The 57,671-nt window shown below is 42.4% G+C and carries 44 protein-coding genes, 1 pseudogene and 1 riboswitch (2 of these 46 running past the window's edge); of the genes and pseudogenes, 8 read left to right on the top strand and 37 right to left on the bottom strand.

Annotated features, from left to right (window positions below):
- On the bottom strand, nt 1–5,331 hold the 5' portion of the coding sequence (locus tag HPS56_RS04735) for a DUF4465 domain-containing protein (protein WP_172274675.1). It extends 984 nt beyond the left edge of the window; the window shows 5,331 of its 6,315 coding nt (coding positions 1–5,331); its start codon is at nt 5,329–5,331; its stop codon lies off the left edge, out of view.
- 217 nt (nt 5,332–5,548) lie between these two features.
- A riboswitch (cobalamin riboswitch) is annotated at nt 5,549–5,737 on the bottom strand.
- A gap of 143 nt (nt 5,738–5,880) precedes the next feature.
- Between HPS56_RS04735 and HPS56_RS04730 the strand changes: the two genes are divergently transcribed.
- Nucleotides 5,881–6,348 (top strand): T9SS type A sorting domain-containing protein, encoded by a 468-nt coding sequence (locus HPS56_RS04730; protein WP_172274672.1) that lies wholly within the window; start codon nt 5,881–5,883, stop codon nt 6,346–6,348.
- A 15-nt stretch (nt 6,349–6,363) separates the two neighbouring features.
- Nucleotides 6,364–8,070: pseudogene (locus HPS56_RS04725) on the top strand (arabinan endo-1,5-alpha-L-arabinosidase); the annotation flags it as partial.
- Between the two features lie 638 nt (nt 8,071–8,708).
- Here the strand turns inward: HPS56_RS04725 and HPS56_RS04720 are convergent.
- From HPS56_RS04720 to rhaB, 4 genes are all read right to left on the bottom strand, one after another.
- Nucleotides 8,709–10,352, bottom strand: coding sequence for a S41 family peptidase (locus tag HPS56_RS04720; protein WP_172274666.1), 1,644 nt, complete (start codon nt 10,350–10,352; stop codon nt 8,709–8,711).
- A gap of 98 nt (nt 10,353–10,450) precedes the next feature.
- Nucleotides 10,451–11,485: an L-rhamnose/proton symporter RhaT gene (locus HPS56_RS04715; protein ID WP_172274663.1), complete on the bottom strand. Its 1,035-nt coding sequence runs from the start codon at nt 11,483–11,485 to the stop codon at nt 10,451–10,453.
- Between the two features lie 187 nt (nt 11,486–11,672).
- Nucleotides 11,673–12,932 carry an L-rhamnose isomerase gene (locus HPS56_RS04710; RefSeq protein WP_172275124.1) on the bottom strand — a complete coding sequence of 420 codons (1,260 nt, stop codon included), beginning with the start codon at nt 12,930–12,932 and terminating at the stop codon, nt 11,673–11,675.
- Nucleotides 12,933–12,995: 63 nt separating this feature from the next.
- A complete protein-coding gene (gene rhaB, locus HPS56_RS04705) occupies nt 12,996–14,477 on the bottom strand; it encodes a rhamnulokinase (protein ID WP_172274660.1) in 1,482 nt (493 codons plus the stop codon).
- A 234-nt stretch (nt 14,478–14,711) separates the two neighbouring features.
- On the opposite strand from rhaB, the gene nhaD reads away from it, so the two are divergent.
- Nucleotides 14,712–16,058, top strand: a complete 1,347-nt coding sequence (gene nhaD, locus HPS56_RS04700; RefSeq protein WP_172274657.1) for a sodium:proton antiporter NhaD — start codon at nt 14,712–14,714, stop codon at nt 16,056–16,058.
- 89 nt (nt 16,059–16,147) lie between these two features.
- On the opposite strand, the gene HPS56_RS04695 is transcribed toward nhaD, so the two are convergent.
- The 19 genes from HPS56_RS04695 to HPS56_RS04605 form a co-directional block, all read right to left on the bottom strand.
- Complete coding sequence (locus HPS56_RS04695) at nt 16,148–16,540, bottom strand: A1S_2505 family phage non-structural protein (protein WP_172274655.1); 393 nt, start codon at nt 16,538–16,540, stop codon at nt 16,148–16,150.
- A 114-nt stretch (nt 16,541–16,654) separates the two neighbouring features.
- On the bottom strand, nt 16,655–18,127 hold the full coding sequence (locus HPS56_RS04690; RefSeq protein ID WP_172274652.1) for a DUF1846 domain-containing protein: 1,473 nt from the start codon (nt 18,125–18,127) through the stop codon (nt 16,655–16,657).
- A 165-nt stretch (nt 18,128–18,292) separates the two neighbouring features.
- Nucleotides 18,293–20,149 (bottom strand): pectate lyase, encoded by a 1,857-nt coding sequence (gene pelA, locus HPS56_RS04685; protein WP_172274650.1) that lies wholly within the window; start codon nt 20,147–20,149, stop codon nt 18,293–18,295.
- Nucleotides 20,150–20,155: 6 nt separating this feature from the next.
- A complete protein-coding gene (locus tag HPS56_RS04680; protein ID WP_349665782.1) occupies nt 20,156–21,463 on the bottom strand; it encodes a nucleoside hydrolase-like domain-containing protein in 1,308 nt (435 codons plus the stop codon).
- 396 nt (nt 21,464–21,859) lie between these two features.
- On the bottom strand, nt 21,860–23,062 hold the full coding sequence (locus HPS56_RS04675) for an IS110 family RNA-guided transposase (protein ID WP_172274647.1): 1,203 nt from the start codon (nt 23,060–23,062) through the stop codon (nt 21,860–21,862).
- A 96-nt stretch (nt 23,063–23,158) separates the two neighbouring features.
- Nucleotides 23,159–23,824: a hypothetical protein gene (locus HPS56_RS04670; RefSeq protein WP_172274644.1), complete on the bottom strand. Its 666-nt coding sequence runs from the start codon at nt 23,822–23,824 to the stop codon at nt 23,159–23,161.
- Complete coding sequence (locus HPS56_RS04665) at nt 23,821–24,633, bottom strand: acyltransferase family protein (RefSeq protein ID WP_369800273.1); 813 nt, start codon at nt 24,631–24,633, stop codon at nt 23,821–23,823. The genes HPS56_RS04670 and HPS56_RS04665 overlap by 4 nt, the downstream gene beginning before the upstream one ends.
- A gap of 165 nt (nt 24,634–24,798) precedes the next feature.
- The gene (locus HPS56_RS04660; protein WP_172274638.1) at nt 24,799–25,857 is read right to left on the bottom strand and encodes a glycosyltransferase family protein; all 1,059 of its coding nucleotides are present in this window, start codon (nt 25,855–25,857) and stop codon (nt 24,799–24,801) included.
- 10 nt (nt 25,858–25,867) lie between these two features.
- Entirely contained in the window at nt 25,868–27,067 is a 1,200-nt protein-coding gene (locus HPS56_RS04655) for a hypothetical protein (RefSeq protein WP_172274635.1), read from the bottom strand.
- Nucleotides 27,055–28,302 (bottom strand): oligosaccharide flippase family protein, encoded by a 1,248-nt coding sequence (locus HPS56_RS04650; protein WP_172274632.1) that lies wholly within the window; start codon nt 28,300–28,302, stop codon nt 27,055–27,057. The genes HPS56_RS04655 and HPS56_RS04650 overlap by 13 nt, the downstream gene beginning before the upstream one ends.
- 14 nt (nt 28,303–28,316) lie before the next feature.
- Nucleotides 28,317–28,976, bottom strand: a complete 660-nt coding sequence (locus HPS56_RS04645; protein WP_172274629.1) for a LicD family protein — start codon at nt 28,974–28,976, stop codon at nt 28,317–28,319.
- Nucleotides 28,969–30,033, bottom strand: a complete 1,065-nt coding sequence (locus tag HPS56_RS04640; RefSeq protein ID WP_172274626.1) for a pyridoxal phosphate-dependent aminotransferase — start codon at nt 30,031–30,033, stop codon at nt 28,969–28,971. Before HPS56_RS04640 ends, HPS56_RS04645 begins: the two co-directional genes overlap by 8 nt.
- 11 nt (nt 30,034–30,044) lie before the next feature.
- On the bottom strand, nt 30,045–31,388 hold the full coding sequence (locus HPS56_RS04635; protein ID WP_172274623.1) for a Gfo/Idh/MocA family oxidoreductase: 1,344 nt from the start codon (nt 31,386–31,388) through the stop codon (nt 30,045–30,047).
- 604 nt (nt 31,389–31,992) lie between these two features.
- Nucleotides 31,993–32,871, bottom strand: a complete 879-nt coding sequence (locus HPS56_RS04630; RefSeq protein ID WP_172274620.1) for a DUF4145 domain-containing protein — start codon at nt 32,869–32,871, stop codon at nt 31,993–31,995.
- The gene (locus HPS56_RS04625) at nt 32,871–33,701 is read right to left on the bottom strand and encodes a hypothetical protein (protein WP_172274617.1); all 831 of its coding nucleotides are present in this window, start codon (nt 33,699–33,701) and stop codon (nt 32,871–32,873) included. Before HPS56_RS04625 ends, HPS56_RS04630 begins: the two co-directional genes overlap by 1 nt.
- Nucleotides 33,682–35,013, bottom strand: coding sequence for an AAA family ATPase (locus HPS56_RS04620; RefSeq protein ID WP_172274615.1), 1,332 nt, complete (start codon nt 35,011–35,013; stop codon nt 33,682–33,684). The genes HPS56_RS04625 and HPS56_RS04620 overlap by 20 nt, the downstream gene beginning before the upstream one ends.
- A 199-nt stretch (nt 35,014–35,212) precedes the next feature.
- Nucleotides 35,213–36,070, bottom strand: a complete 858-nt coding sequence (locus tag HPS56_RS04615; RefSeq protein WP_172274611.1) for a hypothetical protein — start codon at nt 36,068–36,070, stop codon at nt 35,213–35,215.
- Nucleotides 36,071–36,077: 7 nt separating this feature from the next.
- Entirely contained in the window at nt 36,078–37,064 is a 987-nt protein-coding gene (locus tag HPS56_RS04610) for a transcription termination/antitermination NusG family protein (protein ID WP_172274608.1), read from the bottom strand.
- Between the two features lie 499 nt (nt 37,065–37,563).
- Nucleotides 37,564–38,772: a tyrosine-type recombinase/integrase gene (locus HPS56_RS04605; protein WP_172274604.1), complete on the bottom strand. Its 1,209-nt coding sequence runs from the start codon at nt 38,770–38,772 to the stop codon at nt 37,564–37,566.
- Nucleotides 38,773–39,286: 514 nt separating this feature from the next.
- Here HPS56_RS04605 and HPS56_RS04600 point away from each other — a divergent pair.
- The gene (locus HPS56_RS04600; protein ID WP_172274601.1) at nt 39,287–40,654 is read left to right on the top strand and encodes an MATE family efflux transporter; all 1,368 of its coding nucleotides are present in this window, start codon (nt 39,287–39,289) and stop codon (nt 40,652–40,654) included.
- A gap of 1,278 nt (nt 40,655–41,932) precedes the next feature.
- Here the strand turns inward: HPS56_RS04600 and HPS56_RS04595 are convergent.
- The 7 genes from HPS56_RS04595 to HPS56_RS04565 all read right to left on the bottom strand — a co-directional run bounded on the left by HPS56_RS04595 (nt 41,933) and on the right by HPS56_RS04565 (nt 48,935).
- Complete coding sequence (locus tag HPS56_RS04595) at nt 41,933–43,723, bottom strand: O-antigen ligase family protein (RefSeq protein WP_172274596.1); 1,791 nt, start codon at nt 43,721–43,723, stop codon at nt 41,933–41,935.
- 13 nt (nt 43,724–43,736) lie between these two features.
- Nucleotides 43,737–44,606, bottom strand: a complete 870-nt coding sequence (gene lepB / locus HPS56_RS04590; protein ID WP_172274593.1) for a signal peptidase I — start codon at nt 44,604–44,606, stop codon at nt 43,737–43,739.
- A 24-nt stretch (nt 44,607–44,630) separates the two neighbouring features.
- Nucleotides 44,631–46,541 (bottom strand): transglutaminase-like domain-containing protein, encoded by a 1,911-nt coding sequence (locus HPS56_RS04585; protein ID WP_172274590.1) that lies wholly within the window; start codon nt 46,539–46,541, stop codon nt 44,631–44,633.
- A 128-nt stretch (nt 46,542–46,669) separates the two neighbouring features.
- Nucleotides 46,670–47,614 (bottom strand): TolB-like 6-bladed beta-propeller domain-containing protein, encoded by a 945-nt coding sequence (locus tag HPS56_RS04580; RefSeq protein ID WP_172274587.1) that lies wholly within the window; start codon nt 47,612–47,614, stop codon nt 46,670–46,672.
- 94 nt (nt 47,615–47,708) lie between these two features.
- Nucleotides 47,709–47,981 carry an NVEALA domain-containing protein gene (locus tag HPS56_RS04575; RefSeq protein ID WP_172274584.1) on the bottom strand — a complete coding sequence of 91 codons (273 nt, stop codon included), beginning with the start codon at nt 47,979–47,981 and terminating at the stop codon, nt 47,709–47,711.
- Nucleotides 47,978–48,556 (bottom strand): hypothetical protein, encoded by a 579-nt coding sequence (locus HPS56_RS04570; RefSeq protein ID WP_172274562.1) that lies wholly within the window; start codon nt 48,554–48,556, stop codon nt 47,978–47,980. Before HPS56_RS04570 ends, HPS56_RS04575 begins: the two co-directional genes overlap by 4 nt.
- 7 nt (nt 48,557–48,563) lie before the next feature.
- On the bottom strand, nt 48,564–48,935 hold the full coding sequence (locus HPS56_RS04565; protein ID WP_172274557.1) for a hypothetical protein: 372 nt from the start codon (nt 48,933–48,935) through the stop codon (nt 48,564–48,566).
- A 329-nt stretch (nt 48,936–49,264) separates the two neighbouring features.
- On the opposite strand from HPS56_RS04565, the gene HPS56_RS04560 reads away from it, so the two are divergent.
- A complete protein-coding gene (locus HPS56_RS04560) occupies nt 49,265–50,890 on the top strand; it encodes a tetratricopeptide repeat protein (RefSeq protein WP_172274581.1) in 1,626 nt (541 codons plus the stop codon).
- A 112-nt stretch (nt 50,891–51,002) separates the two neighbouring features.
- On the opposite strand, the gene HPS56_RS04555 is transcribed toward HPS56_RS04560, so the two are convergent.
- From HPS56_RS04555 to HPS56_RS04530, 6 genes are read right to left on the bottom strand one after another with little or no spacing between them, the layout of a single operon-like run.
- Nucleotides 51,003–52,223, bottom strand: a complete 1,221-nt coding sequence (locus HPS56_RS04555; RefSeq protein ID WP_172274578.1) for a DUF4934 domain-containing protein — start codon at nt 52,221–52,223, stop codon at nt 51,003–51,005.
- Nucleotides 52,223–53,359: a DUF4934 domain-containing protein gene (locus tag HPS56_RS04550; protein ID WP_172274574.1), complete on the bottom strand. Its 1,137-nt coding sequence runs from the start codon at nt 53,357–53,359 to the stop codon at nt 52,223–52,225. The genes HPS56_RS04555 and HPS56_RS04550 overlap by 1 nt, the downstream gene beginning before the upstream one ends.
- On the bottom strand, nt 53,356–53,685 hold the full coding sequence (locus HPS56_RS04545) for a hypothetical protein (RefSeq protein ID WP_172274571.1): 330 nt from the start codon (nt 53,683–53,685) through the stop codon (nt 53,356–53,358). Before HPS56_RS04545 ends, HPS56_RS04550 begins: the two co-directional genes overlap by 4 nt.
- Before the next feature lie 21 nt (nt 53,686–53,706).
- Nucleotides 53,707–54,018 (bottom strand): NVEALA domain-containing protein, encoded by a 312-nt coding sequence (locus tag HPS56_RS04540; RefSeq protein ID WP_172274567.1) that lies wholly within the window; start codon nt 54,016–54,018, stop codon nt 53,707–53,709.
- A complete protein-coding gene (locus HPS56_RS04535) occupies nt 54,015–54,593 on the bottom strand; it encodes a hypothetical protein (protein WP_172274562.1) in 579 nt (192 codons plus the stop codon). The genes HPS56_RS04540 and HPS56_RS04535 overlap by 4 nt, the downstream gene beginning before the upstream one ends.
- 7 nt (nt 54,594–54,600) lie before the next feature.
- A complete protein-coding gene (locus HPS56_RS04530) occupies nt 54,601–54,972 on the bottom strand; it encodes a hypothetical protein (protein ID WP_172274557.1) in 372 nt (123 codons plus the stop codon).
- A gap of 329 nt (nt 54,973–55,301) precedes the next feature.
- Here HPS56_RS04530 and HPS56_RS04525 point away from each other — a divergent pair, with 329 nt between their 5' ends.
- The 3 genes from HPS56_RS04525 to HPS56_RS04515 form a co-directional block, all read left to right on the top strand.
- Nucleotides 55,302–55,637: a hypothetical protein gene (locus HPS56_RS04525; RefSeq protein ID WP_172274553.1), complete on the top strand. Its 336-nt coding sequence runs from the start codon at nt 55,302–55,304 to the stop codon at nt 55,635–55,637.
- A gap of 41 nt (nt 55,638–55,678) precedes the next feature.
- Nucleotides 55,679–56,191, top strand: a complete 513-nt coding sequence (locus HPS56_RS04520; RefSeq protein ID WP_172274549.1) for a hypothetical protein — start codon at nt 55,679–55,681, stop codon at nt 56,189–56,191.
- Nucleotides 56,192–56,896: 705 nt separating this feature from the next.
- Nucleotides 56,897–57,671, top strand: the 5' portion of a protein-coding gene (locus HPS56_RS04515) for a TolC family protein (protein WP_172274544.1). Its footprint extends 719 nt past the window's final position; the window shows 775 of its 1,494 coding nt (coding positions 1–775); its start codon is at nt 56,897–56,899; the stop codon falls past the right edge of the window.

The following is a 57,671-nucleotide window of genomic DNA, read 5'->3' as shown; positions in this document are numbered from 1 at the left end:
CTTGCCGTCAATCCAACGGATGTCAAACGGAGCCGTGCCTCCAAGCACAGTAACCGTAAACACGGCTGCTTCGCCTTTAGCCACAGTACTTCCCTCAGCATCAACGATTACAGAAGGAATCTCTATCACAGGTTCTCCATTTGCCGTAAACCTGTCGGTTGCAATCACGTCTGAAGTGATACCGTAGAGACTTTCCAGCACCACGTATGCCACATATTCACGGTCTTTTGTCAATGTATCTGCAACTGCCGAAGCCACTTTGTTTTTACGGATGTTTAATGCTGCGGATGCATCCAGCACCTCATCCTTCGCAGGAACCGGTACATCAGCATCCCTGACTGTCACGTATGCCTTGCCATTGAGACAGGCCTTAACGTATACCACGGCCGTTGAGTCCGTAATATTACCAACAAACGGAAAACCGTCCTCCGGTACAGGAACAGCTGTAGCCGCATCCGGATTATACTCGTATGCTCCGATGGTCGGGGCTGTTGAGGAACGCCGCGTGCCGTCAATATCCTCTGCCACATAGGCCAATGGAATGGCATTGAGAAGATTTCCTTCTGCAGCCGGCTCGAGTATGACGTTGCTGAGGAATACCGTGCTGTCGTTGTAGCTTCCGGCATCTGAAGAAGACGTCTGTTTCCAGTCATCAAAGGTTGCAATGTCGTCCTGAGCATACGCAAACACAGTGCCGTTGGTGAAAAGCATGTTGTTTGAGAAGCTTACAGTCGGGATATTTGTTGCACGGTAGAATCTGTAGACCGGACTGTGCGACTCGTTCTGCAAAATGTTGTTAACCACACTGACGCCCTCACCCATGTCGTCGTTGAACCACAATACGGCGTTAGAAGACATGCCGCTGACACGGACGGTGTTATGTGCGATGTTCACATTGGATGACGGACCTGAGAACTCGATACCGGCACTTGATCTGGCAGTGCTGTTGAGCACAATCTCATTGTTTTTAATCAATCCGGGCACAGATGCCGATGCCTTGATACCGCGGATATAAACGGGAATGGCTGCCTTGGCGGCTGCAAAGTTGAAACGGTTGTTTTCTATAACAGTGCTTTCCCTGTATTCTTCACGCACATTCAAATCGATACCATAGCACGTTGACGCATCGGACGCATTGTTTTCGAAAATGTTGTCCGCTATGCGTATGCCAAGCTCGTCATAAGCATAGATACTTTTTGAACCTTGATTGCGGAAAACACAGTTCTCTACTATTCCGCCAACCTGCTTGGGCAGCGACAATGTGCTCGTGCCGGTGAAACGCACACCGACATACCCGCCCTCAAGCAGAGAGTTTCTTACAGTAAGATAGTCGTTGTTCGCATTAGGCTCACTCTTTGCGTAAGTATAAATAAGGTTTATGTCATCGGAGTAGCTTGTGGTCATCTCCGCGTGAACATAACAGCTGTCCACAGTGACATGACGGCTTACGTTCTTCACATGAACAACACTCGGATACTTAATATCTGCCGTAGTGAGCTCGATGCCGCGTAACGTCAGATAGTCGGCTCCGGAAATGGTAAACACTCCGTACTCGTGGAACATCTTGTCATCGGAATAGTCTGGCTCGTCATAACTGTTGTGATAAATCTTCACATCGCTATAGCCGCTCTCACTCTGTATGATGATGGTGTTGATTGCCGATGTTCCGGGAATATCAGGCACGTTCACACGCTCGTTGTATATACCGCGCATGATGTTTATAACCACCGGACCGTCGATACCTTCCGCGATATGGTCGACAGCCCCCTGCACCGTGCCGAAGTCAGCACCGGCTCCTACAGTGATTATGCCGTGGACACCTTCCCTCACCGTTGCCCCAGCATTTGCATTTTCAATAGTAACAGTATTGTCTCCGGCTGTGATCGAACCGAGAGAAACAGCCGGTCTGCTTCCAATCTCCGCTGAGGCATCAACATCATAAGCGAGCCAGAAATAGTGTATGCCGTTCTCGGTAATGAATGTCTTGCCGGCAATATCCACCTGTCCTTCAGAAGGAGAATCGCAAACACCATAGAGACATGTCGGTGCAAAAACATCTGCTGTTCCTGTATAGAAGACTTTCACGGCCTTCACATCTTTACTACAAGCAGTAAACCTTACGACAGACACAGTGTCATAGTCGCCTTCAACAGTCATCGCCACACGCAACATTGGAACATCCTGCTGTCCGCGAAGCACTCCTGCGGGGGCAACGGTGTCCACTTTCACCGCCGCTATTTCCTTGGCTTTCCTGCGGTATGACGAAACTTCCATCTCGAAGTCAGGCAGGCTATAGCTGCTCTTCACCACAAACCTTACAGTCACCTTTCCATCGGCCGCACCCGAAACATACTCCCTATCCTGTATGTTTGAACCGGAATAATCCTTTACCGGCCCGACACCTTCAGCCACAGTGCCGTCATATATATAAAGATGATCGCTGTAGCCGAGCTTTATATTGTTATAAACGAGTTTTATCACATCACCTTCGGCACCGGGAGCAAACGTCACCTTTCCCTCAAAACCCTTGGATGCACTTCCAGACGCGCCTCCATTGTCATAGAAAAGAATCTTACGCCCTGGTTTCACGACAATCTCCCCATTGTCACCGGCATGCATCACATACACATCCTTCACCGTGCGCGTTCCATCCGGATCGCCTCCGGCAATATCATTTTCATTACCGCTGAGACATAAGGAAATTACAGACGCATCGACAAGTCCCTCGCTTTCCGCACCGTCACTGACATCGGCAGTGATACGGAAATAGTTGCTTCCTTCCCTAAGTTTACATTGCTCCGGAACAAGCACTGCCTCTGCCGTTTCTTCCGTAACAGCAACAGTGGCCACAGGCGTTGCACCGACAACAGGCTCCATATCTTTTGCCCCCACCGCATACAGGCTGAGCCGTGAAATGTTTCCTTGCAACCCTTTAAGACCGAGTTTCATTCTGTCGAGCGCGAGAGGATCTATGTCGCCCGCGGTAACAACATTCACTGTAAGCAAGGCCTGGTCTTTCATTCCAGGAGAGACTATATCCGTGGATGTCTGAGCCACAATAACAGTATCCAATGCCATAGGCTGCGACTTATACTCGCTCACAACCGCCTCGAAACCTTTCGCTGTATAGTACGTTGCACTCTCATTGGGATTGAACACTACGGTAATCGCCCCATCTGATGATGTGGAGCGGAGAATCCGTTCCGGTCCCGTTGTCTTATGGTCTGCAGATGACAGTTCCCAAAGAAGCTCACCGTCAGTACCCTGTCCGCTGTATACACGGAACTTTGCTTTCGGCTGGTATGACGACGAGCCATAGTATAGGTCGAACTTTGTGATGTCCATCTGGCACATCATTCCATCGTGCATCGGTACGAATGTGTTGATGCGGTCATCGGTACCGGCCTCATAGTCGGATGAATATTCGCCCTTAGGCTGTGTCCTGAACGCAAGACTTCCATTCACCGATTTTGTCACCGTGCCTTGTCCGGCATGTGAATATACGGTGTTCTCCACGGTGCGGTCACCGTCAGGATTTCCCAAAGCAGGTGTAAAGGTCTCACCGCCTGCAACAACGGAAACAAGTGCGGCATCTATCTTCTTACCGTTCACGGCCATATTATCAATATCGTATACGAGCATGAAATGATTCTCACCCTCGACAAGCGCCACTGGCTCCGATACGGTTATCTCGAAGACATCTCCATTCACCTCAGCCTCGCCAACTCTTATCATTGCAGAGAATCTGTCATCGGCACGGCCATAGTAAAGAGCGGCTCCGGTTATCACATCGAAAGTATTGTTGGTCGTGAAGCGGAACTTCGTGGCAGTAAGCACAGGCTCAGTATCATACGTACGTAAATTAAGCCTGAGTATCGGCTGACCGGTGTCTCCTGCGCAGACAGTACCTTCCGTAACCTGTGAAACGAAGATTGAGTCAAGCGTCATCGGCTGTGGCTCGAACAGGCTTACCGTGGCCTCAAAACCGTCGGCCGTGAACCCTGTCAGTCCGTTGTGGCTGAGCTCCACAGTCAATGCCCCGTCTTCAGAAGAAGAGTGAACAATAGCCGTACTGCCGTTCTTCATCCGTTTCACAAGGTTTTCAGGCACAGCCTCCTTACCATTATATATATTGAGATACTGGTAATAAACGGAACCTTCATAAAGTTTCAGGCTCTTAATGTCTATCATCACTTTCTTTCCCGGTTTCTCAGGTACAAAAGTGATAATTCCCTTGAAGCCTTTCGTTATCTGTCCGTCAACCCCTCCGTCATCATAGAATGCCAAAGGAGTATCGCCTACGGTAGCCGTTGTCTCGCCTTCAGCAATCATCACAATGGCAGGATTAAGTACTGCAACAGGATCGGTACCGCTAAACGGTGTCACTCCATCAGGCATGGCCGACGTTGTCAATCCTGTCACCTCTATCTCTACTGAAGCCGACACTGGGGCGTCTAACGGGAAATCACCGGCAATGACAAACATGTTCTTACCTTGGGATAAGATGTGATCGAGAGTGATGTGCCAACCATCACCATCAGCTGCCACTACGGCATCCAAAGGTTGCGAATCTTTTGTTATGACATTACCGGAATAAAGTCTGAGTGACAGCGGATCTATCCCCGCAGCATTCTTGGTCATCTTGAATCTGACGGAAGTAAGACGGTCGGGAGACGTTATTCCGGCAGCATCGAGGTAAAATGCGGCAAATGGAACATTTGTCTTTGCCGACGGTGAAGCCGAAACAACGGAATAATCAGTACCGCCACCTGTAACCTCCATCTCCGTAAGCTTAATGGCCTTAACCTTTGCCACCCATCCTTCACAACGCTTGGCATAACGCCACAGCATACCAACAGACAATATACCGTCCGGTGATGTAGAGTAAATAGAGTCATGTGAATACTCACCGTCGTATGTCTTAATGACATTGCCTTCAGGAAGAGTATTGAATGCTCCGTATACGCCTGTCGCCCACTCAAAGGAATCATCGGCATCGGGATTACCGCTGTAGGCTCTGACTTCTCCCGGATACGATGCTCCGTCATTCCTTACGTCAATCTGCTCAAAGCATACTTGAACGGCCATTCCCTCCTCTTCCGGCTTGAACACCGTGAGCGAATGGGTGTTGTTTGACGAGCTGCTTGAAATCGGCCCCGTACCTTTAGGGTCGTAGAATGTCAGCTCTTGTCCGGTGGGCACGGTTATCACCTGCTTGCCGAACTGAAGCTGTGTGACCACGTTGCCTTCCTGCTGCGCACGCGCTGATGGCGACACGCAAAGCAGCATGACAATAATGGCAGACAGCTGATAAATGAACTTTTGTACCATAAAAATTGAATTAATATAATGTTTATCTGTCTTGCAGCTGAACTAAATGGTATAAAAGCAGAGATGCCGTGGAATACGGACACAGGTATGTATAATACTATTATTTAAAGGAAATATGTCAATGAACCAACTTATCGACGTCCGCTCACGACAATCTCCGCCTTATACCAAACACATCATATATTTATTTTAAACCTCTTCGTCTTTCCTCGAGACGGAAAAGTCTGAAAGCAAGGCAGGTCTTCTGGCTTACCGTCCGGATACGAACGCCTTCCCGAAAAAATGTCAGTGGCTTTTTGTTCGCTCCCGATAAGGACGGAATACAGCAGCGGGACTGCACGGGATTCACACCCGTTTCCCTTTTAATCATCTTTAAACAGATGAACCGTTGCGGTTGCAAAGGTAATATTTTTTTATATAAAACAAAAATAAAATATCTTTTTTTTCCAAGGAAACACTTTCCTGTCATCTTATTTGCCAGTTACATTAATTTTAAGTAACTTCGCGGCATTGGAAAATAATCACTTATCTGCAATAACACAACCGATTATGAAAAAACTTCTACTTTCATTCCTAACATTATGTGTCTCGGTGACAAACGCCCAGAACACACTCGAATGGGCCTTGGTGGAACCGCAGAGCGGAACTACCGTACTAATGAAAAATGTCGGCTTTATGCTGGCATCCGACAATGAAGAGACATTCTCCGTGATATGTAACGACGGAAATATCATCCGCAACACAAACGGGGTGACATTCAAACAGGTGGACCCGACAAGTATCGGCAGTATTAAGGAAAACAACAGTGGTCCCATGCTGCACGGATATGCAGATGGACGCCTCACGCTCACCGGATGTGCAGACGGTACAAAAGCCGCAATATTCGATGCCGCCGGACACAAGGTTGCAGAGAAAACAATAACCGGAAACGACTGCACAATAGACATAACACGGCTGTCCGACGGGATATACATCCTGCGTGCAGGAAAGGCTGCCGTAAAATTTATAAAGAAATAAGGAGGAGACACGACTATGAAAATGAAATATAAGGCAATGGCAGCGATGCTTGCGGCAAGCCTGACAGTAAATGCACAGTTTATTGTGGAAAGCCAAGACGGCACCAAGACAAAAATGAAGAACACCGCCATATCATTCAACCAAAGAATAAACACCTGGACACTTGGAGGAATCGACATCAGCAACATCAAATCCATAAAAGCCGAACCGCTAAAAGACAGGCTCGACGACTATGTCGCACCTCAATATGGCGACTATTACCGCGACATAAGCGGATGGAGCCAACGTAGCAAATGGAATCTGGCAAACGTACACGATCCTTCTGTCATGCGTGCCGACGACGGTTATTATTACATGTATACCACCGATGCGAGTTTCGGAAATGCCCACAACGGACACGGACACTTTATGTGCCGGCGCTCGAGAAACCTTGTAGATTGGGAATTTCTCGGAACAACAATGCCGAGACTTCCAAAATGGGTCAAGCAGAAACTTAATGAGATACGTGCGGCAATGGGACTGCCCGACAGTCCGGCCAACTTCAATGACGACACCCAATTCGGTTTTTGGGCACCATGCGTCAGACGCGTAAAAAGCGGCCTTTACCGCATGTATTACGCCATAACATGCCCCGGAACAATAAACGGTGACGGCACATGGGGAGAAAGAGCCTTCATAGGAATGATGGAAACATCGACACCGGATGACGTATCGAGCTGGAAGGATAAGGGATATGTGATAACAAACGCATCAGACAAACAGCTGAACTTCAACGTAAAGGCTGACGACTGGGCCAACTGCTACTTCAAATGGAATGCCATAGACCCGTCATACATCATAACACCTGAAGGGGAACACTGGCTCGTCTACGGTTCGTGGCACTCAGGTTTTCCTGCCGTAAAACTAAATCCTGAAACAGGAATGCCTGAGAAAGAACCCGGAATGCCATGGGGCGACATATCGGCATACGGCAAACGTATCTACACCAGGCAGATGAACAACCGCTGGCAGGCAGCCGAGGCACCGGAAGTAATTTACCGCAACGGATACTACTACCTATTCATGGCCTGCGACGAACTGGCCGTGGCATACAACACACGCGTAGTGCGCTCTCGCAACATTGACGGGCCATACTATGGCATCGACGGAACAGACGTGACCAACCGCGGTGGAGACGCTTATCCGCTACTCACACATCCCTACCGTTTCTCACAGGGATACGGATGGGTCGGAATAAGCCACTGCGCAGTGTTCAACGACGGAAACGACAACTGGTTCTACTCTTCTCAGGGACGCCTGCCAAGCAATGCCTACGGTGACGAATACAGCAATGCCATCATGATGGGACAGGTCAGAAAGATTATGTGGACTGCCGACGGATGGCCTCTCGTGATGCCTGAATGCTATGGAGCCGTGCCACAAACGGAAATAACCGATGAAGATATAGCCGGAACATGGGAAAACATCATTCTTGAATACACGTACCAGAAACAAAACGAATCAACACTGATAACCCTCACTAAAGACCACAAAGTGCTCGGGGCACCGTTCAGCGGACAGAAATGGAGTTTCGACAAGCAAACAAACGTTCTCACCATAGGCAACCAGAAACTTAACCTGTGCCGCGAGGCTGACTGGGAGGCTACACCAAGAGCCGCCACCATAATATACGCAGGATATGCGGCAGGAGGAAAGAAAACATACTGGGGAAAGAATACACAGCCCCACTCCACTTACGGCAGCGAGGACAACAAGACCGCATTCTGGACCGCATTCACTCCCTACATCACATCGACAAAGTCTGTATGCGAATTCAACTTCTCTTTCAAGAACTACACAGACAAGGCCGAGAACTGGAACAACTGGCTGCTCGTACTGACAAACGGAAAGCAAAGAGGTGCGGGCGGATACAAGGAATACATGGTGCTGCGCGCCGACAGCTACGGATGGGGCGATTTTGCCACAGATGCCATGCGTACGGCAGGAATGAAAAACGACTACGATTGGGATACATTCCGCGAAGACATGGACGGTGCGCAAGTTGACATGACCGTGAAAGTAAACGGAGGAAGCGTTGCTATGAACGCCACAGTAACCACAAAAGACGGAAAGTCATACAACTACTCCTACAATGTGTCCGGACTGCCGGTTGGCGTGAAAGGAGCTTTCCTCACAATGGAAAAGGCACATATCGTGACAGACAACAGCAAAACGGGAATAACTGAATAGAACCGGCTCCAAAACGTCTGTATATGACAAAAACAGCCTGCTCCCATGAACGTTGAGAGCAGGCTGTCTTTTTAATTTTTACATAAAGCAAAAAACATAACCATTGCTGCGAAAAACGGATAACAATGCGCTTATTTGCGCTTTCTGTTACTCTTCCTCACAAGCTTCATGACCGCATTCATGGCTTCGGATGACGGAACTGCAATATCCGGAATAGTGCCGTGGATGTCTTTCTCATCGGCATGTAATCCCCAAAAACGCTTATAAGAAATAGAGCAAGAAAGTTTCGAAACAGGAAGCCGATAACTTAATATATCGCCATAGCATACATTCATTCCTCCCGTTTCCTCACCAATAACCTTGCCTATTCCGCATTCCTTGAATGTCCAGGAAAAGGCTGCCGCCGAAGAGAATGTATGATTCGATGTAAGAAGATATACCTTTCCATTATAATGTCCTTCTTTGTCCGTCAGAGGGTTTTCATATCCATTTTCTTTTATATCAACAAACTTAAATGGTTTCATGACAACACCATCCCTCTGCAGCTTCATGGTGAGAGGTGTAATTTTCACCATTACCTTATCCATCTGCACAAACGGCTTTGGGGAGATATATCGCAAAAGTATATCACCGACAATGCTGTTTCCTCCTCCGTTATTTCTAAGGTCTATTATAAGATTGCCAATCCCTTTGTTCCTAAGTGTCGTAAACATCGAATCCGCAAAATGTTTCATCATGGAAGGGTTGCTGAACGACCGGAAATCCATCACCGCCACATTATTTATACTGTCGACAGTAAAAGAATAGGCGGAACTTCTCTTTTGAGAGTCTTTTAAAGGAATACGGCTCATTATCTCATCATACGTTGCTGCAGGGAAAGTGTGAACAAGAGGCTTCTTCATGCCCTGCGGCAAATACTCTACCGTATAGCTGTCCGCCGGATAAAGAATCTGTAATAAGGCAGAAAAAACACCGTCAACTCTCGACAGTTTGAAATGAGGCCTCTCCCCACTTACAAACAACAGCATCGTATCCAAAAGCGCATCTGTCTTTATTCCGTTTACGCCCAGAATCTTCGCACCCGACGGTATTAAAGAATCAATACATGCAGTGCATACTACAGAACGGTCGGTAAGCACTTCAAAAAACACCGGAAGCCTTTTCAAATCTTTTGTGAAAACGCTTTTGAAAGGGAATCCAAGATTCGTGTGACCGTCTCCTATCATTGCCACTACGGGTGCAAGACACCGATACAGATCTACAGAAGAAACAGAGTCGGGCAAACTCTCCACAGCCTTATTCACCGCCCTGAAAAAATCTTCCTGCCTGCATTCCGAGAATATGTCTATATGAATCTGGGTAAGGGCATAAACAAGGGCATCAATATCAAATTTGGCCTGTTCACGCGTCATCATTCCCGACTGCGGTCTCTTTATAAATTCAGGATCGGGATTCTCAAACGGATTCAAGGCACTTCTTTTCACCAACACATGAGATGTGTCTCCCTGAAGAGTGAGAATATCGAATTCTTCCGACTTCCATTCGTCAAGGGTAATGGAAAAAGTATCCACATCTGAAATAAAAACTATTTTCTCGGATGTCGTTTCAAGAATATCGGGATTTATTTCCGGAGCAACCCTCCAGTCACCGTGCATTCTCTTTCCGTCAAGCATAACCTTAACAATCTCTTTACCTGTTTTAAATACCGGCCTTTGTGCAACGGTTATTCCTGAAAATGCAAAAATAAACGATAAGCCAATGACAAATTTCTTCATTTTATCAATACTAATGTCCTAAACTTATATTAATGCAAAAAGAAATTCCGCTTTCTCCATCCGAAAGCGGAACTTCATCAATTCATGCTTAATGAAAATTATATGAGCTGCGGCAGGAATGACGATATTATCAATACCACAATACCTGTTATAAGCACCATAATTGTTTTCTGAGAGCATCCTTTCCATTCCTTAAGGATGATGCCCCATACGTTCGAGAACACCACATTAAGCGCCATAAGTATACAGAAAGACAAAGTGAGGAGCGTCGGAGACTCTGTAAGGAATCCCTTGCCAAGAGACAGGCCAAAGAACTGGCTGTACCACAAGGCACCGGCCAATGCACAGAACAAAAGATTATTGCCCCATACCCTTCCATTCCTATAATCACCCCACGTGCCGTTCTTGCCGTTCTGATAGAAACAGTAAATGGCATTGGTGACAAAACCGCCAAGGGTAACAAGCAGAGTAGCGGGCAGTGTCTTATACATATCGGGAGTGAGATCACCGAAATTTATTCCCTTTCCGAATTCAAGACCTACGTTAAAGCATCCGCTCATAAAGCCTGCGAGAAGCGCGATGGCAAGACCTTTAGGGAAATTGAAGTCTTTCACAGCAGCCTTCTTCTCCTCCTCGGAAAGCGAGGCTGCCTTCATTGAGCCGGCAACACCAATGATGGCAATACCGATAAGAGTAACCACAACGCCAAGAATAACGGCAAACGTCAATGACTCAAGGGCATTAAGCTCCGGAAAGAAGATATTGAGAAGAACCGGTCCCATTATCGTGCCAAGACCGGCACACGTTCCGAGAGCAATAGACTGGCCTAATGCCACACCGAGATAACGCATTGACAGTCCGAATGTAAGACCTCCTATACCCCACAGGACTCCAAACAACACTGTCATCCAAATATTAAACGTACTGCAAGATGTGAACAACTCGCAAAGGCTGTGGCCTTCCGGCACAGCAAGCATCGCACCCAACAACGGACAAAGCACCCAGGCAAACACTCCCTGAACAATCCAATAGCTTTCCCAGCTCCAGTCTTTTATCTTATTGATAGGAACATAGCAACTCGACTGGCAAAACGCACCTATTGCTATAATAAAAAGTCCTATTATAATATCCATAACTTTTCAATTCAATTTAGATTATATGTACAAAACAAGTCCTATCATCGGCTACCGTCACGACCGTGAACACAAAAAAGCACCACTTTCATGCAACATGCAAGGACCCATATATTAAAAAAAAGAAGTTAAGAAACCCGCATCGCTACGGATTTCCTGACTTCTTCATTTATAGAACATTCTGTTTTCAGTTTCTTTTTGACAATACATCAGCCTCGTACTTCTCAACAGCAGCAAGATACTCCTCGCCAACCGGAACATTGTTACGCAGACAGAACTCATCATATACAGCGTTCCAAGGCATATTCTTGCATTCCTCGAGCAATGCGAGACGCTGGAACTTCTTGTCTTCAAGCTCATACTTGCGCAGTGTGGCGATAGGCTCGAGAAGAGCGCGGAGCATGCACTTCTGTGCTGCACGGCTACCGATAACGTATGCACCAATACGGTTGAGAGTACCGTCGAAGTAGTCAAGACCATAGTGGACGCGGTCGAGTGCACCGGCACGTACAATCTCGCTAAAAAGATCCATTGTCGGATCGTCCATAATAGTAACGTGGTCTGAATCCCAACGTACCGGACGGGAAACGTGAAGCATCAGTTCCGGAACGAACAACAGCATTGCAGAAACCTTGTCGGCAACACTTTCTGTCGGATGGAAATGACCGGTGTCGAGAGTAATCATCATATTGTTCTTTGCCGCGTATGATGTATAGAAGTCGTTAGAACCAACGGTATAGCTCTCAAGACCGATACCGAACACCTTAGACTCTACACAGTCCTTCATGTTGTCATACTTCTGGGCGAAAATCTGATCAAGAGAATCTTTCAGCAACTCACGGTACATAAGGCGGTTTACGGTAAGATCCTTGCTTCCGTCGTGTACCCATGTGTTCATGATACAGGGGTCTCCCTGAGCCTTGCCTATTGCCTCGGAAATGGCACGGCAACGCTTTGAGTGCTCAATCCAAAAGTCACGGATACCCTTGTCAGGATTGGAAAGGCTCAGATCACCGCTCTTCGCATGTGAGAAAGACGTCGAGTTGAAGTCAAGAAGAGTATTATTCTCCTTACCCCATTCGATCCAGCTCTGGAAGTGCTCCACACCGCACTGGTCGCGGTCTACATATTTACCGCCGAAGTCACCGTAAATCTCATGTAGGTTCAAACGGTGTGTTCCGGGAATAAGAGACTTTGCATATAGTATATCTGCACGAAGTTCATCAATATTGCGTGCTTTGCCGGGATAGTTTCCGTTCACCTGGATACCACCGGTGAGAGAGCCGCCCTGGTTCTCGAAACCTGCGACATCATCTGCCTGCCAGCAGTGCATGCTCAGGTGGAAATCCTGCATCTGTTTCAATACTTTCTCTGTATCAACACCAAGGGCTGCGTAGCGCTCTTTGGCCACTTCGTAAGCCTTTCTTACTAATTCTTCTTTCATAATCAAATGTTAGTTTTTATTATCGTTTATATCTTATTGTTTTAGTTTCCTGATTGTAGGGATTACTTATCCTCTATTTATCACCATTTCAAGATATTTGCAGTAGGCATTGTCCCACAATTCCCTGTCCTGCGGTTCGAAACGTTTCATCTCTATACTGTCGGCGATTATTCCGCGCATTTCCCAAATGTCGTCAACCACTCCGGCTCCCTTTGCCTGAAGCATGATGTTGCCGATGGCTGTGCCTTCCTGAGGCCCTGCAAGAACAGTTACTCCAAGACTGTTCGCAGTGAACTGGTTCAGATAGTTGTTCAACGAGCCTCCACCGATGATATGCAGCACATCTATCGGGAATGAGGCCATCTCACGCAGATATACGAACACCTGACGATAGCGCAATGCAAGGCTGTCGAAAATACATCTGCATATTTCCGCATATCCTTGCGGAACATGTTGCTCTGTCTCACGGCAATATGTCTGTATGGCCTCAATCATCGAAGAGGGGTTCGCGAACATCTCATCATCGGGATTGATAATGCTTTGGAATGCCGGCTGCTTCATCGCTTCTGCCTGAAGTTCCGCATGCGACTCCGGCGCGTCTGTCCATTCCTTGCGGCAACGCTCGTAGATCCACATTCCGCATATATTCTTAAGGAAGCGTGTCGTTCCTTCAATACCTCCTTCATTTGTAAAGTTACGTTCGTAGCTGAGGTCGTTGATTATCGCGTTCTTTGTCTCTATACCCATAAGGCTCCATGTGCCACTGCTGAGGTAGGCAAAGTTCTTGTTTGCCGCAGGCACAGCCGCAACGGCACTTGCCGTATCATGTCCGGCAACGGCTATTACAGGCACATCGCCCAAACCGGTCATTTCCTGAACTTCGGCAGTAAGCCGTCCGATTTCCACAGCCGGGTTCACCATCTTTCCAAACCTGCGGCGGCTCAGGCCAACACTGGCAAGAAGCTGCTCGTCAAGCTTCTTTGTACGCGGATCAAGAAGCTGGCTCGTTGATGCGATGGTATACTCACAAACCATCTTGCCTGTAAGCATATAGCTAAGCGCATCCGGCACAAACAATATCTTGTCGGCATTAACCAATACAACATCACCGTTTTTCTTCATTGCATGCAACTGGAACAGTGTGTTGAAATTCATAAACTGTATTCCGGTGGTATTATATACGGTTTTCTTATCTATGGAATTCTTGAAATAATCCTCCATCATTCCGAATGTATGAGGGTCACGATAGGCAATAGGGTTGCGCAGCAACGCACCGTCACTTCCCACGCATACAAAATCGACACCCCATGTGTCGATTCCTATCGAGGTTATAGGAATATTTCTCTTGGCTGTAAGCTTCAGACCTTTTATTATCTCATTATAGAGGGCATAGATATCCCAGTAAAAATGACCGCAAGTCTGGATAAGATTATTGTCAAAACGTGTTATTTCCTCCAATTCAATCTTCCCGCCGTAAAGCGTGCCGATAATTGTCCTTCCGCTTGTAGCGCCAAGGTCAACGGCAAAAAAATATTTCTTTTCTTCCATGATTAGTTTGTTAGCAGTAGCTATTACGTTTTAATTAGTTGCAAAGATAATATTTTATTATTATTCTGCAACATTATATTTTGATTTTTGTGCTAAAAGTTTTGAGAGTGGCAAATGAGCGGCAATGCAGTAAACGATTACGTGTGTATTTTGATCTTTTGTATATGTTTTGTTGTAATAATTGCTACTTTTGCATCGTAAAACAAACAACCTGAAAAATTAAGTATTAAAAACATGACGACTTTAACAATGTGTATCGTGACGGTTTTCGTCATAGGCTATTTTTGTATAGCCATCGAAAGCCTGACAAAAGTAAACAAAGCGGCAGTCGCGCTACTGATGTTCGTAATGTGCTGGACTCTTTTCATGACAGATCCCGGACAATACGTATCCACAGCATTAGGCGACAAGACGGCTCTTGCCGTAAGTGAGATTATGGAAAAACATCTCGGCAGCACTGCCACGACACTGTTCTTCCTGATGGGAGCAATGACCATTGTCGAACTTGTCGACCAGAACGGAGGATTTAACTTCGTGCGCGACATGATGAAGACCAGAAGCAAGAAAGCATTGCTATGGCGCATCGCCTTCCTTACATTTATCCTTTCGGCCATTCTCGACAATCTTACCACGAGTATTGTCATGATAATGATTCTCCGGAAGCTGGTGGGCAATAAAAAAGACCGTATGATATATGCCTCCCTTGTTATTATCGCGGCAAACTCAGGTGGAGCTTTCTCCCCTATTGGTGATGTGACGACAATCATGCTTTGGAATAAGGGTGTTTTGACAGCGGCAGGTGTAATAAAGGAAATCCTTGTGCCTTCTGTCGTATCAATGACCATTCCGGCCTATATCCTTTCCTTACCGTTGAAAGGAGAGCTCGCGGTAAAGGCATGTAAAACCGCCACGTACGAATCCGGAGATTTCAGCGGCATACAACGTAAAATCATATTCATAATAGGTATAGGAGGTCTTATCTTTGTGCCAATCTTCAAGTCTATAACCCATCTTCCTCCGTTTGTCGGCATCCTTCTCGTACTCGGTGTGCTGTGGACGGTTACGGAAGTGTTCTACAGCAGGCTTAATCTCGGTGAAGACAAGAACGGCATGCAAAAGCGCGTGACCAACATGCTGTCGAGAATAGACATGAGCACCATCCTGTTCTTCCTCGGAATACTCATGGCTGTCGCCTGTCTTGAAACTATCGGTGTACTGACAATGCTCGGCAACAGCCTGGACACGGCTTTCGACGGAAACTATTATATGATTACCGGAATCATCGGCATACTGTCAAGCATTGTCGACAACGTTCCGCTTGTTGCCGGATGCATGGGCATGTATCCAGTGGCAGAAACGGGTGCAATGGCTGTAGACGGAATATTCTGGCAACTGCTGGCCTACTGCGCTGGCGTAGGAGGCTCAATGCTCATCATAGGTTCCGCCGCAGGCGTTGTGGTGATGGGGCTTGAAAAGATTTCCTTCGGATGGTATATGAAGAATATATCCCTTATCGCACTTGCAGGCTATCTTGCCGGAATTCTGGTGTATTGGGCCGAAAAGACATATATACTTGTGTAAACAACACAGGTATCAAAATAAAAAAGCACCGCACTTTAACAATAGTTTTATTGGAAACCTATATAAGGTGCGGTGCTTTTTATTTAACGTCAGTTCAATAGAATATTCACAAAAACTTCAGGCAAAACAACGTTTTCATCATCTATTGCATCACGGAACAGCGGTGCAATCTCATCGTCCTTGAATCCTGCAATGCCGCAACCGATGCGTGTGACTAAAAAAGTCATATCCTTATGTTCACGGGCAAATAGGATAAATTCATCTACATACGGCTTGATTGTTTCCACACCTCCATGCATGGTAGGGATGGCATAAGTCCGGCCATGCAGTCCTACGCCTTCTCCCCATACGGCGCCGAACCGCTCGTAAGCTAATCTCGCAGCACCGCCACCATGGGCTCCCGACAAATTGCTGCCAAAGACGAATATCTCGTTCTCGGCAAGAGAGGTGATTCTCTCAGGGGTATATTCTCTATTGTACATGATTTTACTTTTTATTCCTGATAATGATTATAGAACATCAGCCACAGCCTCTTCCCCATTGTCATGGATGTTTCGAAATTTCCAGTCCGACCCACGGAAAGCAAGAGGCATCGGTCACGCCCCTTGTTTCTTTTTCACAGGCTCACATGTAAGCCCCACACCGAGTTTCTTGAATATCTTGCGGTCAACCTCAGACAGCATAACTGTGGAATGAACCTGACATCCTCTGAACTGTGGCAGGACGCAAAGAGCCTTGCGGCAGTTGTCGTCAGCCTGCGACAGCACCGACAGGGCCACGAGCACCTCATCAGTATGCAGACGAGGATTGTTTCCTCCGAGATATTCCACCTTCGTTTTCTGTATGGGCTCAATCATTGCCTGTGGTATGAGCTTCACACTGTGATCTATTCCTGCAAGATGTTTTGAGGCATTCAGTATCAGGGCAGCACTCGGACCGAGAAGGGATGATGTCTCCGAAGTAATCACTGTGCCGTCGGCAAGCTCTATCGCCGCACACGGTTTGCCGCACAAGTCGCGACGTTCCTTTGCCGCCACGGTCACCTTGCGGCAGTCCGTGGAAATCTTGGCCTGATTGAAAAGCATCTGTATCTTCTGCACCTCGGCCTCGTTGTTGGCACCGTTGGCAAACTTGTTTGTGGCGTCATAATAACGTCGTATAATCTCATTGCCTGAAGCATCACAGCAAACGGCATCATCGCTTATACAGAAACCGACCATGTTAACTCCCATATCGGTAGGCGACTTATACGGATTGTTGCCGTATATGCCTTCAAACAGGGCATTAAGCACCGGAAAAATCTCTATATCACGGTTATAGTTTATCGCAATCTTGTTGTAAGCCTCAAGATGGAACGGGTCTATCATGTTCACATCGTTGAGGTCGGCCGTGGCGGCCTCGTATGCAATGTTGACAGGATGCTTCAATGGAAGATTCCATACAGGAAAGGTCTCGAACTTTGCATAGCCTGCCTCGACGCCCCGCTTATGCTCGTTGTAAAGCTGCGAGAGACATACCGCCATTTTGCCTGAGCCAGGACCCGGAGCAGTGACAATCACAAGCGGACGTCCGGTACGGACATAATCGTTCTTTCCGAAACCTTCCTCGCTGGCGATGAGTGATACGTTGTGCGGATAACCGTCGATAAGATAATGAACATACGACCTGATGCCCATACGCTCCAGACGTTTGCGGAAATCATCCGCGGCATGCTGGCCGTTGTAATGTGTTATGACAACGCTGCCCACCATAAAGCCGCGGCCGATAAACTCATCGCGCAAACGAAGCACATCTTCATCGTATGTGATACCGAGATCGGCACGCACCTTATTCTTCACGATGTCTTCAGCACTGATGACAATCACTATTTCTATCTGGTCGCTTATCTTGCTGAACATGCGCAACTTTGAATCAGGCTGAAAGCCCGGAAGCACGCGGCTTGCATGATAATCATCGAAAAGTTTTCCGCCAAGCTCAAGATACAGCTTGCCCTTAAACTGAGTAATACGTTCCTTGATATGCTCCGACTGGATGCGGATGTATTTGTCGTTGTCAAAACCTGTCTTCATCTTTTTCTTTCTTTTATATTCCGTTATCCAAAATAGAATTACCGTGCAAAGGTAGTGAATATTTTTAATAATTTCCACATATTACAGGACTATTTAAAAATGGTCTTAAAAACAGGAAACTACACACTGCAAAAATCGAAAACAGGCATTTTACAGACTGCGTGACTACTTCAGCCCACAACCGTTGATATTAAATTTCCTGTCTCCTTTTATTATTATCATCCTGCCTTGCTCGATATGCTTGACAGGTATCACCGCAGACTGTGGCATACCGATTTCTGAAATGCCATTTTCGATATCCTTGCAATACAGGTTTAGAATGATACAGCACTGTTTCACTGCGAGAGAGAACGAGAGTGTACCGGAAACAGGATTGTCAGTCATGTCAAACATATATGACACATATACTGGATCGGTTACCTTTGCCGGAAACACATAGTCGGAAGCAGTATATGAAGTGCCATTGAAACTGCGGAGGTAAGCGTCTTCATCATAATTATCATAACCGTATAAAGAGGCCTTTACAACCTTAAGATCATTCGGAATGTCTATAGAATAATCCACTCCAGCCGAGTATTTCACAGTGTTTGTCTTACCTGTTGAATATCCCTTTCCTCTTGTGTTGCTGACAGTAAAACCATTGGAAAAATGCCATACATTGGCCCCGTCACCGATAGTTTCTTTCTGATATGTGCCATTCGAAATCTCATACAATTTTGCGTCACCGGCAGCATTGAGGTCATCCATTTTCCTTTTCCATGCCGGATATTCCACATTTATGACGTTGAGACACCAGCTGCCAAGATACTGATAGCTCGAACGGTTACCTGCCGTCAACGATGTTGCCACCGGAAGACCCTTATTGTCGACCACTGGGTCCGTGTCCTCATAGTTATACAAAAAGCGATAAAAGAGATGTTGATAATCATTTGAATATATTGCAAAAATAGGCTGATATGCTCTTTCCTCATTATACGATACTGTGGCTATCTCATACTCCTTATAGGTGTATACCTTGCCGTTATATGTATAGCTGCGGCTTTTGTTTCTTTTTTTCAGCATATTGAAGAACTTGTCGTATATTTTCCTGCCGCTTTCTCCCCCAATCTGGATAAAACGCCCCCAAATGGCACTGCCGGGCCTGTCTACGACACGGCGGTCTCTCTCACCGGAACCATTGGTAAAGTCCTCTATAGCCTTTCCCTCTATCTTATGGGTGTCAAGCCATTCAACGGCAGACGTTATACAGCTTTGAAGTTCCTTTGAGGGATTCTCCACAGTCATAAGAAAAGAGAGCAATGTAGCGGATTCACTTCCGCTTATCGACGGCAACTCATGAGGACGTCCCTCTACAGGCAGCATATCTATAGTGTCGTGCTGAGCACACCATGCTGCTTTAGTGCCATTGTCGTCTACCTGACATCTGATTATCATGTCTATGGTACGTTGGAACGCGGCCTGACATTTCTCACGCGTCCACTCATCCACGATATTCTCAAAATCGCCCTTGTTCTCATAAATGTCGCGCAGTATCTTCATAACGTTTGTCACAAGGTCGTCGTTGAATGTTATGTAGTCCTGATAACTGCCATTGCCTGAAAGCGGCCAATACTGCGACCATCCACCGCAATTCTTCTCCGCTGCGAAAATCATATTCAGTGCCTTGACAAAAGCACCACGGTATTCATCATTTCCCGTGCCTTTGTATACCTTTGCAAGGAAACGCATTTCCTGTGTGGTGGCATAGTTGTCAAGACAAGAATGCTCGTGACGTTTGCCCAACAAGCCGGAAAGTTCTGAAGGCGACAATTTGTGAAGCTGGTCGTTCTTCATCCATCCTCCGTTATTTTTCTGCACAGAGAGAACTACATCTGCTATGTCGCGGGCCTCCTGAGAGGAATACCATGCCGCTCCCATATTGCCGGAGCATACCTGAGCCCATGTCAGCGAATTCACATTCGCGGCATTAACGCAGAATGCGGCCGCAAAAAAAATGACAATACTTAATAATACTTTTCCCATATCCATTTACTTTTTTATATCAGTATACTTTAACCACTGACACCGTTTGCCCCAGTCTTCAATTGCATCCTTGCGCCATTTGTATACGGTCATCGCACCTTGGTTGTTGTCATAGAACAGCTCCGGAGCAACCTTGTCCGAATACCATTGCGCACCGGTACGGTAATCCGTGCTGCGATGCTTTCCAGGAAAAACATTTTCGATGGTGATGAAGCCTTGCTGTTGCGGAAAGCCCTTTATATCAGATGTGATGGTGTAAGGCTGGGTACCGACCTTATAGGTACTGTATTTTACCATATAGTTGCCATCACCCATATAGTAGCCTTGCCACTTCTGCCTGGCGATATCAAGCGTTATACATTCCGTTCCCACCGGTATGTCTTTTCTCACCGGACCTTTCACATGCCACTCGATGATGGAATATATCTGCGCAGTGTCCCTGGCTGTAGTCTGATGACTGAACACCACACGTGGAGTATAACTGTATTTTTCAAAGCTTCCACCCCATGATTCCCGGCATGGGTCCGAAGGGTCACCGTCCATCATATAAAGCAGCGAGGGAGTGTCTCCAAGTTTCGGTTTTCCGCCAAGATAATTAAAGAAGTCCTCACCAAGAAATCCGCAACCTTTCACATAGTGGTCGTAAAAGCCCCCGTTCCATCTGTCATCCTGTTTATACTTGGCAATGAAACTGCGGTAGGTGGAATTATTTTCTATCATCCACAAGTCGGGAAAATGCTCTATAATATACACGTAGGCATTGATACCCCACTTCTTATTCGGACCGCCAATCCAGTATACACGTATCTTTCTTGCAATATCCGGAGCATCGTGCAATGCCTGAGCCACATCATCGAGACCGCCCCAAACGAGAACATAAAGAGGACGGGCGGTATTCTTTCTCGCACATCTCACTATCCATTCGGAACCCTCCGTGGGAGTTGAATACCCTACCAGCGGAGCCGCCCCATGACGCCCCTGCTTGGTGATGGAGCGCAGGTATTCTGGCGACGGATAGCGTCTCGCATGCTGTTTAAGTTTTGGCAAATCCTCTTCATAGATGTCTATCATCCTTAAAATCTCGCTCTTGTCGCCATCACCAAATGAAGGCGAAGATACAAGTCCTTCGCAGTCAAACTCATTGGAATAAAGAAGATAATGCATCATTGACTGATTATCGTCCGGATCTGTACCGCCAATATCTGTACTGATAAGGATCCTCGGACGCTCAGGCACCGGCTTCTGTGCAAAAGCATGTCCAACAGAAAAAGCCAATAGCAAAAGCATTGGCAGAAAACGTTTTTTTCTCATCATTGTTTCGATTTTATTTCAGTTAGTGAATTTTCATGTAAAGTTATACTGTTTTCCACTTGCGGCAATGTTTTTTACAAGAAGTAATCTATCAAATTCCGAGATTTTTGTTTTTTTTACTAACTTTCCTCTAAAAAGTCAAGATTTCCCAAAATCTCTTCCAAGTTAAAGGGCTGATTACCAGAGTAAAATATTTGGTGACATTTCCTTAAGAGGTATAACATTCTAAGCCACGGCGATGCTATGGCTTTCTGATTAAAGATTATTACTTTCCTCTACAGGCTCTTCGGCACTATGTCGGTGTCCAATTCCCACCGGAAGCGTCAGCAGATTTGCAAACCGCGCTCATAAGTCAGGCACAAAGTTAGTTACTTTGCAACCGGGGGTATATCGGATGGCCTATACGGTCATTGTCGATTCAAGCTGTTCTATCCTCTGTTGGATGAGCCGTTGCTCTTCAAGGCGTTTGAGATAGATATCGATGAAGTCCTCGCGATTTGAAAGCATATGCCATACGGCGACAAGAATTTTACGGGCGATTGCCACCTGTATTTTCATCTTTCGTTTCTTCTTCACCGTCACCTGCACATAGCTGAAGTTGGAGAAGAAGCAGTTGCGGGTTCTTGATGCGACCCAAGCGATTTCTATAAGTATCTGTCTGAGGTACTTGTTGCCGTGCGTGATCCTGTTGCTCTTTATCTTGCGGTTGCTCTCGTCGTTACGTGGCTTGAGGCCGCACCATCCCACCAGGTTCGTGGCCTTTGCAAACAAAGACATGTCAGCCCCGGTCTCCGCAATTATTGCTGTGGCTGCGCGTTCTTTTACTCCGGGGATGGTCTGCAGGCGTCTGTATTGTTCGGCAAAATGCTCTTCACACATGGCTGTGAGCATCTTCTGGCACTCGTCCAACTGGACGTTTATCAAATCTATCATTGCAAGATACTGACGGATGACGGTGATGTCAATCGTTGAGAAGTTGCCGGTCACCGCTCCCATGACGGTGTCCCGGCCATGCTTGTTGACTGTGCGGCCATGAACCAGCGCGACAAGCTTCCCGGCATCGGTCTCTCCCCGTGATATTGCCCGCACTACATTCTGATAACTCCGGCCACCGGTGTCAGAGACGTAGTTGCTGAGGCGGAAACCGCAACGCTGCATGGCGGCATCGAGCTTGTTCTTGTTGTAAGACATATCCTCGTTCAGATTGAAGATGCGGCGGTTGAGCTTGCGCATGTCCTGTACGACTGGATTTGGAACAAAGCTTTCCCTGATAAGATTCTTCAACTGACACTCGGCTATCCACTGCGCGTCCTTGGTATCACTCTTGCGACCGGGAAGTTGCTTTATGAAATGAGGATTCGCAAGTCGCAGGGACATGTGTTCGCACAGCTCGTTCCATACCGGTATCCAATATACCGCGGTGCTCTCCATGGCGCACTCTGTGACTCCATGACGGAGCATGTCTTCGCGCATCTGACGGAGGTGGGTTGTCAGAGTTCCATATGTTTTCTCAAAAATAATGGCCACGTCATGACGCATAATACACAAAAAGACACTATCTTTGTGAACGTCAAGGCCTGCTACAATTCTGTTTCTGTACATTGTAAGAGGTTTTTAATGTTTACACCATAAATTTACCAATAAATGTGCATAAAGCACGGTATTAATGGCAGATAATTTGTCACGGCCTTGACCTTTTTATTCTGTCGGTGTAGAAATCTCGCGATTTATATGTACATTTGCTACGTAGTCTGATTTAAACCAAAAGAAGTTCATTCCAATGAGTCGAAATTTATCATTGAAAATTTTCTGATAGTTTGTTCCATAAAGGTTTGCTCCTTGTTGCAAAGTTTCGACTGCAAGTTTCCATTTGTCAAAGAGAAAATATTCGTTCATCAATCGCCATGAATTGCCTACGCTATAAATTTTGGGGTCGGTGTTCAGCCAGGTTATTCCTTTGGTATGGAAATAGAAACCAAAGAATGTTTCCTCATAAGATTTCTTTTGCATTTCCATCAAGGTTTTGAATTCTAATAGTGAGCTGTCATCATCTGTATATAAAATTTTCACTTTGCTATACTTGGAAAGTAGTTTTTCTAATTTCTCCATGTCTTTTTGAGAAATCAGAATTCCAGTAAACAAGCAGTCTATATTATCATACAAGCCAGAAGAAACGAGATGTTCAAGTTGTTCTTCCACAAGTTTTTCCCACTTCTCACACATGCAATATGCATGATAGAAGCCGTAAATCTTTTTAGTTGTTCCCCGGTATTGGGACTCTATTAAGTTATTCCTCTTATTATGTCGATATACAAACAAGAGTTTCTCCCAGTTTTTTTTATCTTTTAGAAATTTAAAGTTCATGTTTTATTCCCTATATATTTTGCTATTGGCTTTTCAAAAAAACTTCTCATAAACAACGATGTCAGTAGTGTTAACGCTAAGACTGTTGGGAATAATACCCAAGTAGGAATATCCTTATATACATAGAAACATATTCTTGCATATACCCAGTGATATATAAATATTTCCATGCTTAACATTCCCATTTTCTGTATAAACTTACCTTGCAATAATTTACTCAGCAAAACAGGCTTTTTATCTATTGTATATAATATATACACGATAGATAAAGATGATGGCAAATATACATAGCTATATTTGATACATTCCGGAATATCTGTATATAGTCTAACCGCAAGCGTAAAACCTACTATAAGTATAATACATATTTCCAAAAGAATACATTTATGGCATTCCTTATTTCTCACAAGTGAGAGTTTCCCGATTTGAAATCCAATAAGGAAATCTACACAGCGTGTATATGGTGAAATATAAAAAAACCAATGTTTGTCATCAACAAAAGCACCTCCAAGAAATCCAAAAGCAGCAATGACAATAACTATCCAAAAATTTATACCAATTGTTTTTTGCACTGCCCAATAGATAAGTAATATAGCAAAATAAGTTGACAAGAACCATGTAGGACTATTAAGAGGCTCTATCAAATCATACGGTATTATAGACTGAGCATAAATTAAGTGTAATGCAAATGAAAAGCCAATAGTTTGAAATGATTTGTTTATTACCGTTATACCTATAAAGGCAAAGAAAATTATCGTTAATAAGTATGCTGGATATAATTTCAAGATACTATTAAACCATTTCTTCAGAGAATATATCCCCCCCTGAATCGTATTTTAATCCAAAGAGAAATCCACTAAGCACGAAAAATACACAGACGGCATATTTTCCTGCAATTTGATTTTGCGACACATGTGCAAAACAAACAAATGCGGCAAGAATAAATCTTAATCCATAAAGATTTTTTATAGGTGTCATTGTAAGATGAAATTTATGAGTTTTTTCTTGTAAAATTTATGTTTTTTTCTATACTCTATTATATTACACAAGCATTTAGAATGGAAAGTTTCATTTAAGACCATATCAGGATTGAACTTATTTATGCTATCATAAATGTAGCCAATATCATTTTGTTCAATAAACTCTAATGCTCGACATCGTCTGCCTATTACAGGAACATCATTAAATAATGTATCAAAAACAACGCCACTGCTTCTATCAGAATATTCACCCATATAATTTAGTATTGCATACCTACTTAATGAAAGGTACTGTAAATACATTTCATCAGAAACATATCCTATTCTTAAATCTATATTATCTGCATTTCTACATATACTCAACAATTCATTTTGTAATGACTGAGATTGCACAGACCCAGCAATTAATAGTTTGTACTGTTTTCCTGTAAAATGTCTTGCAGCTTCAATAACTCCTTTATCTTTATTCAATCGGCCAATAATGCAAAAATCATACTGCTTATTGATATATTTTATATTCTTGATAATGGAATTATTTCCTGTATAAATGTAATCAGGAACAACACAGTATGGTAATTTAAATTTTTGTCCTACATAATCATTTGGGCATATTAAACCATCAAACGCCCCTTTTGCTATCTTATACAAGAAATGATTAAGATGTGTGCTAACGGCAAAAGTATTATACTGAATTAGAAATATTCTGCTTTTCTTTTGGTAAAATAAAATAATACACAAGAATAGAGTAACAGGAGATATTGATTGGAATACTATCGTTTTTCCTTCTGCTTTTTTGAAAAGTTTCCAACAATTCTTAAATGTTTTCCATTTTTCAGACAGGTCTGCTGTTAATTCATTATATGGAAGTGTAAAACAGTCTTGTAATGGGAAATAGTTATGATAGACACTGCCTCCGGTTATCAATAAAGTTGCTTCATCTTTAAAGATTTCTTTATACATTCTTGCAACTGGTACACAATGTCCTGTCTTTATTTTACCATCAGGGGTTAAACTTCTTATGTCTGCCAAAAATATTATATTTTTATCAACCATAATACTCTTTTTAAAATAGTTTTTTTGTTATTTGTAAATCTGTGGCATTATATATATTGGGATTAAATGCCATTGAGATAAGAACCCAAACACCAAGAATACCTATATTACAACCTAATAGATTAGATACATAACAATTTAAATAAAAACCTGCTATTAATATAGAGGCTCTTTGACACATTATGTTACGTCCATGTTTATATAACCCCCAAATAGAATAACATATGAGGCTTGTAAATAGAAATATATAAATAAAACCTGCTTGAAGAAACCACTGTAAGATAGGAACTTCTATTCCAAAACGATAATTCATACTAAAGAAATCAGATTTATAATAACCAAGAACTCCCTTGCCAAACAATATTGTAAGCCAATCTTGCCTAAGCATATCTGCAGCCAATTCTTGCCACAAAAAAGTTCTTGTATCAACTGATATATCGTCATCGTAATCGTAATCATAATTATCTGATAATAATTCAAAAATAGAAACATTAGACAAACTCCAAAACAAGAAAAGTATAGGTAAAATACAGATTATTAAAGATACATAAAATGTATATTTTTTACTACAACACTTTGGGACTACTATCGCTAATATCGCAAAAAACAAAAGAAGGGCAATTTGTCTTCCTCCACCTAAGAAAGCAAATACAGAAATAGCATAAGATACTAGCAGTATTATAGTGTTTCTTTTTTTTATATAAGGTAACATTATGGGTGTATACAACAAGACATATCCTAAAAAATATGAATCTTCAGTAACATTAAAGTTAAATAACAGAAGGAATATTGATATAATGGCAAAGTATAAACTGGCCTTAAATAAAAATTTCAACTCATGCAAATCCAATATACATGTTAAGAAAAAAACTCCAACCAAGTCTAAAACTGCAACTTTATTGGTTAATATAACAACCATTTTTTCTCCAGCATGAACTTCCCCATTGAAAATAGAGTGCAAAAACGACTGGACAACCATAAGACATAAAAAGATTGCAGTAATTTTTGGTAATAGAGAATATCTTTTTAATGAATAAAATCTTTTAATGGAAAAAAATACGCCAGTCCAACTGAATAAAGTAATAATAAATTTAAAAAAGAGGTTGGCGTTTACTGTATAACCAAAAAATGCAGTAACTATTGATGCAAATAGAATACTATATATACTATATTTGGTAGAATTATCCTGTTTTATTTTTATAAACTCCATAATTTGAATTTTCTGACACCGTATATTCTAAATAACAATAAGAATAATTCGCATAGAACAACCATGATTGCAACGCTATAAATAGAAACTAATCCACAAATAAACAAAATCCCAATTCCGACAAGATGGAATATAGAAGAAGCCACTAAACTAAAATTACAGTAATCAGGATGTCCCCATGCTGCAAGGAATGGATATCCAAGGAATGTAGCAGGTAAACTTACCAGATTAGAAAATAATAATATAGTCAATACAGTCATGCTTTCTGTAGCGAAATTAGAAAATATAAATGAGCTCAAGTATGGAAAAATCCAATAAAAACAAATGATAAGTATCGTATTAAATACAGTTCCATACATAAGAAATTTCTTAAACAAAGCTAAATTCTTGTTTTTTGTCATATACGGGAATATTGTTCCATTAATTGGACCGTAAATAGCATTCAGGGCAACATAGATTTTATCTGCTAAGGAGTAAAAGCCTACAGCAGTATTTCCGCAAACCAATCCTAATATAAAAGTATTTGTATTAGTAAACAGGCTGACTGATAATCGAGATAGAAAATATTTGCCAGAATCATGAGTAGCCTGCCAAATCTCTTTAAAAGAAGTGAAGAAGAAACTCATACCAAATTGTCTTTTTATCAAATATAAACTTAAACATCCGGCAACAATAGAACCTGAACTGTAACAAATTGGAATATATAAATAATCATTAGAATTTCTTATAACAATAAAAAGAGGTAAAATGCTTATTAACCGGGTTGTTATATGTAATATTGTGTTAAACTTCATTCGTTCCATTCCTTGAAAAAACCAAGATGGATTCAACACATTTCCTATTACTTGTCCAAAAAATAAGCAAGTAAATAATTTATACTCCGAAAATTTCGGAATACTAAACATACATATTATTAATACCAAAAAAGAAAGAGTCGCCATGCACCCTCTAGACAAAGTTGCAGAGTTTAGAAAACGATTTATTTTTATCTTATTTTCTCTATACTCTGCTATATATCTAGTACCTGACAAACCATATCCAAAATCTGTAATCATTATAAAATATTGGATAAAGGCAAAAGAAAAATTTACCAAACCATATTTTTCAACTCCTAATTGATTAAATAAAAAAGGAATAGTTATTAATGGAAGTAAATAATTGATGCCTTGAATCAGTCCTAAAGAAATAAAATTTGCAAATAATTGACTATTTACAACTTTTCTAAAATCATTCATTTATTTTCTTTACTCTATTTTAAAAATCTATACCAATATTCATAGAATATGAGTTTTTTTAAAACTTTGTTCTTAAAATTATGCCAATAATAAGCTGTTTTTACTTCATAACAAAAATTATGCCCATTAACAGGAGTTCGCCAATCATCTCCATACCAAAAAGCCAATAAGCTTTCAGGATTCTTGGGACACATACATTTTACACCCAAAAAATCTATCTGCTCATACTCCATAAAGTATTTTTTAGGCTGTATTTTACTTTCCAAAGAAAAACAATAAAAGCTCCATGGATTATACCATTTTAATTCATGAAGAATGTAAACGTCAATATAACCATCATCATTCATTCTAAAAGAATAAACTATATTTGGCACATACCTAATTAACTCTAATCCTTTTAATTTCAAGAAAGGCAATTTGCTATAAAGTAGTTTTTCTTTATTTATAAAAACATCTAAATCTTCGTCATTTTTAATCAGCGATTTCTCTCTTATGGCACCCAAAAGAGTGCCATAACAAAGATAAAACGGCAGGTCTATTGACCTAAAAATTTCATCAACAGAACGCAACAATAACTTACCAGATTCTAACGACATCGGCTTTGTTTTGCCATAAGACAAAACAACAGGCTCATAAATATATGATTCCCCATTAATATCTAAGGTCTTATGCATTTTTATCCAATTCTAATAATGCATTCATAAATTGTTCCATATACTTTTTCTCACCGATAGAGACACGAAGACAAGTACCAAAATCCCCTACATCAGGATAAGATTTTATTAATATCTTCTTTTCTATTTTCATATTATCAACAATTTTCAGCGCATCAGTCTTTGGTTTGATAAACAAAAAGTTTCCTGCCTCACCTTTATGCTTGTAACCATGAGCATCAAGAGCATTAATTAAGTACTGACGACCTTTCTGAAAGTTTAAGATTAAATTGCCTAATAAATTTGGTGATTTCAATATTGCTTCGGCAAACTTCATTGCAAAAGCATTTGTATTATGAGGAGTACATAATTTTTGTACTAACTTAATACCTTCTGGCCAGCCAACAACATATCCTAAACGGCATCCCGCCATGGAAAATAACTTAGAAAAAGTACGAGTAATAAAAATATGGTTATTCTCCAAAGCATATTTTATAAAAGTACCTTCATAAAAATAATGATAAGCTTCATCAACAAGAAGTGTTATCTGTTTTTCTTGTGCAACTCTCAATATTTTCTCAAATTCTTTCTCTGTATATACATTACCCATTGGATTGTTTGGATTTAACAGAATTAAAAGTTGAGTATCATCTGTCATCTCCTTAATAATATTATCTACATTCATTGTCAAATCCTCATCATAAGGAATTTTTATAAACTCACGATTATACATTTCTGAGTAAACTTGAAACATAAAATAAGAAGGTACAACACCTAATATTCGCCCTTTCTCATTTGTGAATGCTTGTATAATATAGCGAATACCTTCAGAAGAACCGTTTACAAGGCATAAGTGATTAATATCTGTATTCAAAAACTTTGCTAAGACTTCAGAAAAGTGAAGAGTTTCAGGATACTGAGAAACAAATCTTGGCGTAACATCAGATAAAACTTCTTTTATAAAATTTTGTGGAAGTCCTCCTGGGTTTTCATTTAAATCCAAACGTAAATAATCTTTTCTCTCATTTTGATCGAAAATTCTGACCAAGTCTTTTAACACAGGATTTGTATAGAACATTTTAATATAATTTATAATTGATAAAAATTTTGTTTTTCTCTAAATTGTTGCATAACTTTTGCCATCCAAATACTCTCTTTACGATGCAAACGAGCTGACGAAAAGCGTTTATTCACTATACAACTAATAAATTCTTGAATTTCATATCGAAGCCCAAAGCCATCCCATTTATAAAAATACTTCTTTGTATCATTTTGATTTTCGTAACGTAATTCGAAATAATCAGTTTTCCACCATGGAGCAGGAACATAGGCGTATCCTTTAGTGCCAGATATAACTAAGTTTCCTTCTGTCTTAACGCCTATCCCCACTTTAAAAGAACAAGTTGCTTGTGGATAATGAAAAACACCATGAGTATATATGTCAATGTTGTTCTCTAAACGAGAATAGAGTGTTAGTTTCTCAAAATCGACTCCCATTAGTTTAACTATTGGCAATAAAGGATAGCTCCCTTCCTCATACATTGCTCCACCAGCCTGAGTTGGTTCAAATTCTCTTCCTTTTTTATCCAGTAATTGAGAAAGAGAAGCTTCTATATCTACAACTTCTCCAATTAATCCTGATTTTATCATCACTATTAAATGATTGAATGCAGGACAATGGGCTGTTTTGTTAGCTTCCATTAATACACAATCTTGTTTCTCTGCAAAATCATACATTTCCTTAGCTTGTATCCCGTCTAATGTTAAAGGAGTTTCACAAAGTACATGTTTCTTAGCCCTTAAAGCTTTCTTTATATATTCATAGTGCGAAAGATGAGGAGTTGCTATGTATACAGCATCTACAGCATTAAACAATTTATCGATATCGGAATAAGCCCATATGTCTTCGTTATCTTTTGATATACTCATAACGGCTTGCTTGTTAATATCATAAGCTGCACAAACTTTTATACCACTAACCACATTTGCTTCTGAAGGAAAACGTTTAGCCACACGGCCACAACCAATTATACCAACTTTTACTTCATCTTGATTTTCTGCCCGAAGCATTGTAGAAGATATGCCTTCCGTACGAGGTAAATAAATGACTTCGCAAAATTCATTGAGATAATCAAACTTGCCATCCCAATCAGAACCTATAGCGAATATATCAACATCATATTTTTGAATATCGTCAATTTTCTGTCCAACATAATCTTCTATAACAATCTTATCTGCAAGCCCTGTTGCTTTTACGGCCTCAACGCGTTCTAATACGTTGTTTCTTACATTAAGTTTTCCTCTATCTCTGTCAAAACTATCATTAGTAACTCCAACTATCAAATAGTCTCCTAATTCTTTTGCTCGACGTAAGAGATTAATATGTCCCTGATGCAAAAGGTCATAAGTCCCATATGTAATAACTTTCTTCATGCAAAACTATCTTAAATTCTACAACTAATACATATTATATCAAATTCAAAATATGTAAAAATCAATACTCCAAAAGAACATGCCTCTTGTTGTATGTCCTCTTGCTAATTCCTATATATTAAATTTTTGAAAATTAATGTATTTATTAACTATTAGCATGTCGCCAACTAATATGTTAGTACTCAAATTAGAGCCCCTTGTATGGGCACTTGCAGAAGTTTCCATCTATAAAGGAGTTAGAATTTGACTTGTTTATTAACTATTCGGTAAATATTCAGCATTCGGCAATCTTAAAATAAATTTTATGATTGCTCTTATTTATCGAATATTTTGGCATATTGCCAATCCTATTTAATTTGGTCGCAAACTGAAAATCCCTGCAACCGTTAATTCTTACTATAAAATTTACCAAGGTACTCCCATGCAGACCGTACTTGCAGCTTAACGGCACTGATAATGCACAGATAAATGGCAGATTTTATAGTGAAGCAAAAGTTTTACTGGACAGCAATAAATTTTGATGTTTTTATTTCAGTCGCGAAGGTATACGTTTATTGTTTAAGCTCTAATTAGAGTTCTTACTTGTAAAAAATAAGCTTGTTTATTATATGCTCTCCACCTTATATTGCTGATTCTTTCCCTGTAGTGGCGTAGGGCATAAAGAGAGTTTTGTATATTTCCCTTCTGCAATCTTTTCTTTGAGGATTATCTCAAAATTACTCCGGTCCTCTTTTATAAGCCTCCTGTCTTGCGGAAGAAGGTTTTTTAGAATGTCGGTGTCGCCTATTTTGCGTGTACGCAGCCCTTCGTCAAGCAGGCAGCAGAAATCCTCGAAAGTGGTGATAGGGCCTTCAAGTATGTGGCTGCACTTTTTGGCAAGTATATAGATATTCTTGAGCATGATATCTATTATTTCTTTCACTAAGAGCAGTGCGTTTATATCAGCCACTTTCATTTGATGGACAGAGTCGTTTCCCATGAAGCGTATGGAGTGCAGGCGGTCTCTGTCGTGTTTTGTTATGATGTCGTTTTTACAGAGATTGTTTATCTTTACTTCAAGAGTCTTGCCTTGTATGTTGTTTTCTGTGCATACGGCCTCTATAATCATTCTGAATCCGGTTGCGGCCAATAGATGACAGTCATTGTTAAAGGCCTTTATCGTTTCTCTGTATACTGTTGATATCGTGTTAGGAACATACCATAAATCAGATAGTCCGGCCACTTTTTGCGGTGAGAACGGATATGTCTTGTATTTTGTCGGTATATAATTGTTGCCGTTCTCATCATATTCTATATCGCCTTCCTCTGTCGTTTCCGTGAGAAATGTAATGTCACCGCATCCGCAGCATTTTGTTATGGAATAGTCGCATGTCCACCAATAGTCATCATCGCTATTGTGCATGTTCTCGGTGAATAGTATTTCATGACGTGTGTCATGCTTGCATGAGTGGCAGTAGCAGACAATCGTTTCTTTCTTTTTCATCAATGTCTGGATTGTGGTTTATTCCTGTTGTCAAGCATGTTAGTAATCTTCGTCAACGCTTCATAATCCTCTTCAAGTATCTCTGTATCAATACTCTCATCATCGGAGAGGATTGGGGATGAGGTGCGGAATTTGCGCCATAGTCCGGTTATGACTTCCATGATAAGGCGATGTTCCTCGTTGTTGTATTGCCGTTTGAACCTGGCAGCTTCTTTCAGCCAGTATTCCGTTTGGTTTATGAATTTGGAATAGTCTTTTTGTTCAAGGAAGCTGAGTAAAGTCTTTTCCAATGATTTCAGGTCTGTAATAGGAACATAAGGAAAGCTGTTTTCTGATTTTATTAATGTTCCAAACTCTTTTGTCGATATTGGTTTGCAGAATTTCAGATTTCCACCTTCCTGTGATTTGTTGTTAAACCAGTTTATTACACGGTTTATTATATCTTGCTTGAAAACGAAAAAACTGATTTTATTTATTGCGATGTCGTTGCCGAGCAGTTCCTTTGTATGGCATACTTTCTTCTCCAACTCAGTTTTTGACAGTCTTTTTTCGCTTTCGAAATCAATACGCAGCTCTATGAGCAACAGTCTGTGGCTGTGGAATTTGTTATTAGAAAAATCTTTTATGCCAATTATGGCATCTACTGTATGCTCTTTGCTTCCTTTGTGTGTTTGTGTCTCAAAAGCATCCATGTCGAGGCATAGGATGCTTTTATCGAAAAACTCTTCATCGGGATAGTCTTTCTTTGACACTGTATCCAAAGTCTTGCCGCAATGTCTGTAGAATTTATGATTTATGATAATGCCGTTGTCAAATGCCAGTGGTTCCATATTGCTCTATCCGCTCGTATGCTATGTTGAATGATTTGAATATATCTTCTATCTCATGTGCCAAATCACGGTATGAGTATGTGTATGGAGTTTCCGCTTTTTCTGCAATATAGAATCTTGTGGTGTCGAGTGTGTTTTCTTTTCTTGCTATAGACTGTATTGCAGCAACCATGTCCGGATTATGGCTTGCAATCATTATTTTCACTCCTAATTCCTTGTTCAGCAATACCAGCAGGCGTGCAAATTCCACAATCCATTGCGGATGCAGATGTGCTTCCGGTTCGTCTATAAGTAGAAGGGTCGTATCGTTCAGATAACCGTTTTCAAGAAGTCTTTGTATATATGAGAACGATTTCAGTCCTGTAGCTACATCATCAAGTTTGATGTCAAGTCCGTCTTCGCGGATATAATGTAATTCATCCTGATTAAAATCATCTTTACTTATCTTTACTTGTCCTTTGATAAGCTTGCTTATCCGACGTTCTATTTTGAGTGATGCTGCAGACGGTTCATGATTCTCTTTCGGATACATCATCAGATCCTGAAGGTTCTCCCAAAACTTGTTGTCGTAGGCAATTTCTTCGGAAATGGCCATAGGAGTGTCTACGTAGATAGCCTTATGTAAATTGAATAGTGTTCCTGTATTGTTTTTCTTAAAGAGTTTTACTCCTTCTTCTTCGAGCTGGATGTTTATCGGTGCTTTGTCTTTTATTGCATATTCTGATTGTATGCGTGAAAAGAAAATTGTTTTGTTCCGTTCGTTCTTGTTTTTTATATAGTTGTTGACAAGTTCTCTTATCTGTTCCATTTGCTGATAGGCAAATTCTTCAAGTTTCTCATCTATATATTCGTTGTCTTGTATGTCTATGTTCAAATATCTTAGTAAGCGTTCTTTCACAACCTCCGACGGACGGTGTTTAAGGTAATCGGCCAATATACTTATAAATTTGTCGAGAATCGCTTCAAATACTGTTATTGCACTGTCAATATTCTCCTGACTGTCGTCACCTAAGAGACGGTGAAGTCTTGTTTCACCGTCATGGAATATTTTAAAGTTATCATTTCGGTTGAACCTTTCCATCTCACGTCTCACCATATTAAGGCGGCGTATCATATCGGATATGTTATATATCAAAGAGTTATATATATATAGATCAAGATTTCCGGCTCCGTTTACAATGTAGTACAGCCATTTGGACAAAGTGCTTTTACCGCAGCCGTTCTCACCAGAGATTACTGTGATGCCATCGATTTTTATGACAGCTTTTCTTACTGCATGAAAATCGTGTAATGAATATATATATTTGCTCATATAAAAATGATACTCTTGTCAAGATACTTTTGTATAGTCGTATAATTATTACAAAGACTTGAGTCCTTCGGAAAAGAAACGCTTTGTAAATCTTATAAATACAGACACAAAAGTAGTGTTTTTTATTCAGATTGCAAAATATAAACTGAATTTTGATGGATTTGAGGCTGCTAATTCCGAATCTGAGGCCGATACAGGCTCACACCGTCTCCAGCACGTTTTTTTTCTTGTTTCTCACTTCTGTGGCGAACTTCCTTATGTCGAAGAAGTTGTGGCGTGCGAATGAGGGGTGGGAGAGAAGGCGTCCGGATTCGTGTATGATGTATTGGCGCACGTCTTCCGGAGTGTCCGGAGAAGCCATGATTCTCAGAAGCTCACGGCCGGCGAAGCGGCATATATAGTCTGTGTCGCAGATGCCCGTGGCAACGGAGGCATGGGCTTCAGTATGGTAATGCCATGCCGTGCAGTCGAGAGTGTATACTAATGCCTGTGCGTGGTTTCTGACAGCCCTTATACGGTCTATGTAGTATTCCGATTCAAGATTGCGGAAGAAAGCCGTGATGTTTTGCGTTATTGTGTGCAGGTCACAGGCGGAGCGTGGGATTATGAAGCATCTGTCTATGGCATCGGCAAGGTCTTCGTTGCATTCAGACAGCGACACCGTGCGGTGTGCTGCCGGGGCCTGCACATAGTTGTGTCCGCTGTCGGCAGACACGATGTCTTCTGCGTATCCGTCAGGATATGTCCGGCAAAACACACTGTTGAAAAGATCATGCTCTTTTTCTGCCGCGTCAGCATCTGCGATATATATATCGTTGGTGCCCAGCATCTTCCATAACACGTCTTTCACGCGTGCCTGCTCTTCCGCGGTAAGTGGATTGTCTGTTTGCGGGCATACGCATCCGCTTGTGCGGTCATCGTTGCGGGCATGGCAGAAAATGTGGTTGCAGATGCCGCAGAAAGTGAAACGGTCTTCCTGCATTATCAGATAATCGCAGACGATGTCGTGCAGTTCGCTGTCCGAGTATGTCGTTGTAATGTATGAGTCTTGTGTCATAAGGCGTTTATAGAGGTGTCAGCGGATATGTCCCTTCCGGACTGTATATGGAGCGGCGGCGCAGCTTTGCGTATGCCTTTTGGGCGTATTCCCTGCATACGGCAGCCTCATGCAGATAAGTGTCCACATCAGATACAATTCTTTTCAGACGGCATGAGTCCATGTCTTCCGGCAAATCGGGTCTGCTTTTGAAATCAGCAATAACCTTCAATAAGGTGCAGCATATTGTTGCGGCAGTTTCCGGGTCTTCAGGCATGTACGACTGCGCTCCCATCAGCCATCTCTCGAAATCACGCATTATATATTCGGTTTTCGTATTGTCTTCCACCGGCAGCATTGCCTTGCGGCTTATCATTCCGTAGTATTGTTCCGTCAGGCTTACCTTGCTGTTTTTATCGGGCAATGTCTTTCCCATATAAATGAATGCGTGTCGGGCGATGTCGGATATACCCAGGGCAAGTTCACCTATGCCATATACAAGTTTGTAGTTTTTCCCGACCTGATATATGCGTCCTTCAAATCCCTTGAGCGGGCCGGACACCATCCTTATTATATCCTTGTTTGCGAAATAACTGTATTTCTTTTTAAACACTATCACTTCTTCGCTTGTAAACTCATAGTATTTCCTGAACCGTTCCATCTGTTCCGTGGGCACTATTATAGGGTTGCGGCTGAATTTCTCGCGATAGAAACTGCACGAGATGGATTTCTCGTATATAAAGTTATTGATAGCCTGATATTCTCCGAGTATGAATATAAGGTCGGGCAACAGTGCGGAAGCCTGTTCGTGATACTTTCCTGTGTCGGGAGATCTCTTTTTCTGTTTTGGTATGAATGTCTTGAATTTATAGTCTTTATACGATAGAATCTGTCTGTTGATGCGTTCCTGCTGTTGTGGCCAAACGTGCAGCACATGCCATTCCCCTGTTGCCTCTTGAACACAGTCATAACTGTTTTCCGGCTGTATGGATGTATGGATATCGGAAAAGCACATTATGAAAAAGGTTTGACGGTGTTGTGGCTCTGTTAATGCACTCTTTCCCCGGTCACCATTACGGTTCCGGGTGCATGGTCGGTGTCTGCGGTCCGACAAACAGAGAGTCACCAGCAGAAAAGTGCGGAGGGTCGTACTCTGTCTCTATGGCATTTTCCGCTTTTGTATATATTGGCAAGCGGGTATTTATTACTCCTGTTCATACAATGCCACTGATTTGTCCTGTATATCAGGAAATCCATGTTGAATCCCATTCTTTTTTGCAATTGAACGTCAGAATAATCTCTCTTGTGGGACAAGAGGGATTGGAATTTCAACAATACTATTCCTCTATACTGTCATTATTTATCTTTTCAACATGCAAAGGTACATAAATAAATCTTGTAAATTACAGACTTATAGAATCCTTAGCTATTTTTAACAGTGAGGTTTTGAGATATCCGTCAACAGACTGAGAATAAAGTGTTTCCAATCCCTCTTGTCCCACAAGATGGATTCATTATAATTTTTCGAGTATTTTTTGATTTACCATGTCTACGGCAGACGTGTCGAGAGTGGAAAGATAGGTCAGTGTGGTTTTCTCAGAACTGTGTCCGAGTGCCTCGCTGATTATCCCTACCGGTGTGTTCATTGCTTTTGCTATGCTTGCCCACGAGTGGCGGGATACATATAGGGTTAGCGGTATTGGAAGTCCTGCCATTTTTCCTATTGTTTTCAGTTTCCCGTTAATCAGTCGTTGTGCGTTTCTGTATTGTTGTCGTTCGTTGTCGTTTCGTGTTATTATCGGCAGCATATATTCTGTAGATGCCGTTGCCTGTGAATAGCGGTCTGTTATTTCTTTCATTTGTCTGTTCCACTTTATGCATAGTTTCTGTCCTGTTTTTTTTCTGTGGTATGTCAGGATACCGTCTTTGAGGTCTGTTTTCTTGAGATAAGCCATGTCTACGAATGCCATTCCGCGGGTATAGAACGAGAACATGAACATGTCGCGTGCAAGTTCCATATATGGTTTTTTGTGGCAATCCGTTGCCTTTATCCTCTTTATATATGACAGTGACACGGCTCTCCGTGTTGTTTTTTCCATTCCTGTGCATATATGTCTGAATGGCGACGGTGACATGTCTGCAAGTCCGTTTTCCACTGCCATGTTGTATATTGCCCTCAGTATACGGAGATAGAATGAGCGCGTGTTGTGTGTCAGCCCATTGGTTTTCATGTAAGTCTCATACATGTCTATCGTGTCGGTGTCGAGCGAGCAGAAGCATAAATCCTCACCATGTCTGAAATGTGTGAAGCTGTTGAGTGTCGAGAGATAAGTCTCGGCAGTGCGTATTTTCCCCATTCTGTATTTCTTTTCTATTATGTGGCGTGTAAAAGCCATTACGCTCAGGCATGGTTTGACTTGTTTAAGTGATGTTGTGAGTGAATCGGCGGAAATCTGCGGATAATCTGCAACGGACTGCCTTATTATGCGCTCCATCTGTGTCATTTCCCATCGTGTCTTGTCTCTTATCAGTATAAGCATGTTCCGTCGGTTGTTGCCGTTGGGTATTATTATGTCTGATTTCACTTCATCCCATTCGTCTTTCATTATACGGTAGTCCGTGGGTATGAGCCTTGTCTTGCGTTTGTGGGTCAACTGATAGCATAATGTGCCTTCCCTGTCTTTGACAGGGCAAAGGCGGATTTTCATTTTTAGTGTTGTCATACGAATTTATTGTATTATTAATTAATAAGATGTAAATTTAGTATTTCATCCTGTCCTTTTTCTGGGTAGGGACGTGCCTTTGGCACGTGTCAAACGGGAATCACTTTCCAATGAATAAATTCTGTTTGTAGAATAAATCAATGTGTGGTTGTTTTTCTCCTGACACATGCCAAAAGCACGTCCCTACTTTTTGGGTGTGCATTTTCATAAACGTCTGATTCTGTTATCGAAACCGTTGGATTTGTCTCTTCAATGTCACCTCAGATTCCAACCATTCTTTGATATTTTTCTATTTCAATGATGTACGTTATTTGGAATAAGTATTTTGATGCCGTGTTTTTTCAGTCAGGGTTATCTAATCTATATGGATATTGTTTTGCTGACATGGGTTTGCGGCTGATTACTATGCCCGGATTCTTATTTCTCGGCATTTTGTGCTAACTTTGCAGACTGTTCGGTGTCTGTAGGCATGGTTGCGGTATACAGACTTATTAAATCAAGGTGAAAAGAAAATATGCGGTCAATTACTTCTTTCTTTGCGAAATACAAGGATCAGTATCGTCAGAACCTGATGCTGGCATTGCCTGTCGTGCTGACACAGTTGGGGCAGATACTTACCCAGGTTGCCGACAACCTTATGGTTGGCCACTATGGCGGCAGCGCTCCCGAGCCCCTCGCCGCCGTGTCGTTTGGCGGATCTGTGTTCACGATACTGTTTCTCACTTCAATCGGTGTGGCGCTCGGACTGACTCCCCTTGTCGGTGAATGTTATGTCCAGGGCAAGCACAGGCGTTCGGCCGTATTGCTTCAGAACGGCATAGCGTTCTATGTGCTGCTCGGTGTGATAGTGTCGGTGGTTCAGTATGCCTTTATCCCGCTGATGTACCGTATGGGACAGCCGGTTGATGTTGTCGACATGGCCATTCCCTACTACCGCATGCTTCTTATGAGCATGCCGTTCATAATGTTGTTTTTTGCTTTCAAGCAATTCCTTGAGGGGGTCGGCAATACAAAGGCAGAGCTTCTCGTCACGATTATAGCCAATGTCTTAAACTGTGTATTCAACTGGATATTTATCTATGGTAACATGGGGTTTGCGGAGATGGGCGTGGAGGGAGCCGGCCTCGGCACTTTTCTTGCGCGCGTAATCTCGGCTTTCCTTATGGTGGGATATTTTATCGCCCACTCACGGTATCGCGGTTATATGAGATATTTTGCCATGCGTAATTTCTCCGCCAGTTCCGTAAGGCGGTTGTTGCACATGGGACTGCCCATTTCGGCACAGATGTTTCTTGAGTCGTCCGCATTCATCGGGACGAGCATTATGATGGGATGGTTCGGCAAGGTTGCCATGAGTGCCAACCAGATAGCCGGCACGCTCAGCAACAGTGCTTTTATGATTGTGCTTTCTATAGGTGCCGCCACCACCATCCGTACCTCACATTGTTATGGCCAGCGCGATTTCGAACGGCTGTCGCTGGCTGTCAATGCCTCATATCATCTTGTTTTGGCATGGAATGCCTTTGCCGCTGTGGTATTTATTGCCTTCAGCCGTTTTATTCCCTCCTTGTTCACATCCAATGCGGAGGTTATCGACATTGCTGCGGTCCTGTTTGTTTTTACTGCTTTTTTCCAGCTTTCCGACGGATTGCAGAATGTGTCTGTGGGAGTGCTTCGTGGCATACAGGATGTCAGGATAATCATGCCTATTGCGGTTGTGGCATATTGGTTGCTCAACATTCCTGTCGGCTATCTGCTTGCGTTTGTGGTTGGCATGGGGCCGGCCGGTCTTTATTGTGGCTTTATCATCGGCCTTTCCGTGGCAGCCTTTCTGTTGATTGCCCGCATAAGGAAAAGGATAAGGGAGTTGAAGGCTTTGTGATGTAAAATATCCCTTCCGACTCCCCAAGGGGAGATTATGGAAGAGGATGTGGACATTACAAATCTGCGATGTTATAATGTTACCATTATTTTCCCGTCAGTCACGTGCCAAAAGCATGTATATCCATGTTGGATGAAATCCAACATGTCAAGACCGGCAGTCAGGTAAAAAAGTTTCGGATAATGTGATTTTTTGAAATCTATTTACATCTTGGGTATTGGTGAATTTCTCTTTCGATGAATGGCATATTCATGCTTAATGAATAGCATGTTCATCGAAGGAGAATGGCCTATTCATTAAGAGAGAATAGCCTGTTCATTTTTGGCATACTTTTTGTTAGCTGTTAACATGTTGTTTATCAGTATGTTATGAGTTTTGTGGGGATTTGCGGAGACAGGCTTAAAAGAAGATATGATTTTTTATTACAGATTTTGACCGGTTTATGCCGTTTTTAAGTATGGAATACATATATAATAATGTTATGAGACTTTTTCTTGGAGGCTTTCCGCAATCCGTGCACTGTCGTCCAGCTGTCGTCTTTCCAGAAATGCAGTTGTGTATACAGCAGGTCATGGTATGCCCTGTCGCTTTCGCTTCTGATATGGGCGGTATCGAAATCTGATATCGCCGTATATGCGGAATCATTATTATGGAGTCTGTTCCCGCAAATCTTGTGTGGCAGTCATTGTTTCCGCGTCCTATAATGAATAATATAAAAAAACAAAGGGCCGATAGTTTTTCCATTGTTTTTAATGTCTTTGTCTTTTCAGAGATAATGCAAACCTGGAGCGGCCAAGCCGGCCTGGAACTACAGGGGTGATGTGTTAACGGTGCAAAAATAAGCATATTTCGTAAACTGTCAAAGAAAACAGTGAAATCCTTTGTTACATTTTCAGTGCCAAATAAGGCCTGCTTTTTAATCAAGTGTCTGACAATTAGATATTTGTCATTTTTAGAAATGTAACACACCTCAAAAAATATCTTTTTGTTTTCTTGGTGTAAACCGTTTTAATTCATATATTTGCAGCACGTCTTAAACGGAGTAAAAACGACATGTGGAAATTGGGAAAAATAAAGATGTTTCTTGCCTCATAGGTGATGACTGTTTGCAGTTGTGTACCAGAGCAGATGGTGTATAAAGAGAGAATAAGCATCGGGAACCTGCACTAAAAATACGCACAATCAAATAAGGAAACAGGGTGAATCCTACAGCAGGAATTTACCCTGTTATTTATATATATTGCTGTCTTGAGTTTTACCGTACAAGCAATAATATGATTATTTAATTATCGATTCATTAATACTTCCCGTTGAAACAATGTCTTTCGCCTTCGTTTTCATATACATTGTAGCAGGCGATGACACTTTTTCTTTAAACTCCATCACACTACAGGCCGCCTTATAGGCATTATGAGCATCACCCTCATCATGATAGAGCAACATCAGTTTATAAAGCGGATATACTCTGTTTGGCAACATATCAAACGCATGCATATAATATTCCGAAGCGGTGTGCGGCTCTCCCATCTTATAGTAATTATTCGCCATGCACACCAGGAACATCGGGTCGTTGCTCACCTTAGTGCCAAGTCTGAGCATACAATTGCTGTCATTATAGCGTCCAAGTTCCGCCAGTCCCTTTGCGAAAGAAAAAAGAAAATCAGGATTGTCATCAAGGTAAGGCAACAGCTCATAATAGTCGTCTATAACGTAACGCACGTCTATACCTGATATTTGCCTATAACTGTCCGCAGCCTCAACACGCCGGCCTGTCTCACCATGCAGCAACATACCTACAGTAAACACAACGGCTGTAATTGCGATTATACATCTCTTCCCACCGACAAGCCCTTTTCCTGAGGGCATGCTTACCGCCCAAGCGCATATCACGGCAAGCAATATGCGGTAAGGAAGACAATGGAACGGATAGGAGAACATGGAGAATACCAGCAATGCAGCCAGACCATACTTCAACGCGCGACTGTTTGCATGCAGACGCAGGAACACCACTGCCAGCAAAGCGGCAAAAAGCAGCATACCAACAGTTCCCTGCTCCACGCAAAGGGTAAGAAACTCATTAAAAGCATTGTCTGTAACATCGGCCACATCTATATAAGCGGAATTATTGTCGGCATAAAAATCCGCACGCCCCAAACCATAGACAAAAGGAAAACTGCCTATACCGCCGCCAAACAAGAAGTTGCTTTTTATACAGCCAAGCGACACTGTCCACATAAGCAGACGGCTGTCGGCCGAACCGGATTTTGTATGATACAGCAACAGCATCGCGGCTGCTACTACCGGAACAACCGCGAACCAATAGCGCAACCAATATCTTCGATATAAAACAGCCGCCACGGCAACAACAGCCACCACGGCCGCCCTGCTCCATGTCACAGGCAACATAACCATACCGCATATTGTCACCGATACAGCCAACAGCCTGAACAATGCAGATAAAAGTTTTCCGTATATGCCGTCATGACCGGCATGAACATCCGCCGTTTCCTTTTTCCCGTCCTTATACATACAGCATAAAGCAATACAAAGACCAATGGTTATAAACGCTGAATACGGCCCGGGATTAAGGAAACAGCCCGTAACGGGATAGACGGCATGACGACTGATGCCGGTGAAAAGCTGCGCGAATCCCGAAAAGCACTGATACAGGCAAACCGCCATTATGCCACCGGCAATTATCCGCCAGTCTATATGGTTCACTGTGAAAAGCAGCCGCAATGCCACATAAAGAAGCACCGACCCGGTAAAGGTCATGAAAGCTGTAGGGGTGACCACACCATAACCGACATATACAAGCACATTCTCAAATATCCACCACAACGTCACTATCGCATCGGCGATGCTTATACGCAACTTGCGGCCAAGGACCAGACAAAGCGTTGCCGACACCACAGCCACAACAGGCACTGCGGAGGCGAGCCACAGGTCACCGCAGCTCCACCTTTTCTCCACATCCACCGTTGTAAGCCACAATACGGCAACAAGCATCACAGCCTGCAAGGATATTGCTATCTTTATCGTCATGTCATTCGCTTTCATACGTATCATTATAGGTCCTTTCTTATAGAGCACGCAACACCCTGTCCCATCTCGTCGCCCCTGTCTCAGGATTCTTTGAATGGATTATATGCGATACTATACCAACGATATACTCCTCAGGCACAGGCCCCATATATCGGGAGTCGTCGGAATCGAACACATTGTCGCCGGCCATGAAGTAATAGTTGTGACGAAAGACATGAGAGACAAACGGCCTGCCGCCGGCCTCAACCCTGTTCCTTTCCCAATCTATATCCAGCTTTTTCCCGATCTCCCACTCCAATATGTCTTTATATACAGTCGCCGTTTCAGGCGTAACCTCCATCAGGTCGCCCTTCCGCGGCACATACATCGGACCGAAATCGCGTATGGTCCACTTCACATGCTTGTCTCTCGGAGACGCCCTCAACACCCTGCGCTTCCTCAATATACTGTCGGGCATAGCCGCAAGACGCCTCTGCCGCTCCTCCACCCCGAGCACACCTTCATAATTGTTGTTTACATAATGTCCGCCTACAACACTTACCGTGTCACCGGGCAACCCCACACAACGCTTGCAATATACATTGTTGATAATAAACTTTATAGCGTGCCAGTGGTTGGCGCGGTTGAATATCACAATATCATTATGTCTTATCTTGCGCCGGCCGCGCATGCGCACGCTTCGCAGCCGCACACCGTCCTTAGTGAAACCGAAATCCGTGTATATCCGCGCTCCTATCAGCGTCTTGTCCACAAGCACGTTATCACCGGGAATAAGTGTAGGTGTCATCGATTCTGTGGGTATGCGGAAACGGTCGGCCGCAAACATCCGTACAATACCATAAAGCACCATAAGCGCAATGCAGCCAAAGACTGTCGGCAATATAGTGTTACATATCCTGTTCAACATAAACCGGTCTTTATAATATAACTCCTACCACCATGACTGACGGCCGTTCTCATACGTGAAGATACGTTCCTCGCTGCCCTTGGTGCGGTTTTTCAACAACAACAACGCTCCGACAGGCACATCATCGAATACCAAATGTTCCGCTACGGCTTTCTGCCGGCCAAGCGGATGCCATCCGTTATCATAATGCAAAAGCTCATAATCATCGCCTATGTCAATAAAATTACCATCGTTGCGCAGATAGAACGCCACGGAATCGACCCTCACCGCCTTTTCCATGTCGAGTCCTACCGAATATCCCGGCTGCAGTTTTTCCATGCCTGTAAATGTGTCGCCATCGAAAATACTTTCTATGTTTTCCGCTCCGTCGGCAAACAGCTTGCCGGTCATCCTCCTGCCGGCAGAATATATACATAATTCCATTATCGCGCCACGCCTGTTGGGGGCAGAGGCATACTTCATATATCGGTATCGGCGCGCGCTGTCGGCATAGGCCACATTTCTGAACACCGGTGTCTTGTCTATGACAAACAGTGTGTCCGGATTTTTAAACTCCTTGTCTTGCGAGGCCGTCACGCAGCCTCCGGCCGTTTCCTGCCACGGACGCAAAATGCTCCTTGCAAACGGATATTTGCGCGTAAGCACCACCTTATGCTTGCGCGTCATGTTGGGCGTTATCTCATGGCGCGTTCCTTTGTCAAGATAAAAGGGTTTGCCAATGGGCGCCAACTGTCCGCCTGTGTATGTCATCGGTATGTATACCACAGAATCCTGCAAGCCGGTGAATCGGCATTTGCCGAAACTGCGCCTGGCAGTGCATACAGGTGTCCAGTCTGTACCCGTAGCATATACACAAAGATAAGCGCATTCTGCCGACGACGGCATCTTCTGATTATACTTACCTGTGAGGCCGTATTCCTCCGACACATCCGCAGACTGGTTATACCCGAACATCCGCTTCACGCTCTCCGGGGCGTCCTTATCCATGAATGACGGGGATTTTAACGCGAACTCCGTGCGCCACACCTTCGGCACGGTCTTGACAAAGTCGAGAGGTATGGGATAGTCTTTCTCCACCTTATATTTAAGCGAGAACGAAGAAGAGTTTATGGGGTTGTGTTTTCTGGCTATCGTGTCGTCACCATACACGGTATATGTCCCGTCGCGCGTCACTAATGCCACCCACGAGTGCCCGGTGGTGCTGTAGTTTGCCCATCGCGATACACCGTCCACAACGGCCGGAATGCCGAGCGCGCGCATCACGGATGCTATATATACGCACTGTTGCAGACAACGGCCGCGCTTTATCCGGCCGGCATCCGCCACACTCATCAGATAGGTCATGTCACCCAGCAAACGCACCCTCACTTCTGCTGACACTGCCCTGTATACGGCATAATAGGCGCGTTTCATGTCTGTTATCGTGTCTGTTATTGGATGATAACGGTGATAAAGCGAGTCTCTCCATCCTGTAGGCGACAGCGGCTCGTCGCTTATTCTGTAGGGCAGTATGTAGTTGAGGAACATGTCCTCGTCTATATCTTCTTTCCACGGCACTGCATCGTAAACCCGGCATGCCGCATCAATATTTGCTGCCAGAAAACGGACATCCAGCGTCTTGACGTCATAAACACACACCGGTTTGTCTGCTTTCCTGTATTCTTTCCACCATTTTGTAAGTTCTCTTGATTCCAGTGTGTCGGCCTTCAGCATACGCCGCACAAACGAGTCCACAGCGGCACTGGTCCGAGTATGGTGAACCAGCATGTTTTCTACAAGAAACTCAGCCGCCTTATATCTGAGGCCGCCTTCATCGGCATACAGATCTATCACTTTCTGCAATTCCGCACTGTTCTTGCCGGCCGCCTGCATCGCACGCTCCACACCGTCATCACATGATGCGAAAGATACAGACAGCAAAGCTGTACAAGACATATATATCAATGTGAGGATAATACTAAAGAAACGCTTTATCATTACTCATATAACGTTTTCTATAAACCGTACATTCTTTTATATCATAACTTTCAGACTTACCGTCAATAGTCATTAGACTGTTGGGATTAGCTTCTCAACTTTACCGTATGAATGTCTCCATCCATTACAGATGTAAGCAACAGGCGGTGATTCCGTTCGTCAAGCAACATTTTTCCTGCAACAAAATCCAATGACAGTTTCATCACTGGTTTCCCGTTATAGTCATATATCTCTATTTCCGAAAAACCGCTTTTGTTTTCCATGTCTATTTTCTTTTGAGACAACAGATATATGTTCTCACCGCATGCAATATCTGTATAGAACACCTTGTCATCATAAAACTTCAGGTCTGTCTCGTAATAATCCATTGTCTCTATATTATACTTCTCGCCTAACTTACATACAACAAACATGTTTGAATACATATTGGCGAGCACCAGCTTATTTTCATTGCACGACCATGAGAAATCATATACTGACGAGTTGCCGTCTTCGGAAACGAAACAAATCGAATCCAAGAGGTTTGCCGTCTCCATGTCGGCTATTTTCAATGACAGCATGCGTGGAGTCGTTGATACATAGCCTGCAACAGGATACCGTAAGGTCTTCACGTTGTTAAGGAGGTCTGAAAACGGAGCGGTGCGTTTATAAGAAATCCCACCTTCTCCCAATACGAACATTTTTCGGGAACCGTTATCTATCACAGCAACCTCATCATCGGTTACATTAAACAAATGAGGATAAATCCATTCGTCCTTACCATGCCCTCTCTTTCCAAACGACGAGACCTTACGCAATGTGTTTCTGTCGTAGCATACATATAAAGAATCCGGATTCCCGGTCTTACATATCAATGCGTTTGAGGTCAACAGCCATTCCTCTAATTGAATGTCCAAGCCACAAGCATCTGAAGTCACCTTACGCTCCTCCAAAAAACTGTCATCAAGTTTATGATGACCTATTGCTTTTTCCTTGCTGCCGCAGGAAAAGAACATAAACAAGACTGTTAAAACAGAAATATATCTTATCATACGTTTTTATATTTATGATTACAAACTTCATGAAAGTGTCACAAAACTCTCATGAAGCCATTGCTCTTATTCAAGACAAAAACCAATTTTAATACTATCTTCTACAATTTTCTTTAGGAGAATATCCTTCTTGCTTCATATCACAACAATCATAAAATTCCTTTTTTGACTCAAACCAATTTCCGTTTACCTTCCATTGCCGATAGCCATTTATACTATTACATGGTTCTTCACCAACATTAGCCAACGCCTCCACATTCTCCATCAGCATGTTACTTTCTTGTGTCTTTGGCATAGACAAATAACCGGTGATACCACTGCAAACCAACACTACAGCACAAAGTGCAAACTTTAATTCTCGTCTCATAATTTATTATTTTTACTATTGTTTGTAATTACGGACTTTACCGTCCGCGTGAATAATTCGTTTATATTAGGATTATCCAACGGACTTCCTACCAACAGCACACTGTCATTACGGTTCAGAAGAAACGTATGATACATCCTGCCGGATGGAAACCAAGGATTTGAACAACGGAAAACGAAACCGGTGTCCACATACACCGGACTTTGCAGTCCACAATACTCCAAAGAAAGCCGGGCGTCCTCAAGCTGCGACGGACGGGGAGCGACAATAAACACATATTGTAACCGGCCGTCATATTTGCGTGACTCTGAAAGCATTTCATTCCAATGATACATCTGGTCTAATACGCAAGAAGAACACTCCGATGAGTCTACATATACCACAAGACGCAAATCAGGCTTTATGCTGTCCGCCATCAAGGTATCACTGCCACGATAGCTGCACTTCATCCTGTCAAGACTTAACCTGACAGGATGAGACAGCATTGCGTCAAGACTGTCTTTGATTTCTGTTGAGCCGCCGCAGGAAACAAACAGCCCGACAAGTGGCAACAATATTACAGCAAGAAATTTCATCGAACGGTTAATAGTGTACCATTATGGATTCGGATGCCTCTTCCTTACCGTTGCTCTCAACGACAATGTCGAAAACCTTATCCTTGGTGTTCCCTATAGTATAACAGAGAGTGGTACCGGCTTTCACATTATCGGTATCCTCATAAACCAGACTGTCGCGCTGGTAAATCTTAATCTTTACTCCATCAGACTCTTTGTTGAAGTCTATTTCAACTGTATTATAACCGTCGAATCCGATTACTGTCGTTGTGTCGGTAGCGGCCTCGTTTCTTGGCTTGTTCTCATTGCTTGTTTTATCCTTTGTTATTGTCGGTCCGGCAAACATGCCGAGTGACATTGAAAAGACGGCGAGACACATGATTAAAGTTTGTTTCCTCATGACATTTAAATTTAAGTTTAACAGTAGTTTGAATAAAAAACGTGCTGCAAATATATGAATTTAAACGAGTTGCGCCAAGAAAATCAAAATATATTTTTTACAAAGTGTTACAGTGTAAAAAAGACCAAAAACGTTCACTATCAATCACTTGGTTTGAAAACCATACTGTATTTGACCTTAAAAATGTAACAAATAAAACTCCATGTTTCTTTGTCTGTCCACAAATATACGTATTTTTGCATTATTAACGCTTAACCGTGCAAATTCAAAAACAAGCTTGATTGCGTGCGGTTCTCATAATATCTGCAAAAAACAACATACCAAAAACAATGAAAAAGCTATTAACCTTTTTAGTTTCCACATTATTTATTATAGGTTGCGGAAACAATGACTGCACCACAAAACTGTCTGCAATAGATTCGCTTATAACTAAAAACATGTATGATTCCGCATACATGGCAATATCGGACTTTGACACCACGAAGATAAAGGACAAGAACAATAAGGCATACTACAATCTGCTGTATACCCAGCTACGCTTTTGGAAAGATGCCGATTGGACCGACAGCACCGGTATATCTAAAAGCATAAAGCATTATTCAGACACGGATGACAAGGAAAAATTGGCGAGGGCATATTATTTCTATGGACGGATATCAGGAAGATGCGGAAATCTCAAAGAGGCTATACTGATGCTGAAACATGCGGAACACCATTCGGAAGAAACAAGCGATTACTTGTTAAAGAGCAGAATACAGATGACAATATCATGTTTGAACTCTGACGGCGGAGAAATCAAAAGCGCATTCCCGTATAGCAGACGTGCCGTTGAATATGCCAAGATATCGGGCGATAAGGAACAGCTGATTTCCACTTACAACAATTTGGCGTTTCTTTTCGGACGTGATGGCCACACAGACAGCTCTTTATATTATAAAAAGAAATATATTCCATTGCTTAAGTACATACCGGAAGAGGAACAGGCCATATTCCTGGCCAATCTTGGAACCGAATACGAATTATGGGGGACGGACAAGGCAATGCGGTATGTGTTACGGTCGTTGAAAATAAAACCACTTGCCACAACATACCGTGTATTGGCGGCAATATATCTTGAAGAGCGTGATTTCACCAATGCCGTGAAAGCATGGAGACAAGGACTGGAGATATGCGGAGACGACATGCATACACGAATAAATATCATGAACGACATGCGAGAGTACAAGCTCGGCATCGGAGCCGCTGAAGAGGCGGCGGAGCTGGCGGACAGCATATTGGTCCTCGACAATATGCTGCAAAGGAAATGGGAGGCGGACAGTGTGAAGGAGGTGCAGGCGAGGTTTGAGGCAGACAGGAACGTGGAAAAGGCGGAAAACGGAAAGACTACCGCCGTAATAACAGCCGTGATTATGTTGATGGTGACAATAACCATTGTCTCCTTGTACAGATACAGGAAAGGAAAGATGAAAAAGACAATATACAAGCAGAAGGAACTGATAGAAGAACAGCAGGAACAGCTTGGAGAAAACAGGAAGGAGGCGGAGGCGGTAGCCAAGAAAATCAAAAAACTGGAGAAAAAGGAAACAGACATGAAAACTATCTCCGAGAACCAGAAAAAGAGAATAAAACAGCTTGAAAACGAAAACAACAGGAACATCATCAAGGCGGAGCAAAACATGGCCGACAGAATTTCTTTGGGATACAGGCTGTACAATAAGATTAAAGAAGACAACGGGAGAACAAAGGAATGGAGAAAGACGGAAAAAGAGGCGTTCATCGAGTACTACACCACGATAAACAAGGATTTCACACTGCCGGAAAACTATACTGCCAACCAAAGCATTTACCGAATACTGGCAGATATGAAATTTGAAGAAAAGGAGATTGTAGAGAAAATGGCGTTGTCGTCAGGAGCACTCAGAACAATGAAATCGAGAATGTCCGAACAACAATAAACAAAGGATAGACTGGCATGAAAAGACATGAGGGTGTGGCAAAATACCCAACAAAGCGATGCCTAATTATAGGATTTTGACACACCCTCTGAAACTCTATATCATATTATTGTCACTTCAGTTCATGATAGAATAATACGGGATTTGATTCCTCTGTGAGATTCATCAAACGCTCATACTGGTCGATATTCTTGTCAAGCAGGCCTTCTGAAATGATATGTTTTACAAAAGGATGTATATACTCTGAATTCAACAACGCTATGACACCTTTCTCATCGCTATAACACAAATCCATTGGAATAAAGTTATTTTCATAAATATAATCATCAACAAGCATATTGGTAACTACCGTCTCCTTGGTCTTCTTGTCATAAAGAAGATAATATCTATCCGCCCCCATATAAAACTTTAAACAAATTTTATTTCCAAACTCAACAAACTGGGAAAATGAGAATACCCGTTTTTTGCCATACAATTCAGCAAAATCCGTATTACGGTCACCTTCTTTCCGTTTTTCAAGTATACGCGCGACTTCTTCCGCTGTGGCAAAATCCTTACTCTGAATGACATACGACGGCACAATACCCTCGGGAGTAATTGAAACTATCGTGTCGGAAAACATTTCTATATACTTAGGAGAATCTGTGTTCTTTGAATAAAACATGCTGTGTGGCAACCGTAAAGGAACATTCCACCCTTTATTGTAACTGCCGGCACTCAACAGGGATGCCTGCTGAACACCCGTCTCACAGTCGATTTCCTTCAACATATAATTGTCACCGGAAACATCCAATGAGGTGCGGTTTACAAACAGACGGCCGTCAAGATATTGCATGTAGTAACTGTTGTAGCCGTTACGTTCCGTCTTTATGGATGAGACATAACCGCCATCGCTTATATTATACTTATGGGCCATGTCGAGAGCCTCGTCCCACAGGTAGATTATACCGTTCTTCCTGTCTATGGAAAAATCGGAAAGATCCACATACTCGCCATGGCCCTTACCCCTGCGGCCTATCTTATGCAGATACTTGCCATTGCCGTCAAAAACAAACAACGCCTGAGACTTAGTGTCCAAAACAAATATCTTGCCTTCAAACATCTCCATGGAACGAACCTCGCCTATGGCAGACTCCGGACCGGTCTCCAATATTATGGTCTTGGGAGCCTTGAAATAGGAAGACATTCTAACCGATTTCTCTTTCAATGCACTGTCGATATTGATTTTTGCGACATCAACACTATGTGCTACAGAAACGACACGGTCTACGCTACAGCTACAAAGAGCCGCTGCAAAAGAAATGTTTAAAAGGAACTTGACTTTGTTGTTCATTATTTCAAAGTATATATTAGAATAAGAGGATTGTCACCGTCATTGAATCTGTCGGCAACCCTGATAGCTTCCTCGCTGAACCTGTCACGAAGAGAGAGGTTTTCTTTTATTATCTTCTTCATGGAAGAAAATACCGAAGACCTTACCACTCCGCAAATCTTATCCGTTGTGCCCTCTAAAGGATGGTATTCCCATTGGAGGTTCATGTCTGAACACCACGGATTGGCAAAGGAATGAATGCCGCGGCCCTCCAACACGTCATATACGAAAATGTCGAAGAGATTGGAAGAAAACAGCATGAATCTCTTACCGGCCTTTAATTTGGAAACGGCATAGACCGATTTGCTCTTCCGCGCTTTACCAAAAAGTTTGTCGCAATCAATCCGCCCGTCAAGCATATCCGTGGAAAAAGAATATTTCCCAAATCCGATGCTGTATGCAGGCGTCACACCGCCATCCGCCAGTTCGTATACTGTATCATCGAAGAAACGCGTGAAGAACCGTCTGTCGCCACAATCATACATACGTGGGCCGAAAGAACAAAACGGAGCATGTTCGGCATCAAGTTTTAACTGGTCGGAAACATGTCCGTCTTTCTTATCCATTACAGTGACCGAATGCCCCACCTGATTTTTGTTGGCATAAGTCTCACAACGAAGATAATAATGATTCTTGTCACAACTGATATCAGTATAAGGCCTGTCCAGATTCTGACGGTATTTGAATTTTCCGTCAACGGTATAGTGCATAATTCCGTTAGGAGAAACAAGAAGCAGTAGCTCGCCGGCATGCCGGTCTATTGCTACATCTATAAGATTTATATACTCTCCATGTCCACGGCCTATGTCTTTTATTGTACGGATATGATGACCGTCTTCACCGAACATGAAGACCTTGTCCTGACGGATGTCCTTTATATAATATATGCTGTCATGCAGTATTATTTTCTCTATTGCGCTTATTGCACACTCATGATTGGTCTCAAGCTTTATCTCCTGCATATCGCAGGTAAATAAAGTGTCGACAAGTTTGCCGCTCTCTTCCGTTATACTTAGTACAGGAGCATTATTGTACACTTTTTCCGAACAGGACGCAAACAGCATACAAACCATTAATGCATATAGTTTTCTCATCATAAAAGCTCTTTTTCTATTCCTCTGTCTATTACAGTCTCTTCACATGGAAGTTTCCCCTTTCCGATACAATCAACATATTCAACTATCCAATAACATTTATACACATATACGCAACTATCTGTTTCTTCAGTCTCATAATACATAAAGTTACTTTCCGTGCGTACTCTCTTCATTTCTGCTGTCGAGCCATAGTTTTCACCTTGACTTAATGCTTCTACATTATTTATCATCATACTTTCTTTTCTATTACCAAAAAGAAAGTTGTCTTGTAAAAAGACATAAACAAACAATGATAAAACAAGACACACCAATATATACTTTTTCATTATTTTCTATTTTTTATAAAACTAACATGGAAAATCTCTTGGATAACACTCAACACATCCTTTCTTGTAACCAAAACAGTCAATACATTTTCTATAGCCAATAATACTATCAACATATTCTTGTTTTTGAGAATCATAAATTTTCATATATACAGGATACGTTATTTCATCTTTTCCTTCCCAACAATTATTGGGATTCTCATCATGTGCCAACGCCTCCACATTCTCCATCAGCATGTTACTGTCTTGTGTCTTTGGTATAGACAAATAACCGGTGATACCACTGCAAACCAACACTACAGCACAAAGTGCAAACTTTAATTCTCGTCTCATAATTTATTATTTTTACTATTGTTTGTAATTACGGACTTTACCGTCCGCGTGAATAATTCGTTTATATTAGGATTATCCAACGGACTTCCTACCAACAGCACACTGTCATTACGGTTCAGAAGAAACGTATGATACATCCTGCCGGATGGAAACCAAGGATTTGAACAACGGAAAACGAAACCGGTGTCCACATACACCGGACTTTGCAGTCCACAATACTCCAAAGAAAGCCGGGCGTCCTCAAGCTGCGACGGACGGGGAGCGACAATAAACACATATTGTAACCGGCCGTCATATTTGCGTGACTCTGAAAGCATTTCATTCCAATGATACATCTGGTCTAATACGCAAGAAGAACACTCCGATGAGTCTACATATACCACAAGACGCAAATCAGGCTTTATGCTGTCCGCCATCAAGGTATCACTGCCACGATAGCTGCACTTCATCCTGTCAAGACTTAACCTGACAGGATGAGACAGCATTGCGTCAAGACTGTCTTTGATTTCTGTTGAGCCGCCGCAGGAAACAAACAGCCCGACAAGTGGCAACAATATTACAGCAAGAAATTTCATCGAACGGTTAATAGTGTACCATTATGGATTCGGATGCCTCTTCCTTACCGTTGCTCTCAACGACAATGTCGAAAACCTTATCCTTGGTGTTCCCTATAGTATAACAGAGAGTGGTACCGGCTTTCACATTATCGGTATCCTCATAAACCAGACTGTCGCGCTGGTAAATCTTAATCTTTACTCCATCAGACTCTTTGTTGAAGTCTATTTCAACTGTATTATAACCGTCGAATCCGATTACTGTCGTTGTGTCGGTAGCGGCCTCGTTTCTTGGCTTGTTCTCATTGCTTGTTTTATCCTTTGTTATTGTCGGTCCGGCAAACATGCCGAGTGACATTGAAAAGACGGCGAGACACATGATTAAAGTTTGTTTCCTCATGACATTTAAATTTAAGTTTAACAGTAGTTTGAATAAAAAACGTGCTGCAAATATATGAATTTAAACGAGTTGCGCCAAGAAAATCAAAATATATTTTTTACAAAGTGTTACAGTGTAAAAAAGACCAAAAACGTTCACTATCAATCACTTGGTTTGAAAACCATACTGTATTTGACCTTAAAAATGTAACAAATAAAACTCCATGTTTCTTTGTCTGTCCACAAATATACGTATTTTTGCATTATTAACGCTTAACCGTGCAAATTCAAAAACAAGCTTGATTGCGTGCGGTTCTCATAATATCTGCAAAAAACAACATACCAAAAACAATGAAAAAGCTATTAACCTTTTTAGTTTCCACATTATTTATTATAGGTTGCGGAAACAATGACTGCACCACAAAACTGTCTGCAATAGATTCGCTTATAACTAAAAACATGTATGATTCCGCATACATGGCAATATCGGACTTTGACACCACGAAGATAAAGGACAAGAACAATAAGGCATACTACAATCTGCTGTATACACAACTGCATTTCTGGAAAGACGACAGCTGGACGGACAGTGCACAGATCGCGGAAAACCTGACACACTATATGGAAACCGACGACAAGGAAAAACTGGCAAGGCCTTATTATTTCAAGGGCCGTGTTCCTGGCTGACAACGGCCACCACCGGCCTGTACAGACACAGGAAAGTAAAGATGGAAAAGACAATATACAAACAGAGGGAACAGATAGACAGGCAGCGGGAGCTCATTGGCGAGAACAAGAGGGATGTGGATACGTCCGCGAGGAAGATTGAAAGGCTGGAGAAGAAAGAAACGGACATAAAAATAATCTCAGAGAACCGGAAAAAGAGGATAAGACAGCTTGAGGAAGAAAACAGGAGGAATATCATCAGGGCAGAGCGGAACACGACGGACATCTTTGTGGAAGGACACAGACTATATCTGTACATAAATGGAAAACGGGAACATGCAGACATGGAAAAAGACAGAGAAGGAGGCCTTATCAAATATTACATCATGACAAACAACGGCTTCGAGCTTCCTGAAAACACTACCACAAACTGGAGTATATACAGCATTCTGACCGATATGAGCATGAATGAGAAGGATATAGCCGCAAAGATGTCAACTTCACCGGGAGCTGTCAGGGCCATGAAGTCGAGAATGAGAGATTCGGGCCAAAAACAGCAACAGAAAGACGGATAAGTGGGTATTTACCTGAGGCCTTTTTCAAAATACACGTCAAACAGTAAACAAACGGCCTTTTTGACAAACAAAAGACATAAAAGTACTTGAATTATTGTCGGTAACAAGAATCGGCTCTTTTTCCACGTTTTTATTTTATAGTATTCTCTGTATGCCATAGAGCTATGTCTTTTCCTTTATTGGCTTTATGAGGTGAGGAGCTTTATATACAATCCATACTTATGGTTATATCTTTCTCTCTCTTATACCTTTATATATACTCCTATTGCAGTTGTAATATTATAAAGAAGTCTGTTTTTATGTCAACAGTTTGATATATTCCATAAAATGTGAATCAAAGATTCCGATTATCGTTTTTTTAGATATTCTATTTTTATTAAAGACGTGTACGATTCTACATATATGAATATCGAATAATAAAGAAAAAAGGACTTTTATAAAAAACAAGTAAGTGTGTTTGTTACATTTTTAGATGCCATATAAAGGGCGTTTTTGTGTATGTGTATGATAATCAGTTATTAAGCGTTTTTGACAATGTAACACTTTGAAATAAAAAGTTTACGTTTTCTTTGTCATTAAAGATTATAATGTCTATATTTGCAATCAAAAGAACCGACAAAGCGCTTTAAAGAATATTTATCGTATGGATACAATAATGATATATTGGCATATCGCAGTTGTGTATAGTTTTAAACAAATGCCGGTATGATGATAAAAAGAAAGATACTTTTGATGGGTATTGTGTTTATGATACCGTTGCTGTGTCATTGTGCCGAGAGACCACTTACGTTGAATGATGTGATAACTATTGCCAAGCAGCGTTCGCACAATGCCCAGTCTGCTAGATTCAGGTTTGTGGCAGCTTATTGGACTTATCGTTCTTTCAAGGCAGAGCTGTTGCCATCGGTGAATCTTGGCGGCAGTCTGCTTAATTTCGACCATTCAAAGGTTGAGACGCGCAATTCTGAAAGCGGACTTATAAACTATGTCGACAATAATTCGCTGACAAACAACATGACGTTGTCTGTAGACCAGCATATACCGTGGTTGGGCGGAACAGTGTCGCTTCAGTCGTATCTCTACAGGCTCGACCAGTTCGACTACGATCTTACCACCTATAATTCACAACCTTTGCGCATAACATACACCCAGCCGTTGCGTTCATATAACTCGCTTAATTGGCAGCGTAAGACCGCTCCCGTGGAATACGACATTGCCAAAAAAGAATATCTCGAGAATATGGAACAGGTAACTATTACAGCCACCCAGCTCTTCTTCGGAGCAATATCGGCACAGACAAATTACAGGCAGAGCATAAAGAATCATGCTGATTTGCGGACGATGTATGAGATGGCGCAGAAGCGTTTTGAGCTTGGCACTATAAATAAAAGCGACATCCTTCAATTGGAACTCTCGGTGCTCAATGCCAAGGTGGCCGTGACGAACAACAGGATTCAGCTTGATAACTGTTTGTTCAACC

Origin of the sequence: Xylanibacter muris (assembly GCF_013166605.1) — a bacterium.
GTDB lineage: Bacteria > Bacteroidota > Bacteroidia > Bacteroidales > Bacteroidaceae > Prevotella > Prevotella muris.
Note: the sequence above shows the minus strand (reverse complement) of the source record. Positions and strands in the feature narration are given on the sequence as shown.

Coding starts and splice junctions, on each gene's coding strand:
- HPS56_RS04580 (WP_172274587.1), bottom strand. CDS start 47,614: ATGATAAGATATATTTCTGTTTTAACAGTCTTGTTTATGTTCTTTTCC.
- HPS56_RS04565 (WP_172274557.1), bottom strand. CDS start 48,935: ATGAGGAAACAAACTTTAATCATGTGTCTCGCCGTCTTTTCAATGTCA.
- lepB (WP_172274593.1), bottom strand. CDS start 44,606: ATGTTGAACAGGATATGTAACACTATATTGCCGACAGTCTTTGGCTGC.
- HPS56_RS04620 (WP_172274615.1), bottom strand. CDS start 35,013: ATGAGCAAATATATATATTCATTACACGATTTTCATGCAGTAAGAAAA.
- HPS56_RS04615 (WP_172274611.1), bottom strand. CDS start 36,070: ATGACACAAGACTCATACATTACAACGACATACTCGGACAGCGAACTG.
- HPS56_RS04635 (WP_172274623.1), bottom strand. CDS start 31,388: ATGAAGAAAGTTATTACATATGGGACTTATGACCTTTTGCATCAGGGA.
- HPS56_RS04680 (WP_349665782.1), bottom strand. CDS start 21,463: ATGATGAGAAAAAAACGTTTTCTGCCAATGCTTTTGCTATTGGCTTTT.
- HPS56_RS04525 (WP_172274553.1), top strand. CDS start 55,302: ATGAAAAAGCTATTAACCTTTTTAGTTTCCACATTATTTATTATAGGT.
- HPS56_RS04640 (WP_172274626.1), bottom strand. CDS start 30,033: ATGTTCTATACAAATCCTGTGTTAAAAGACTTGGTCAGAATTTTCGAT.
- HPS56_RS04730 (WP_172274672.1), top strand. CDS start 5,881: ATGAAAAAACTTCTACTTTCATTCCTAACATTATGTGTCTCGGTGACA.
- HPS56_RS04585 (WP_172274590.1), bottom strand. CDS start 46,541: ATGTCTTGTACAGCTTTGCTGTCTGTATCTTTCGCATCATGTGATGAC.
- HPS56_RS04675 (WP_172274647.1), bottom strand. CDS start 23,062: ATGTACAGAAACAGAATTGTAGCAGGCCTTGACGTTCACAAAGATAGT.
- HPS56_RS04545 (WP_172274571.1), bottom strand. CDS start 53,685: ATGAAAAAGTATATATTGGTGTGTCTTGTTTTATCATTGTTTGTTTAT.
- nhaD (WP_172274657.1), top strand. CDS start 14,712: ATGACGACTTTAACAATGTGTATCGTGACGGTTTTCGTCATAGGCTAT.
- rhaB (WP_172274660.1), bottom strand. CDS start 14,477: ATGGAAGAAAAGAAATATTTTTTTGCCGTTGACCTTGGCGCTACAAGC.
- HPS56_RS04695 (WP_172274655.1), bottom strand. CDS start 16,540: ATGTACAATAGAGAATATACCCCTGAGAGAATCACCTCTCTTGCCGAG.
- pelA (WP_172274650.1), bottom strand. CDS start 20,149: ATGGGAAAAGTATTATTAAGTATTGTCATTTTTTTTGCGGCCGCATTC.
- HPS56_RS04630 (WP_172274620.1), bottom strand. CDS start 32,871: ATGAAAAAGAAAGAAACGATTGTCTGCTACTGCCACTCATGCAAGCAT.
- HPS56_RS04610 (WP_172274608.1), bottom strand. CDS start 37,064: ATGTGCTTTTCCGATATCCATACATCCATACAGCCGGAAAACAGTTAT.
- HPS56_RS04625 (WP_172274617.1), bottom strand. CDS start 33,701: ATGGAACCACTGGCATTTGACAACGGCATTATCATAAATCATAAATTC.
- HPS56_RS04715 (WP_172274663.1), bottom strand. CDS start 11,485: ATGGATATTATAATAGGACTTTTTATTATAGCAATAGGTGCGTTTTGC.
- HPS56_RS04550 (WP_172274574.1), bottom strand. CDS start 53,359: ATGATGAGAAAACTATATGCATTAATGGTTTGTATGCTGTTTGCGTCC.
- HPS56_RS04670 (WP_172274644.1), bottom strand. CDS start 23,824: ATGAACTTTAAATTTCTAAAAGATAAAAAAAACTGGGAGAAACTCTTG.
- HPS56_RS04645 (WP_172274629.1), bottom strand. CDS start 28,976: ATGCATAAGACCTTAGATATTAATGGGGAATCATATATTTATGAGCCT.
- HPS56_RS04690 (WP_172274652.1), bottom strand. CDS start 18,127: ATGAAGACAGGTTTTGACAACGACAAATACATCCGCATCCAGTCGGAG.
- HPS56_RS04575 (WP_172274584.1), bottom strand. CDS start 47,981: ATGAGACGAGAATTAAAGTTTGCACTTTGTGCTGTAGTGTTGGTTTGC.
- HPS56_RS04595 (WP_172274596.1), bottom strand. CDS start 43,723: ATGATACGTATGAAAGCGAATGACATGACGATAAAGATAGCAATATCC.
- HPS56_RS04535 (WP_172274562.1), bottom strand. CDS start 54,593: ATGAAATTTCTTGCTGTAATATTGTTGCCACTTGTCGGGCTGTTTGTT.
- HPS56_RS04570 (WP_172274562.1), bottom strand. CDS start 48,556: ATGAAATTTCTTGCTGTAATATTGTTGCCACTTGTCGGGCTGTTTGTT.
- HPS56_RS04530 (WP_172274557.1), bottom strand. CDS start 54,972: ATGAGGAAACAAACTTTAATCATGTGTCTCGCCGTCTTTTCAATGTCA.
- HPS56_RS04600 (WP_172274601.1), top strand. CDS start 39,287: ATGCGGTCAATTACTTCTTTCTTTGCGAAATACAAGGATCAGTATCGT.
- HPS56_RS04560 (WP_172274581.1), top strand. CDS start 49,265: ATGAAAAAGCTATTAACCTTTTTAGTTTCCACATTATTTATTATAGGT.
- HPS56_RS04540 (WP_172274567.1), bottom strand. CDS start 54,018: ATGAGACGAGAATTAAAGTTTGCACTTTGTGCTGTAGTGTTGGTTTGC.
- HPS56_RS04520 (WP_172274549.1), top strand. CDS start 55,679: ATGGAAAAGACAATATACAAACAGAGGGAACAGATAGACAGGCAGCGG.
- HPS56_RS04660 (WP_172274638.1), bottom strand. CDS start 25,857: ATGGTTGATAAAAATATAATATTTTTGGCAGACATAAGAAGTTTAACC.
- HPS56_RS04720 (WP_172274666.1), bottom strand. CDS start 10,352: ATGAAGAAATTTGTCATTGGCTTATCGTTTATTTTTGCATTTTCAGGA.
- HPS56_RS04655 (WP_172274635.1), bottom strand. CDS start 27,067: ATGGAGTTTATAAAAATAAAACAGGATAATTCTACCAAATATAGTATA.
- HPS56_RS04555 (WP_172274578.1), bottom strand. CDS start 52,223: ATGAACAACAAAGTCAAGTTCCTTTTAAACATTTCTTTTGCAGCGGCT.
- HPS56_RS04650 (WP_172274632.1), bottom strand. CDS start 28,302: ATGAATGATTTTAGAAAAGTTGTAAATAGTCAATTATTTGCAAATTTT.
- HPS56_RS04605 (WP_172274604.1), bottom strand. CDS start 38,772: ATGACAACACTAAAAATGAAAATCCGCCTTTGCCCTGTCAAAGACAGG.